45 protein-coding genes and 1 pseudogene (1 of these 46 running past the window's edge) are annotated in these 57,671 nt (G+C 50.3%); 21 read left to right on the top strand and 25 right to left on the bottom strand.

The annotated features are described in order from the left end of the window. The 4 genes from nifS to JW883_00235 form a co-directional block, all read right to left on the bottom strand. Positions 1–682 carry the 5' portion of a cysteine desulfurase NifS gene (gene nifS / locus JW883_00250; protein ID MBN1840700.1) on the bottom strand. The gene continues 509 nt to the left of window position 1, outside the view, so 682 of the gene's 1,191 nt are visible here — the first part of the coding sequence; its start codon is at positions 680–682; its stop codon lies beyond the left edge, outside the window. After that, on the bottom strand, positions 679–1,509 hold the full coding sequence (gene nifU / locus JW883_00245) for a Fe-S cluster assembly protein NifU (protein ID MBN1840699.1): 831 nt from the start codon (positions 1,507–1,509) through the stop codon (positions 679–681). The genes nifS and nifU overlap by 4 nt, the downstream gene beginning before the upstream one ends. 171 nt (positions 1,510–1,680) lie before the next feature. Then, the gene (cysK, locus tag JW883_00240) at positions 1,681–2,607 is read right to left on the bottom strand and encodes a cysteine synthase A (GenBank protein ID MBN1840698.1); all 927 of its coding nucleotides are present in this window, start codon (positions 2,605–2,607) and stop codon (positions 1,681–1,683) included. A gap of 164 nt (positions 2,608–2,771) precedes the next feature. Continuing rightward, positions 2,772–3,698: a serine acetyltransferase gene (locus JW883_00235; GenBank protein MBN1840697.1), complete on the bottom strand. Its 927-nt coding sequence runs from the start codon at positions 3,696–3,698 to the stop codon at positions 2,772–2,774. Positions 3,699–4,276: 578 nt separating this feature from the next. On the opposite strand from JW883_00235, the gene JW883_00230 reads away from it, so the two are divergent. From JW883_00230 to JW883_00210, 5 genes are all read left to right on the top strand, one after another. After that, positions 4,277–4,690, top strand: a complete 414-nt coding sequence (locus tag JW883_00230; protein MBN1840696.1) for an RrF2 family transcriptional regulator — start codon at positions 4,277–4,279, stop codon at positions 4,688–4,690. 124 nt (positions 4,691–4,814) lie between these two features. Further along, the gene (locus JW883_00225; GenBank protein MBN1840695.1) at positions 4,815–5,300 is read left to right on the top strand and encodes a SoxR reducing system RseC family protein; all 486 of its coding nucleotides are present in this window, start codon (positions 4,815–4,817) and stop codon (positions 5,298–5,300) included. A gap of 218 nt (positions 5,301–5,518) precedes the next feature. Then, complete coding sequence (locus JW883_00220; GenBank protein ID MBN1840694.1) at positions 5,519–5,725, top strand: heavy-metal-associated domain-containing protein; 207 nt, start codon at positions 5,519–5,521, stop codon at positions 5,723–5,725. Positions 5,726–5,771: 46 nt separating this feature from the next. Then, positions 5,772–6,116 (top strand): heavy metal translocating P-type ATPase, encoded by a 345-nt coding sequence (locus JW883_00215; GenBank protein MBN1840693.1) that lies wholly within the window; start codon positions 5,772–5,774, stop codon positions 6,114–6,116. A gap of 188 nt (positions 6,117–6,304) precedes the next feature. Next, positions 6,305–8,221 (top strand): PAS domain S-box protein, encoded by a 1,917-nt coding sequence (locus tag JW883_00210; GenBank protein ID MBN1840692.1) that lies wholly within the window; start codon positions 6,305–6,307, stop codon positions 8,219–8,221. Positions 8,222–8,642: 421 nt separating this feature from the next. Here the strand turns inward: JW883_00210 and JW883_00205 are convergent, their stop codons facing one another. Further along, a complete protein-coding gene (locus JW883_00205; protein MBN1840691.1) occupies positions 8,643–8,939 on the bottom strand; it encodes a hypothetical protein in 297 nt (98 codons plus the stop codon). Positions 8,940–9,242: 303 nt separating this feature from the next. On the opposite strand from JW883_00205, the gene JW883_00200 reads away from it, so the two are divergent. Next, on the top strand, positions 9,243–10,466 hold the full coding sequence (locus JW883_00200) for an MFS transporter (protein MBN1840690.1): 1,224 nt from the start codon (positions 9,243–9,245) through the stop codon (positions 10,464–10,466). 165 nt (positions 10,467–10,631) lie between these two features. Here the strand turns inward: JW883_00200 and JW883_00195 are convergent, their stop codons facing one another. Further along, entirely contained in the window at positions 10,632–12,185 is a 1,554-nt protein-coding gene (locus JW883_00195) for a PAS domain S-box protein (protein ID MBN1840689.1), read from the bottom strand. 1,129 nt (positions 12,186–13,314) lie between these two features. Between JW883_00195 and mutY the strand changes: the two genes are divergently transcribed. Both mutY and JW883_00185 read left to right on the top strand, forming a co-directional pair. Then, on the top strand, positions 13,315–14,385 hold the full coding sequence (gene mutY, locus JW883_00190; protein ID MBN1840688.1) for an A/G-specific adenine glycosylase: 1,071 nt from the start codon (positions 13,315–13,317) through the stop codon (positions 14,383–14,385). A 151-nt stretch (positions 14,386–14,536) separates the two neighbouring features. Further along, positions 14,537–15,441 (top strand): annotated as a pseudogene (locus JW883_00185) (TIGR01777 family oxidoreductase). A gap of 79 nt (positions 15,442–15,520) precedes the next feature. Here the strand turns inward: JW883_00185 and JW883_00180 are convergent. Beyond that, positions 15,521–15,676 (bottom strand): hypothetical protein, encoded by a 156-nt coding sequence (locus JW883_00180; protein MBN1840687.1) that lies wholly within the window; start codon positions 15,674–15,676, stop codon positions 15,521–15,523. Positions 15,677–15,750: 74 nt separating this feature from the next. Further along, the gene (locus tag JW883_00175) at positions 15,751–16,128 is read right to left on the bottom strand and encodes a PilZ domain-containing protein (GenBank protein MBN1840686.1); all 378 of its coding nucleotides are present in this window, start codon (positions 16,126–16,128) and stop codon (positions 15,751–15,753) included. A 422-nt stretch (positions 16,129–16,550) separates the two neighbouring features. Here JW883_00175 and amrS point away from each other — a divergent pair, with 422 nt between their 5' ends. Further along, complete coding sequence (amrS, locus tag JW883_00170) at positions 16,551–17,618, top strand: AmmeMemoRadiSam system radical SAM enzyme (protein MBN1840685.1); 1,068 nt, start codon at positions 16,551–16,553, stop codon at positions 17,616–17,618. 356 nt (positions 17,619–17,974) lie between these two features. After that, positions 17,975–19,081: a radical SAM protein gene (locus tag JW883_00165; GenBank protein MBN1840684.1), complete on the top strand. Its 1,107-nt coding sequence runs from the start codon at positions 17,975–17,977 to the stop codon at positions 19,079–19,081. A 232-nt stretch (positions 19,082–19,313) separates the two neighbouring features. Here JW883_00165 and JW883_00160 read toward each other — a convergent pair whose 3' ends face one another. Both JW883_00160 and JW883_00155 read right to left on the bottom strand, forming a co-directional pair. Then, a complete protein-coding gene (locus JW883_00160) occupies positions 19,314–20,123 on the bottom strand; it encodes a sugar phosphate isomerase/epimerase (GenBank protein ID MBN1840683.1) in 810 nt (269 codons plus the stop codon). 76 nt (positions 20,124–20,199) lie between these two features. Then, on the bottom strand, positions 20,200–20,682 hold the full coding sequence (locus tag JW883_00155) for an acyl-CoA thioesterase (GenBank protein MBN1840682.1): 483 nt from the start codon (positions 20,680–20,682) through the stop codon (positions 20,200–20,202). A gap of 333 nt (positions 20,683–21,015) precedes the next feature. Between JW883_00155 and JW883_00150 the strand changes: the two genes are divergently transcribed. From JW883_00150 to JW883_00125, 6 genes are all read left to right on the top strand, one after another. Beyond that, positions 21,016–22,380: a TldD/PmbA family protein gene (locus JW883_00150; GenBank protein MBN1840681.1), complete on the top strand. Its 1,365-nt coding sequence runs from the start codon at positions 21,016–21,018 to the stop codon at positions 22,378–22,380. 2 nt (positions 22,381–22,382) lie between these two features. Next, on the top strand, positions 22,383–23,666 hold the full coding sequence (locus JW883_00145; protein ID MBN1840680.1) for a TldD/PmbA family protein: 1,284 nt from the start codon (positions 22,383–22,385) through the stop codon (positions 23,664–23,666). Continuing rightward, entirely contained in the window at positions 23,600–24,610 is a 1,011-nt protein-coding gene (locus tag JW883_00140; protein MBN1840679.1) for a 1,4-dihydroxy-2-naphthoate polyprenyltransferase, read from the top strand. Before JW883_00145 ends, JW883_00140 begins: the two co-directional genes overlap by 67 nt. Before the next feature lie 224 nt (positions 24,611–24,834). Further along, on the top strand, positions 24,835–25,293 hold the full coding sequence (locus JW883_00135) for a hypothetical protein (GenBank protein ID MBN1840678.1): 459 nt from the start codon (positions 24,835–24,837) through the stop codon (positions 25,291–25,293). A gap of 57 nt (positions 25,294–25,350) precedes the next feature. Then, positions 25,351–26,730: an HDOD domain-containing protein gene (locus JW883_00130; GenBank protein MBN1840677.1), complete on the top strand. Its 1,380-nt coding sequence runs from the start codon at positions 25,351–25,353 to the stop codon at positions 26,728–26,730. Positions 26,731–26,931: 201 nt separating this feature from the next. Then, positions 26,932–28,269, top strand: coding sequence for an HD-GYP domain-containing protein (locus tag JW883_00125; GenBank protein MBN1840676.1), 1,338 nt, complete (start codon positions 26,932–26,934; stop codon positions 28,267–28,269). A gap of 4 nt (positions 28,270–28,273) precedes the next feature. On the opposite strand, the gene JW883_00120 is transcribed toward JW883_00125, so the two are convergent. The 14 genes from JW883_00120 to JW883_00055 form a co-directional block, all read right to left on the bottom strand. Continuing rightward, positions 28,274–29,920, bottom strand: a complete 1,647-nt coding sequence (locus tag JW883_00120; GenBank protein MBN1840675.1) for a CTP synthase — start codon at positions 29,918–29,920, stop codon at positions 28,274–28,276. A gap of 40 nt (positions 29,921–29,960) precedes the next feature. Continuing rightward, positions 29,961–33,653, bottom strand: coding sequence for an SIS domain-containing protein (locus JW883_00115; protein MBN1840674.1), 3,693 nt, complete (start codon positions 33,651–33,653; stop codon positions 29,961–29,963). Positions 33,654–33,832: 179 nt separating this feature from the next. Next, positions 33,833–34,576: a 3-deoxy-manno-octulosonate cytidylyltransferase gene (gene kdsB, locus JW883_00110; GenBank protein ID MBN1840673.1), complete on the bottom strand. Its 744-nt coding sequence runs from the start codon at positions 34,574–34,576 to the stop codon at positions 33,833–33,835. A 35-nt stretch (positions 34,577–34,611) separates the two neighbouring features. Next, a complete protein-coding gene (locus tag JW883_00105; GenBank protein MBN1840672.1) occupies positions 34,612–35,823 on the bottom strand; it encodes a DegT/DnrJ/EryC1/StrS family aminotransferase in 1,212 nt (403 codons plus the stop codon). A gap of 29 nt (positions 35,824–35,852) precedes the next feature. Next, positions 35,853–37,010 (bottom strand): iron-containing alcohol dehydrogenase, encoded by a 1,158-nt coding sequence (locus JW883_00100; protein ID MBN1840671.1) that lies wholly within the window; start codon positions 37,008–37,010, stop codon positions 35,853–35,855. Between the two features lie 50 nt (positions 37,011–37,060). Beyond that, positions 37,061–38,458, bottom strand: coding sequence for an amidophosphoribosyltransferase (locus JW883_00095; protein MBN1840670.1), 1,398 nt, complete (start codon positions 38,456–38,458; stop codon positions 37,061–37,063). Between the two features lie 109 nt (positions 38,459–38,567). Continuing rightward, a complete protein-coding gene (carB, locus tag JW883_00090) occupies positions 38,568–41,864 on the bottom strand; it encodes a carbamoyl-phosphate synthase large subunit (protein MBN1840669.1) in 3,297 nt (1,098 codons plus the stop codon). A 3-nt stretch (positions 41,865–41,867) separates the two neighbouring features. Further along, complete coding sequence (gene guaA, locus JW883_00085) at positions 41,868–43,397, bottom strand: glutamine-hydrolyzing GMP synthase (protein MBN1840668.1); 1,530 nt, start codon at positions 43,395–43,397, stop codon at positions 41,868–41,870. Continuing rightward, positions 43,394–44,491, bottom strand: a complete 1,098-nt coding sequence (gene carA, locus JW883_00080) for a glutamine-hydrolyzing carbamoyl-phosphate synthase small subunit (GenBank protein ID MBN1840667.1) — start codon at positions 44,489–44,491, stop codon at positions 43,394–43,396. The genes guaA and carA overlap by 4 nt, the downstream gene beginning before the upstream one ends. Before the next feature lies 1 nt (position 44,492). Then, complete coding sequence (gene hisF, locus JW883_00075) at positions 44,493–45,272, bottom strand: imidazole glycerol phosphate synthase subunit HisF (GenBank protein MBN1840666.1); 780 nt, start codon at positions 45,270–45,272, stop codon at positions 44,493–44,495. After that, on the bottom strand, positions 45,262–45,900 hold the full coding sequence (gene hisH / locus JW883_00070) for an imidazole glycerol phosphate synthase subunit HisH (protein ID MBN1840665.1): 639 nt from the start codon (positions 45,898–45,900) through the stop codon (positions 45,262–45,264). Before hisH ends, hisF begins: the two co-directional genes overlap by 11 nt. A gap of 149 nt (positions 45,901–46,049) precedes the next feature. Continuing rightward, positions 46,050–47,927 (bottom strand): FHA domain-containing protein, encoded by a 1,878-nt coding sequence (locus JW883_00065; GenBank protein MBN1840664.1) that lies wholly within the window; start codon positions 47,925–47,927, stop codon positions 46,050–46,052. Between the two features lie 276 nt (positions 47,928–48,203). Then, the gene (locus JW883_00060; GenBank protein ID MBN1840663.1) at positions 48,204–49,154 is read right to left on the bottom strand and encodes an ADP-ribosylglycohydrolase family protein; all 951 of its coding nucleotides are present in this window, start codon (positions 49,152–49,154) and stop codon (positions 48,204–48,206) included. A 156-nt stretch (positions 49,155–49,310) separates the two neighbouring features. Beyond that, the gene (locus JW883_00055; GenBank protein MBN1840662.1) at positions 49,311–50,282 is read right to left on the bottom strand and encodes a glycosyltransferase family 9 protein; all 972 of its coding nucleotides are present in this window, start codon (positions 50,280–50,282) and stop codon (positions 49,311–49,313) included. A gap of 212 nt (positions 50,283–50,494) precedes the next feature. On the opposite strand from JW883_00055, the gene lnt reads away from it, so the two are divergent. The 5 genes from lnt (at position 50,495) to JW883_00030 (ending at position 57,214) form a co-directional block, all read left to right on the top strand. Then, a complete protein-coding gene (lnt, locus tag JW883_00050; protein ID MBN1840661.1) occupies positions 50,495–52,063 on the top strand; it encodes an apolipoprotein N-acyltransferase in 1,569 nt (522 codons plus the stop codon). A 35-nt stretch (positions 52,064–52,098) separates the two neighbouring features. Continuing rightward, positions 52,099–53,194 (top strand): peptide chain release factor 2 gene (gene prfB, locus JW883_00045; protein MBN1840660.1). Its coding sequence is split into 2 segments (ribosomal slippage): positions 52,099–52,167 and positions 52,169–53,194, totalling 1,095 coding nucleotides; the frame shifts between segments, so codons are not numbered across the junction. Between the two features lie 227 nt (positions 53,195–53,421). Then, complete coding sequence (locus JW883_00040; GenBank protein ID MBN1840659.1) at positions 53,422–53,787, top strand: response regulator; 366 nt, start codon at positions 53,422–53,424, stop codon at positions 53,785–53,787. Then, complete coding sequence (glgP, locus tag JW883_00035; protein MBN1840658.1) at positions 53,784–56,363, top strand: alpha-glucan family phosphorylase; 2,580 nt, start codon at positions 53,784–53,786, stop codon at positions 56,361–56,363. Before JW883_00040 ends, glgP begins: the two co-directional genes overlap by 4 nt. Before the next feature lie 20 nt (positions 56,364–56,383). After that, positions 56,384–57,214: a hypothetical protein gene (locus JW883_00030; protein MBN1840657.1), complete on the top strand. Its 831-nt coding sequence runs from the start codon at positions 56,384–56,386 to the stop codon at positions 57,212–57,214. Positions 57,215–57,458: 244 nt separating this feature from the next. Here JW883_00030 and JW883_00025 read toward each other — a convergent pair. Next, positions 57,459–57,671, bottom strand: a 213-nt coding sequence (locus tag JW883_00025) for a hypothetical protein (GenBank protein ID MBN1840656.1), incomplete at its 5' end; no start/stop codon positions are given.

Here is a 57,671-nt window from a genome sequence, read left to right as displayed (position 1 = left end):
GATGCCCCCCAATTAGAAAGGGCGTGAACTTTGTTCCTTTTCTTACATAAAGGGCACCTATCCCTTTGGGCGCATGAATTTTGTGACCCGAAAGAGAGAGCATATCCACGGCGATCTTCTGAACGTCGATCGGAATCTTTCCCACGGCCTGCACAGCATCTGTATGGAATACAACCCCGCTTTGGGTCACAATCTGAGCGATTTCTTCTATAGGAAAAATCACACCGGTCTCATTATTCGCCCACATAATGCTGACAATCGCGGTGTCTTTGGAGAGACTTTTGTATAAATCTTCTGGATTCAATCTCCCCTGCCGATCCACTGGCAGGAATGTGACCCGGTATCCGTTCTTTTCCAAGTATTCGCACAGATTCTTAACAGCAGGGTGTTCAACCCGGGTGGTGATGATATGTCTTTTATCGGGATGTGACACAATGGCTGCCTGAATGGCCGTACTGTCGCTTTCCGTGCCGCAGCCGGTAAAGAGTATTTCATCCGGCGTTGCCCCGATCAGACTGGCCACCTTCTGGCGAGCCTCTTTTAATTTCCGCGCCACCTGACCGCCAAAGCTGTGCATACTGGAGGGGTTGCCGTACAGGTCGTGAAAGTATGGAAGCATCTCATCCAAGACCTCAGGCGCAACCTGTGTCGTGGCATTATTGTCTGTATAGATCACTTTCATGATTGTATCTCCTGTACCACCAGCTCCGGGGTTACTAATTCACGCAGCTTGGCTTCCACATAGTGTTTCAGCGTAACCTGTGAGGCAACACAGGTGGCACATGTCCCTTGCAGCTTCACAATGACCGTATTGCCGTCAACATCAATGAGTTCGATATCTCCTCCGTCCTTCTGAAGGGATGGTTTGATCTCACGTTCCAACGTTTGCTCGATCAGTTTGATCTTTTGAATGTTGGTCAATCCTGCCGGCTTCAGGCGTACAACGTGCGGCTTGCCATAAACCTCATCAATAATCTCTTGGATCTTGTCATGACAGCTTTCACACCCCCCGCCCGCTTTGGTATAATCGGTCACGTCTTCTACTGTGGTCAGGTTGCTTTCACGGACGGCCCGCTCTATTTCCACATCGGTCACACCAAAGCACTCGCAGACGATTTCCCCCTCAATCTCCTTTTCGGCTTCGCCACGATAGTAGGCAATCGCCTTTTCTAAGGCATCCCGGCCCATGACAGAACAGTGCATCTTTTCTTTTGGAAGTCCACCAAGATAACGGGCAATATCATCATTGGTAACCTTTTGGGCTTCTTCCAGTGTCATCCCCTTGACGATCTCGGTGAGTGCCGATGAAGAAGCAATGGCGCTTGCACAGCCAAAGGTCTGAAACTTAGCGTCCTTAATCCGTTTGTTCTCATCCAGTTTGAACGTAAGCTTCAACGCGTCTCCGCATGCAAGCGACCCCTCTTCGCCTATGCCATCAGGGTTTTCAACCTCTCCCACATTTCTGGGATGTAGGAAGTGATCTACGACCTTGTCTGTGTAATCCCACATTGTACCATCCTCCTAACTCTTTGAATGTGCCCCTGGCATTATGTCCCATCAATTCATGAATAGATCGTAAGAGCTTGGGGTAGGGATACAATCTTGTTTTATGTCGAGCCTTTTACAATCTGTCGTTCCCATATACTAACCATTTTTTTGACAAAAGAAAGATGGATTTCTTCACTCTTTGAACAGATCAGTGCTCATATACCGCTCGCCGGTGCTGGGAAGCGCCACCACGATTTGTTTTCCCCTATTTTCGCCTCGTTTTGCCACCTGCAAGGCAGCCCACACCGCAGCCCCAGAGGAAATGCCGCAAAGTATCCCTTCTTCTTTTGCCAGTTGCCTTGCTGTCTCAAATGCATCCTCATTGGTGACCGTGATCACTTCGTCGATGATATTGACATTCAAGACATCAGGTACAAAACCTGCGCCGATCCCTTGTATTTTGTGGGGGCCGGCTCCCCCCCCGGAAAGGACAGGAGAGTCTGCTGGTTCCACCGCAATCGCCATGAAGGAGGGTTTTCGGGCCTTGATGACTTCGGATACCCCGGTAATGGTTCCTCCAGTCCCAACCCCGGAAACCAAGATGTCTACCGCCCCGTCGGTGTCAATCCAGATCTCTTCTGCCGTGGTCTTCCGGTGTATTTCAGGATTTGCCGGATTTTTGAACTGGTTGGGCATGTACGCCTCTTTCGTGGCTGCCAAGATTTCTTCTGCCTTTGCAATGGCTCCCTTCATTCCTTTCCCTCCTGGGGTCAGGACCAGTTCTGCTCCCAGATGTCTTAAGAGTTTTCTTCGCTCAATACTCATGGTATCGGGCATGGTCAGACAGAGACGATACCCCTTGGCTGCGCAAACAAAGGCCAAGGCAATTCCGGTATTTCCGCTCGTAGGTTCTACGATCAGCGTATTTGGACGAATCCGTCCCTCGCGTTCTGCCCCTTCGATCATGGCGACACCGATACGGTCCTTAACGCTTCCAAGAGGATTAAAAAACTCCAATTTGGCAATGATGTCGGCTTCAAGACCTTTCGGCATTTTATTCAACCTGACCATAGGCGTGTTTCCAATGCTCTTTCCGATGTCAAAAAAAATTCTCGCCATGTCAGCTTCCTCATTAAACGTCTCGGAATTTCTACAACTACTTGTAATTACTTATCTTTCAGTGGCAGTTTTCCGTGTTATTGATCTGGAATGATGGAATAATGGAACAATGGAATCTTGGGGATAAAAGGCGGCGCCCCTAAGTTCACGGCATAGCCTTCACACTACTTGTAGATTAACCGCGGAGCCTCCATGACTACCTTCGTATCTGGTGGCACCGGCTCGGTAATCCAGACGTTTCCACCTATAACAGAGCGTGCTCCAATAACGGCCTTTTCCCCCAAGATCGTGGCTCCCGCGTAAATGATTACATCATCTTCGATAGTGGGGTGGCGCCGCTTTCCCCTCAGGCGTTCTCCAGCATCCCTTGGGAGCGACAAGGCTCCCAGAGTCACACCTTGATAGATCCTTACATTTTTGCCAATCGCCGTGGTCTCCCCTATGACGACCCCGGTTCCGTGATCAATGAAAAAACTTTCGCCGATCCGGGCTCCCGAATGAATATCGATGCCTGTAATGCTGTGGGCATATTCGGTCATCATCCTCGGAAGGAGGGGGATCTGCTGCTCAAACAATTGGTGGGCCACCCGGTAGACCGTTATGGCAAAAATTCCTGGATAGCTGAAAACAATCTCGTCGTAACTCTTGGCTGCTGGATCTCCCTCGTAGGCTGCACGCACATCCGTGGCTAACACGTTACGCATTTTGGGGATCGACTCCAGGAATCTGACAGTCGCTTCATAGCCCATTTTGACGCATTCAACACAAGGTTGATCGTAGCGAAGGCACTCATGTCGCAAACTGCGGGTAACCTGTTGTGAGAGGATTTCAAACAGGACATCAACGGACCGGCCTATTTGGTACCTCAGATTAGCCCGATCTGTTTTTTCCTTGTTGAAGTACCCAGGGAAAAAGATCTCTCGGAGGCGGCTAAGTATTTCAATAACTGGCTCCCGAGAAGGGATCAATTCAGCATCGATGTGCTCGAAACATTCCTTGTCATAACAGCTCTCCACAATATTTTCGACAAGTCCGGGAAGTTGCTCACGGAAGTGGGTGCGCGTTTCGAACCCGGCTTTGCATACTTGCATCGTGCTTTTGATATCATCTGATGGTTTCACGAGAGCACCTCTAGTGCAAAATCAAAGCAGGAGCTTAGGAGCTTCTCCCTTTCTCATCCTCCCTTCAGATACCTTATCTAATTTTAGAGATGAGAAGAGCCCATGTTCAAAAAAAAGTCCGTAGCAGATTTTCATTACACTGAACTGATTTACCAAGTCCACAGGTCAAGAAGCATGGGGGGCAAAGAGAGAAAGGCGAAATCTTCAGTAAAATGCGGCAGATCCGGGACCGGGGTCGGTGTCTCATCCTATGTTCAATATAGGTGCGGTGAGACTTAATGTCGCCACCGGCCCCAGAGTTCTCCCGCGACAGGAAGTTAAGCACTATTGGTGGGCGACAGCAATGGGGTGAAGACTTTATTTTACGAGGAGAAAGACCGTATTTGGAGGTGTCTTTGGTATGTAGGATCGCCACCCAGAGTTTTTTGGATCCGTCCGTCCACGTCCACTTGGGACGACATATTACCTATCAACGGACTATCCCTTGACACTGCGTTGAACTGTTACTATAGTATAGCAAAATAGTATAGATCATATTGGTATGTAATATGAAGCTATCAACCAGAAGTCGCTATGGAACAAGAATGATGCTGGACATGGCGCAGCATTATGATGAAGGGCCTATACAGATAGGCGACATTGGTAAGCGTCAGGATATTTCTGTTAAGTATCTTGAACAACTCATTATACCACTCAAGAAAGCCGATTACGTGAAGAGTGTTCGCGGCCCCAAAGGGGGTCATATGCTTGCAAGGTCTCCTGAAGAAATCACAATTGGAGAAATCGTAAGCCTGCTCGAAGGTGGAATCAATCTAACTGATTGTATTGAAAATCCTGAAACATGCAACGGATCCGGGAATTGTTTGACCCGCCCCATCTGGGAAGAGACGACAAAAGCAATGTATCACAAGCTAAACTCCATAACTTTATCTGAGGTAATGCAAAGGAGCAGAAGTATTTAAGTCTTTTTTCTTCTTGCAACCGCGACACGCTGGGCATGGGTGTGGGTAACGTGAGCCGTCTGTATCCGAGATACGGTTACTGAGCTGATTAAGGGAAAACAAACAGACATAAGAAGGAGGGATCATGTCCGCAGAAAAAGGCACTGTCGAAAGCATTGAAGGTGACTGGGCCTGGGTTTTAACCCGGCGCAAGAACGCCTGCGAACATTGCGGTCACAAGGGCCATTGCCATATGATTGAAGGCGGAGACCGTATGTTGGCAAAGGCCAGGAATGCCGCCCATGCCCGGACAGGAGATGAGGTTGAGCTTTTCCTGAGTACCAAGACCAAACTGAAAGGCCTCTTCATACTCTATATGTTACCGGTTCTGGGCCTGCTAATAGGGGCGTTTTCGGCCAACAGCCTTTCCGGAGTTTTGGGGTTCGACAAACAGTTGGGAATCGTGTTTTTTACGCTGTCCGGCTTGATTGCGGCATTTCTTTTGGCCAGATTCCTTGCAATACGCATGGAAGCAAATCAGCAACTGATACCTATTGTCACCCGCGTTGTGGGGCGATATAGGGGTAGTCACCCACTTCCAACCGAGATTCAAGTGAAAGGTCGTGTTTAGGAAACTGCAAGGTTGACTTTCTCCGTTTAGCAATATGTTTGTGTTCATTTTGAACCATAGAAATCGTGAATTGAAAAAATCGGATATGGTGACCCACAGCCCAGAGTACGCCAAGTATGCCTGGAAAATTTTGCGAATGTCTGACGGTCTCTTGGCAAAGGATATCGGAACAGCCAGCCAATAAGGTTTTCTTAAAAACTACATAAGGAGTTACGACCATGGAGACAAAAACTTTTTCAATACCAAACATAAGCTGCAGTCATTGTGTTATGACCATTCAAAAAGAACTGGGTGAGATAGAAGGCATCTCAAAGGTGGAAGGTGACCCCACGACAAGAAAGATAACCGTGGAGTGGGATACGCCAGCCACCCCGGCAAAGATCAGGGCCACGCTGAAGGAGATCAACTATCCGGCCGCTGACTGAAGGAAAAATCGATGTGTGAGAAAAACGTAATCATCCCGTTACCGGAATGACATGTGACGATTGCGCTCTTAATGTCGACCGAAACGTCAAAAAACTGCCTGGAGTCAAAGAAGCTAACGTAAACTTTGCTACAGAACAGGCCTCCGTTGCCTTTGACCCCGAACAGATCAAGCTGGAGGATGTGGCTGCCAAAATTCATGATGCAGGCTACGGAGCGGCTACGGCGACCGTTGAGTTCCCGGTTACTGGCATGACATGTGGCAATTGTGCCATGAACATTGAAAGGGCGTTGAAGAAAAAGGTCCCAGGAGTCGTGCAGGCATCAGTCAACTTTGCTACCGAGCGGGCTTCTGTGGTAGGTGAATTCAACATGCAAGTGCACCACGAATAGCGCTGTAGAAGACTTCATGTGGCGTCTGATAATAGAGGCCAAATCGCCAAGGACTAGGCCAACCCTTTTCAACGACAAACAACATAAGCAGGGAAGTCCCATGCGACCGACAAAGGCTCCATGCATCGCGCTAAAGGTCCATGTGTTTGGGGCCTTTTTTGTTTTTCTGGCAATTGGAGGATAGTGTAATGGCCACAAAACCAACTTATGAAGAATTGGAGCAAAAGGTCAAGGAGCTGCACCAAGAATCTATTCGGCGCAAACTGGTGGAGGAAGCGCTGAGGGAATCTGAAATTAGATATCGGACATTGTTTGAAGCAAGCGCTGATGGAATACTTATCACTGATTTTGAAACAAGAAGATACATGTATGCTAATCCGACATTATGCAAAATGTTAGGATATAGTGAACAGGAAATCAAAAAATTAACGATAGCTGATTTACACCCAAAAGACAAATTAGATTATGTTGTTTCACAATTTGAAACCAAGGCGAAAGAAAAAGCCGGATTTGCAGGGGATATTCCATTCTTGAAAAAGGATGGAAAAATTATCCACATGGATATTGCCGGGACTACAGCAACCGTGGATGGAAAATCTTGTAGTGTGGCCTTTCTTAGAGACATCACAGAGCGCAAGCGGACTGAGGAGGCATTAAGGGAGAGCGAAGAGCGGTACAAGCGGCTATGGAATGATGCCCCCGTTGCTTATCATAGGCTAGACACGAGGGGCATTATCAAACAGGTAAACCAAACGGAATTAGATATGCTTGGATATACAAAAGAAGAGATGGAGGGTAAACCTGTCTTCGACTTTATACTGCCAGAACAACGAAAAGGGGCGCAAGAAAGGTATCGACTCAAGATTGCAGGCGAGCAGATTCCGAGACACGATAGCAAAATATACATCAGGAAAGATGGCTCGGAGATATTTGTTTTTATTGATGACAGACTAGAACGCGACAGCGATGGTAAGGTTATAGGCGTCAGAACAACCATGGTGGATGTTAGTGAACAGAAACGGACAGAAATGGCATTGAGGGAAAGCGAGAAGAAATACAGTATTCTGGTGGAGAACTCCTTGACCGGCATCTATATCGACCAGGACGAGAAGATCGTATTTGCCAACAACAGATTCGCGGAAATTTACGGGTATCCCATGGAGGAGTTGATCGGCATGGACACCTGGAGACTGGTCCATCCAGAGGACCGGCCGTTGACAAACCGAACAAGGGCAAGGCGGCTAAAGGGAGAATCTGTACCGTCAGAATACCTGGCCAGAGGCATGACAAAAGCCGGTGAAACCATATGGATTGCCAGGAGAAACGTCCTTATAGAGTATCAGGGAAGGCCTGCCATATTGGGCAACATCGTAGACATCAGCCAACAAAAGCATGCCGAGGAAGAACTGCGAAAGACAAACGAAGAGCTCAAGAACTTTGTTAATGTGGTTTCCCATGACCTGAAAACCCCCATCATCTCTATTCAGGGGTTTTCTGCAAGGCTACGCAAGAACTATCAAGAAAAATTGGGAGAAAAGGGAAGGCGGTACATTTCACAGATCGAGACCAGCGCTCGAAGGATGGAAGCATTGGTGTCTGACCTCTTGGAATTGTCAAGGATTGGTCGGGTCGTATCCGCTTTTTCGGACGTTTCTTCCATTGAGATCGTAAAAAATGCGACCGCAGGCCTTCAAGACAGACTGAAGGACAGGGGCATAAAGCTCGCTGTAGCAGAGAATCTCCCCAGAATACACTGTGACGGTGAAAGGATCTATCAGGTTTTTGAGAACCTGATTGTAAACGCCATCAAGTTCATGGGAGACAGCGAGAATCCTAAGATCGAGATTGGATACGAAGATAAGGGAGCATTCCATCAATTTCACGTCAGGGATAACGGTATCGGCATTGATCCAAAATGGCACCGGAAAGTATTCGATATCTTCCACCGGTTGAAGGAAATAGAAGATCAGGAAGGAACAGGTTTGGGGCTCGCCATTTTATACAGGATTGTGAGTAACCACGGTGGAAAGGTCTGGGTGGAGTCTGAAAAAGGTAAAGGGGCCACATTTTATTTTACTTTGGCTAAACTGCATCTTCGCCGTTAGGTGCTTTCAAGGCTGCCCTTGCGTCCGATTAGTCGTTCTTTATTATACCAGATGACCAATATGGGCATATTTCATAATGGGCAACTTAATGTTAACCATTCAACACCGGCTCAATGCGCTTCACCTTTACTGCCGCCTGATAGAAAGAGGGTTGAAGGGGAAGTGTTCTATGTCAATGTGTAAGTGGTACCAAATTCTAATTTACAGTTGGCTTTCACGGTTTTCGGTGGCTACAATACGGATCTGCAAGGATTTGAAGTGAACAATTTAACTGACATCTGCCAAAGAGCAAGGGCAGGGTGAAAGTTGGCTCTGCCTTTTCTGTTTTGTTTGCTGTTCATTTTGCGGGTTGGTCTATTCGGGGCATTAATACCCAGCCTTCATTGAGCTGTTAAGACGGGGGACGGGCAGAAAGCGCCGGTTAAAACCGGCATGAAGTAAGAGGTGAGGCTTTAGAGCCAAGTCCTCTACGGAGTAAGGAGTAGCGATCTTCTTTCTCTATCATCTCATCAATTCCCTTTTTCCTGATCTCGCCGATCTTTGCGTCCCGATAATAAACATCAACGCAGTTGTAGCCATATTCTGTGGGGCTGCCGATTTTCAGATCCAGAATGTCGCCACGTTTAGGCTTTCGGAGGCGGCTCAGTATGCTCTTGAGACTACCGAGCAGACCCTTGGGCCTCTGTACGGGGAATAGCTGCACTCGGAATTCGAACATCAGCTTTCACCTCCATTTGGGTGGGGTTATGCTTTGGGATTGCTCAGGATGTCAGCTTGTTATCACAGGATAGGGTGATTGACAAGCCGACGATTTTGTGGCAAGCATTACTATTATGGCCAACAGCAATTCAAACAAGTTGCACGAAGCAGTGAATGCTTCCGGTTACCTATTTCAGCTTCGCGTCGACCACGTCACGCGCTTCCGGGTCGGACCACGCTAACGATTCCATATCATTAGAAAAGGACCGAAAATCAGCCTGAGGGCAGTGCTTCGCAGCCCGGTCAACCGACTATGAAGAAAATGAACAATCAAGTCGCGAAAAGTACTAAGGGCCGCCGTGGCAACAATGGATGTGATGGCGCTGCCCCCCTTTTTCGATCACAAGCAGGCCCTATCCTTTTGCTCACAGGGATCTTCTCCTTGAACTTCATGGCCAGAATCATTCTATCACCCTTAATGCCTACCATTGAAGGAGACCTGCAAGTAGATCACAGCCAAGCAGGCGGCCTTTTTCTTTTGACTTCTCTGGGATACTTCGTGGCGCTGCTGGGCGCAGGTTTCCTCTCCTCAAGGATCACACACAGAAGAACCATTCTCCTTTCATCCGCGGCTGTCGGGATCACGCTCTTGGCCGTATCCTTCAGCAATGGCCTGCTTGGAATGCGTTTGGGATTTCTCTTTCTCGGCGTTGCAAGTGGCTTCTATCTTCCCTCCGGCATTGCCACACTCACCACGTCAATCAGGCCCGCAGACTGGGGAAAGGGCCTCGGCATACACGAACTGGCGCCTAACTTTAGTTTTGTAGCGGCGCCATTGGTGTGCGAGTGTCTCTTGCCATGGGTTGGTTGGCGGGGAATTTTGGCCCTATTGGGAGGGGCATCCATTCTCGCCGGCGCGGCCTTTGCTTTTTTCGGAAGAGGCGGGGACTTTCCAGGCGAGGCGCCGAATTTTACATCTTTTAAAACCTTTCTTGTTGAACCGGCATTTTGGATCATGGCCATCCTTTTCAGCCTGGCCATCAGCGGTTCCATGGGCATCTTCGCCATGCTTCCCCTTTATCTCGTCGTTGAACAGGGCATAGATCGGAACTGGGCCAACACCTTGGTGGCCCTTTCTCGAATCTCGGGCCTGGGTATGGGCTTCGTGGCCGGGTGGGCCACCGATCGCTTTGGACCAAGGGGGATTTTGAGCGTCATTTTTCTTCTCACCGGCGTATCGACCATTCTGCTGGGAACGGCTCCGAAATCTTGGATCGTGTTCCTTGTTTTCCTCCAGCCCATGCTCGCCGTGACTTTTTTCCCGCCGGGTTTTGTCGCCCTGTCCGCCATAGGACCCCCCGGTGCCCGAAACGTGGCGGTCTCTCTCACCATACCCCTGGCTTTCCTTTTCGGAGGCGGGGTAATCCCGGCCGCAATAGGCGTCATGGGAGATTACGGCTCCTTTGCCCTGGGAATCGCTTTGGTGGGCGGGGTTATAGCCATGGGGTTTATATTGTCGCTCCGGCTGAAATTACCTCAAATATAAAGTTAAATGACAAAGGCTTTTTGTGATCACCTCGTAGCCTTCTTCTGCTAGTTCTACCCCACAAAGCGATCGAATGCTTTCTTTGTCATCCACAACGACGATGTTGGACATGATGTCAACCCCTTAAACACGACCTACTGCTAAGTCCTGTTTTTGAAAAACCCTTTACAGCGACTGGATTTTTGTAATTTCTGAGACTTTGTTTTCCATTATTATCACCTTATCGACTATTATCTGGAGGTATCTCTTGTTTGGATCATCATCAGTCGTTTGTTGATTGATTCTCCGAGCGAATCCACCGACTGCTGTCAGCGGATTTCTGAGTTCATGGGCCACCCTGTTTGCCATTTGGCCGAGCGCAGCTAGCCTCTCAGCTTCTACTAACTGTTTATTCTTCTGCTTCAGCTCGTCAGTCCTTTCTTGAACCCTTTCTTCGAGCTGTAAGTTGAACCTTTCCAACTCATGGTGGGCCTTGCGCAAGGCCTCCTCAGCCTGTCTGCGCTCAGTGATGTCCTGCAATAGCCCATCATAGGACAATAACCGCCTCTGGCTGTCAAAGTTCAGGACAGGTGTATTCCTCACCCAACGTATAGAACCATCTTTGCGGACGATCCGGTGTTCTAGTCCCGGAACTTTCACGCCTGATATGGTACGTTCGGCCTGTTCTTCAACAGATTTACGGTCTTCTTCATGTACCATTTGTATCCACAGGTAAGGGTTTTTCCTGAAGTCCTCAGCGGTGTAGCCGGTTACTGCTACACAGGCAGGTCGGTGGACTGTTTCAACGGGACGGCCGTCTTGTACGGTCACAGTGTAAATATAGTCTGTGATAGCTTCGGTGATGCGGCGATACCTATCCTCACTCTCTCGAAGCTCCTCCTCCGCTTTTTTGCGCTCGGTAATGTCCAATGCGGTGAAAGTCACCCCAGCCGCCAGATGATCGGGATCGACGGGGGTGGAACTCAACAGCACATCCATCAACTTCCCGCCCTTGCGCTTCCAGCGGGTCTCCACTATTCCGATGCCCCGCTGAGCGATTTGAGCGTATTCCTCCACCCCAACAAACTCAAAATCTTCGTCGGTCGGGTAGAGCATTCGTGCGCTTTGATCCACCAGTTCCTCCCGAGAGTACCCGGTCATTTCGCAGATACGGTCATTAACCCGTTTCAGGACATGATTGGTAACCAGACCAATGCCTACCGGTGCAACCCTGAAAATACTCTTTAATGTGGCTTCCCTTTGACACAGTTCCTCCTCAGCGCACTTTCGTTCTGTGATGTCGAGCGCAAGGGATATCGCCCCGACTATATTCCCGTCATCATCATGAAGCGGGGAATTATTCCACTCACAGGTAATTATTCGTCCGTCTTTGGTGACGTTGTCATTGATGGAATAACTAGGTAGTTCACCTTCAACGAGATTGTTCACCACATGTTCGATATGAGGCCGCTCCTTTTCTGGAATCAAGAAATCAAGAAAAATGCGCCCTAGAGCCTCTTCCTTGGACCAACCAAAGACTTTATGTGCTTTCTCGTTCCAATCGGTTACGCGAGTGTCTAAATCCCAAACGACAAACGCTAAAGGCGCAGTGTTGTACACATTGCGAAAGAGTTCCTCTTTCTCGCGAGCCGCCTCTACTGCCCAATCGCTATTGACAGATAATTTTTCCAACTCACGGACCTTCCGTTCCAGCTCTTCATAAGTCGGTTTGGTCGTCATCAACTTTTCTCCAATTGGGTCAAAGGCAAAAAGGGCTCTAAAAGAACGTACTTTTGAAAACTATGCTGGACCTTTGTCAGTCCCACAGGCCCCTCCAGCTGAAGCTGGGCATGTCTCAAGGGAACATGTGGGATGAAAATTGATGGAGTCGTAAAAAGTCCGCAAACAGACGGTACAGTAATTCCCCTCAGGCGGATTAGATGCAAGGCGCGTGCCTCTTCCTAACCCCAGGCAGATCGCAATGATTTACCCTGTTAAATCGGCTCTGCCGTCTCGCATAGCGAGAATTTAACAGGGCGGGGATGAAGCACAATCCGCCGGAGGCGGACAGATGGACTTTTTACAAAGCCGTCAAAATTACATGAGATTACACTATATTTACAGGGCATAAAATGTCAATGTGGGACTCGCCGGGGAAATTCCAAACAAACATCCCATCTAATGCCGTTTGGAAAACACGAAGAACAAATACAACGTGCTAACATCGGCGGCCGTCCCTGACGGAATCTATTGAATCACATATCATTTTGAACTGTGGCTCACGACAAGGGTTGTCAAAACACAGTGTTCCTTGCAGCTTTATCCCAGCCCCACCCCATCTCACCGACACAACGTGCGCCGATACCCACTTTTCGGAAAACAAAGGTGTCAAACCGATATCACAACTATTTCAAACCGGAAAGCCCCAGATCCCCGCAGTCCCCGTAGGACCGACCAATTGAGAGCTTCCAATTTTTTCATGTGCAAGAGGGGTCCTGAGGTACTCATACTCTCAAAAGACTACAATAATTTCCCAACATCCCTAAAGTTAATCGGGACGCTGGCAAAAAATTATGTCGACAAAGGAAAGCGTAAATGCGAAATAGACCCCATGCCAAGGCAAGCCCGCCCTGGCGCGCCGGGTGTGTTGCATCACATCATGGTCCCGGGGATAGAACGTCGGAAGATATTCATAAATGAGCCCCTGGTGTAATGTTCTCGGTCGAAATGGGAGAAGTCATTGTCCGTGAAAATGGGCTACAGTTATAGGCTAAAGTTAACCGAGCAACCTTTTTTACTTTGTTCCCGGCGTCCCTACTCCGACATTCCGACACAGGATCGTTAAAAAACAGTGCCAGCAGGAATAGACATGGCACCCAAAGGATCACAACGCATTTCCAAAAGCATTCTCTCCTGGTATGGGACCCACCAACGGGACCTGCCTTGGCGCACCACCCGTGACCCCTACCATATTTGGGTCTCCGAAATCATGCTCCAGCAAACCCAGGTGGAAACAGTGATCCCCTATTACCACCGCTTTTTAAAACAATTTCAAACCGTTAACGCACTGGCCAGGGCCCCTTTGGACAAGGTGCTCAAGGCCTGGGAAAACATGGGATATTATGCCAGGGCCCGCAATCTGCATGCGGCGGCCCAAGCCGTGGTGAAACGATTCGGAGGGAAAATACCGGACTCGTGGGACGCGCTCAGGAGCCTGCCCGGTGTGGGAGACTACACTGCCGGCGCCATCTTGAGCATGGCGTTCGGCCTGCCCTTGCCGGCCGTTGATGCCAACGTGAGACGGATTGTCGCTCGCCTGTTCGCCATTGAAGAGCCCCTGGATGAAAGACTAACAGCCCGACATGTGGCACGCTTGGCCGCAGAACTCGTCCCCCGGCAAGGGGCCGGTGAGTTCAACCAGGGTCTCATGGACCTGGGGGCCACGCTCTGTACGCCCAAAAACCCGACCTGCAGGGCCTGCCCTCTCGAACCCAGTTGCCGGGCCCGCGCCCGCCGATTGGAAGATACGTTGCCGGTGGCCAAAAAACGCGGTCCCATTCCACACCACCACGTGACGGCAGGAATCATGCACGACCAGGCGGGCCGCATGCTCATCGCCCAACGGCCCAATCACGGCCTATTGGGGGGGCTCTGGAAATTCCCCGGAGGAAAACAGACGGGAAAAGAGAGCCTGAAAAGCTGCCTGCGCCGAGAAACACTGGAAGAGTTGGGGATTCGAATCCGGGTGGGGGCGTCCATCACCTCGGTGAACCATGCTTACACCCATTTCCGCATCACCCTGCACGCCTTCCACGGCAGGCTCCTGACCGGAACACCGCAGGCCAGGGGCTGCCGGGACTGGCGTTGGACCGAGAAGGGAGAGTTTCAGGAATTCGCCTTTTCCAAAGCGGACCGGAAGATCATTCAGGCCCTGGAATAAAAAGCCGCTCGCGGAAACCGGCATTTGAATTCATTCCGTCGGCGTGAATTCGATGTCGTAGGGTGGGCAGAGCCCACCCTAACAGTTACCAGCTCTTGACCACGTCCAGCGGATGTGCCTTCTTTTTACAAAGCTAACGGGAGGTCTTTTCATGAAGGTTCTTATGACCGGCGGCCTGGGATTTGTGGGAACCCAACTCTCTATCCGTCTCCTGGAAAAAGGGCACTCCGTTACCACCGTGGACCGATCCCCTCAACCCAGGGACTACACACCACAAGGGGTTCGATACGTTTCAGCCGATACGACCATCAAGGGCCCGTGGCAAGAAGAGGTCGCCCGCCAGGATGCCATAATCAATCTGGCCGGGGCCTCCATATTCGGGAGATGGAACAAAAAGAGGAAAAAACTCCTCTATGACTCCTGGGTGCTCACCACAAAAAACGTAGCGGAAGCCATCCCCAATGAATCAGGTGCTATTTCTTGCAGTACGTCAGCCGTAGGATACTACGGTTTTCGACAGGACGAGGAATTGACGGAAGCAGATGCCCCGGGCGATGACTTCCTGGCCGGCCTTTGTGTGGACTGGGAACGAGAGGCGCAAAGGGCCGGCGACCGGGGGCCCGAGTTGTCATCACCCGGTTCGGCATTGTCCTGGGAAAGACCGGCGGGGCGCTGGGGCAGATGATTCCGTCCTTCAAGAAGTTTGTAGGCGGACCGTTGGGAAGCGGAAAGCAGTGGTTCTCCTGGATTCATATGGAAGATCTGCTCCAGGCCTTCTTGTTTGTCCTGGACCGTGACGCCCTTAAGGGCCCGGTTAATTTCTGCGCACCCAACCTGGTGAGAAACAAGGACCTGGCCAAAGCCCTGGGCAAGGTCCTCTCAAGACCGTCCTTTATCAAAACCCCGGCCCTGACACTGCGCCTGGCGCTGGGAGAATTCGGCTCCGTCCTTCTGGAGGGCCAGAAGGCACTACCGGCCAAACTGTTAAAACATGGTTTTGAGTTTCGATATCCCAAGATCGGGGAGGCATTGGAAGAGGTCATAAGCAAGAAGTAAAGAGCGTAGGGGGCGGTTGCCACAAAAACCGTCCGCTTCTTTCGTCCGGTTTCAGATGTGGAAACGCCGAGTTGTCCGGCTATTTTGTAGCCAAGGGCTCGTGGTACAAAATCGTCATAACCAGCCAGGCGATGATGACTAGCGCGGGCACTGCAATGACCACCACAGCCACAATCCTTTGCTTCAGTGAGATTTTGCGCCTTTTCGAGGCCTTTCTCTTTGAGACGGCTACCACAAATTCACGCTGCTATCTTGCCTTTCTATTGCCGAAGGTTCATCCCGCTCGCCTGTACAATGGACCGCCCCCCCTCACGTTCCCCCTAAACTGTTTTTGTTTGCTACGAATTCCTGAAATTGCGCCTTTACCTTGTCCATATCATCCGTGCTATATGAAATGAGGTTTCTTAGGTGGAAAAAGGAGTCAATATCCATATTCCGAAATTCAATAGCCATTGCTTTGTGATCATGCCTTGTAACAATACCGTCTAGAATTATCGAAAGCTGTGATGAAGGTCCTGTAAACAATATCTCGACTTTTACCACTCCATTTGTTTTGACGATCTCTGATGATTTCAGGAAGATTCCGGTTAGACTGAGATTTTGAATTGTACCTGTTATTGTTGTACCACCATGCCTGACAAGGGCCTTGGTCTTTAATGGTATCCTTGTAACAGCTCTCTTTTCCATACCTCTCGTCCTTTCATTTAGTAGAGGGTCGGTATGAATTCAGAACCGGACACTCCATGTTTCTTGCAGGAAATGGCGTGACACTAATTTCCTGCTTATTTACCAATGGGACGTCCCCCTCATTCGCTGGCAACTCAGCAGAGCGCAGAATGGATGTCCGCTTCCTGCCCATCGGGATGAATCTTTATTTTCCCTAACTGAACCGTCCTGACCATCTCTCCGTCCTTGGAGCTTAAGGGGGTAAGAATGAGCAGAGATCGCCTCTGCCGCGGCTTTCCAACTGGGAAAAATACTAATGGTTTTCACATATTAATCTCATTTACAACCGCTAAGCCAGCATGTCAAGCTGACAAATCCTGATTTTCCTTACAAGCCCTCATACCATGTTTGACCACCGGGCGTGAATCCTGTATTTTGTTTATATGTCATCCTTACAGGAACCTGAAGACTCGACCGATTCGAGGATTAGAGAGGCCCTTCTTTACAGAAAGCTGGCGGATGGAAAGGTGAGATGCGGCACCTGTGAGAGGTCTTGTGAGATACCTCCGGATAGATTCGGATTTTGCAAAACCAGAAAGAATATAAGCGGCAAACTCTACACCGTAGTTTACGGAGATATATCTTCTCTCAGCGCGAATCCTATCGAGAAGAAACCTTTTTTCCATTTTTACCCTGGAAGCCGAGCACTAACCGTGGGAACCTGGTCGTGTAACTTCACCTGTCCATGGTGTCAGAACTGGAAGCTGAGCAAATCATATCCTGACGCAAAGAAAGGCGCCTATATCAGCCCTTCAGAATTTGTGAAGGCGATAAAACGATACGACTGCCACGGAAGCAGCATCTCCTTTAATGAGCCGACCCTTCTTCTGGAATATGCTCTGGATGTCTTCGATCTGGCAAGAGATGCGGGCTACTACAATACCTACGTCTCGAACGGTTATATGAGTAAAGGGGCCTTGAGGCTGTTGGCCGAACATGGCCTTAACGCCATGAACCTAGATGTCAAAGGGGACAAAAGGGCCGTTCAGAGATACTGTGGCGCCGATGTCGACAAGGTCTGGAGAAATGCGGTAGAGGCCAAAAGATGGGGTGTTCACATAGAGATGACGACCTTAGTCATTCCCGGCGTAAATGATAATCATGCCTGTTTGAGAGGCATAGCAAAAAGGATCAGGAATGAACTCGGCAAGGATACGCCATGGCATCTCTCGGCCTATTATCCGGCATACCAATTTGAGGCGCCGCCAACCCCCGTATCTACCCTGGAACAAGGACGGGATATGGGAGTAGCCGAAGGCTTAACCTATGTCTATGTGGGCAATGTCCCTGGACACCCATATGAGAATACCTGTTGCCCCCATTGCAAAACGCTCTTGATTGAGCGATATGTCTTTGACATAAGGGCATACCACATAACTGCTCAGAAAAGCTGTCCCAACTGCCAGCAAGTCATTCCCATTGTGGGCAACTACATCAAAGAGGAAAAGTAGAGGACGCCTTTCCTATTGTAAGTTGCTTTGGTACCGGCCCCATCATACAGCCCCCACCTCCCCCGCAGCCAACTCTATCCCTGTCAGCCTGAGGCGTGGGGAAATATAGGAGATTCGCGAAATGGGAAGGCAAGAGAGTCGGTCATGCGTTTATGCGTTTCAATTGGCAATGAAATATGATAGGGGCTCGAACATACCGCGAAGACTGGGAATATTGGAATAATGGGTGGGTAATCGGAAAAAGTTATTTTTCAATTGTTCTCTTTCACTAAACCCATCATTCCAATTGCGGAGCGGTGCCAAGTTCTCAGTCCAACACTGCGTGAACCCTTGCAGGGCGAGATCGCCGAGACTCCATGGGTACGTGCCGTTATTGTGAAAGGTCTGGCAAGACCATTTCGGCTGTCATTGGTTTCTGTGCAGATTGCATTCGCAGCCACTTTTCCGAGGTCTGGCCAGAAATCGCCAAGGTTCATGCCAGAAGCCGCAAGGCTTATGGCCTTCCGGTAGAGCCTCCCCGTGATCCGCAGGGGGTATCTTGTGACATCTGTTTCAATAGGTGCCGGATTCCAGAAGGCCGATCAGGCTTTTGCGGGCTTCGGCATGTCAGGGACGGAAAGCTAAAGGGAGGACGGCCCCATGAAGGCAACCTCTCTTTCTACCATGATCCCCTTCCGACCAATTGTGTGGCTGGTTTTGTGTGTCCCGGGGGCACGGGGTGCGGGTATCCGCGGTATGCCCATGTGAAAGGCCCTGAATACGGATACAAGAATCTGGCCGTCTTCTATCATGCGTGTGCCTTTAACTGCCTTTATTGCCAGAACTACCACTTCAAAGAAAGGACCTTTGCCTCCGCGAAGTTCCACGCAAGGGATCTGGCCGCAGCCGCCGATGACAGGACCGGTTGCATCTGCTACTTCGGGGGCGATCCTGGCCCCCAGATACTGCATGCGCTAAAAGCGGCCAGGCTGGCCATAAGGAGAAAAGGCGATCAAATCCTCAGGATATGCTGGGAGACGAATGGATCTATCAACCAGCCGTATCTGGACATGATGGCCGAGGTATCTTTCGAATCCGGGGGCTGCATCAAGTTTGACTTAAAGGCATGGGACGAGGGGCTTCACAAGGCCCTGTGCGGGGTAACGAACAGAAAGACCCTGGATAATTTCGAGGCTCTGAGCAAGCTGGGCTCCCAGCGGCCTGACCCCCCTTTTCTGATTGCAAGTACCCTTCTAGTGCCCGGGTACGTGGATGAACAGGAAGTGGAGGCGATAGCACGCTACATTTGCGCGTTGAACCCTGACATTCCGTACAGCCTCCTGGGGTTCTATCCCTGCTTTTACCTGAAAGACCTCCCGACCACTTCTCGCAGGCATGCCATGCGCTGCCAGGAGATTGCCCGCAAGGCTGGGCTCTGGCGGACTCACATAGGAAACGTGCATATGCTCGGGGAAGACTACTAAGAGAAGGGGACGTCCCCCTGGCCTGTTCCGTAAGTGAGAACAGAATGGCGAGCCCATCGGGATAGGGCGGAGCCGCGCAGCTCCCCTCTCCCACAGCATCCCGCTTTCAGCGATGGACGTTATATATAGAAACAGCAAGGGATTACACCGCCAGAGGTAGCAAAACAAAAACTTAACCGTTCAGCCCGTTTGGCCGGTTTAACAAGGCAACGGCTTAAGCGGGCCAAAAGGCTCAAGGGGCTGAGATAATCCGACAAAAGCGCCCCGATTTGGAAAGGGCCTCTAGGCTTTGCCAGATCCAGTCTTCTCGATGGGGCTCAAGGGTAATGATAGGTCTTAAGTGATTTTTTTCCACATATCTGAACAAGATTTCAAAATCTATCTTTCCTGCGCCAATGGCCCAATGGTCATCCGATGTTCCGTCATTGTCGTGAAGATGGACTTGTTTCAAGAAAGGCCCTAAAGCCTTCAGCCAATCCTCCATGCTTGTTTCAGAGAAGACGTTCATATGGCCTGTATCGAAACAGAAGCCCACTTTTGTTGTATCCAATCCTTTCATCAATCTCAGAAGCATCTTCGGGGTTTTTTCGTATACATTTTCGATGACCAGAGTTGTTTCCGTGCCCCGTAGGTCATCTATTAAGGGTGTCCATGTTTCCAGGGCTGTCTCGAGCCACTCGTTTTCCACTTCATGATATCTTTTTCTGTCGTATCCTGTGTGGCAGACGATGGACATTGGCTCAAATACAGGTATGAGGTTGAATACTTGTTTGAGTCTATCTCGACTAGCCTCTAGAATCTTCGTATCCATCCCCCCTGGGGCCAGGTCATAGAAAGGTCCGTGCAAGGTGATTGAGAGGCCTTCCTTCTGGATAATAGAGGCCATTTCCAAAAAGTCTTTGCTGGAACATGTGTCGATAGTTTTTCCGTCAATGGCGATTTCAGGATTGATCCTGTTATCCAAGACCAGGCGCAGGTATTTTTCTTTGAGGAGTCTGAAGGGAATAGATATTTGAACTTTTCTTAGGATGTCTTCAATCACTTTTGTTCGTTCACTCCAAAAGGCTCAATGTCGTTCAGAAAACACTTTTTGGGAGACCAGCCCTATGAACGTTTTTTTATGGCCTGTTTCTCTTCTTTCTTAACTCCTTGCGCCGTTTATCTCTAGCTTTTCCCTCTTCAAATCGACGCTTCTCTTCGTCGGTTTGAGGGATAATCCCTGGAACTGCCATGGGTTTCCTATTCTCTCCCAGAGAGACTATGGTCAGGTACGCGGAATTTGTGTGACGTACTTCTCCTGTCATGAGTTCTTCGGCCTCTACCCTCACGCCTACTTCCATGGAAGTATGTCCCACGTAGTTGATGGACGCCCGCAAAATGACCAGTTCTCCTATAAAGACGGGCTCGTAAAAATCCAATCTGTCCATGGAAGCGGTGACAACATTGGTGCGACAATGACGAATTGCCGCAATGCCTGCAGCCGTGTCTATCAGTTTCATGATGGTGCCGCCATGAACATTCCCGGCCCGGTTGGCGTCCGATGGAAACATCACCTGGGCCATCTCAACCCTTGATTCGCACACCGTCTTTTCTCGTTTCATCTTGCTTCACCTTCGTTTTTGGTTTCTGTTTTTCGTTTCATTACGCAATTGAAAACCCATGAACTCATGCAACATCGACCATTGTCCACCAAACGTTTGAGGTTCTGGTTAATTATTGACATATTGTTGACTTAGATGTGTCATTTATGTTTTAAGAAAAATTTGGGAGGCTTACAAAGACTAGGTAAGTCTAGTTCTTGAGTCAATAAAAAAAGTACCAGCATAGATTCGAATACTTTTCCGTTCGTGCGTACCACTGGAGACCTTTGCATAATCACTTTGCGCGAGCCCTAAGATGTCGCCCGTCAAGCAGTTTTTTGGAGGCTGATTGCTATGAGAGAAAGGATTGAAAAGGCGTTACGTAAGAGTGATGCGGAATACACGGAGATTCGCATTGAGAGTCTAACCTCTTCCCGTGCGCATTTCAGAGGTGAAGAGCTGGACAACATCGGTTCATCCAAGACGTTGGGCGGTATCGTAAGGGCCCTTGTCAAAGGTGGCTGGGGCTATGCCACTTTCAATGATCTCAGTAACGTTGAAATCAGAGTGAAAGAAGCTTGCGAATCCGCAAAATTGGTAGGTAAAGGAGAAAGTAAACTTGCTGAGGTGGAACCGGTGGTTGATGAGATAACAGCGACCCTGGAAAAGGATTTCAGAAATGTGTCGCTGTCAGAAAAAAAATCGGTCATCGAGGAGTACAATAAGATTATTCTTCATTACGACGACAAGATTGAAACATCTACTGTTGCCTATAACGACGGTTTCAGAAAAGTCTGGTACGGAAATTCCGAAGGAACTTACATTGAAGATGAACGACCGGATGTAGGTGTGATGTTATCGGCCACTGCAAGAGAAGGTGATAATGTCCAGCGAGGATTTGAAAGTGTTGCAGGCGGTGCAGGCTTTCAAATTATTGAAGGGCTGCAAGAAAAGGCGGTAGCCGCAGCCAGGCGTGCCGTGGACTTGCTTTCCGCCCCACCCGTTACAGGTGGTCGATATACTGTAATCATTAATCCCAAACTGTCAGGCGTGTTTGCCCACGAAGCATTCGGGCATTTGAGCGAATCGGACTTTGTCTACGAAAATGAGCGCATGAAAGAGCTAATGGTGCTGGGGAAGCGCATAGGTTCGGACATGGTCAACATCATTGACGACGGGAAAATCCTTGGTCTCAGAGGTACTCATAAATACGATGATGAAGGCGTGAAAACCAGAAAGAACTACTTGATCAAAGATGGTATTCTGGCAGGAAGACTCCATTCCCGTGAGACCGCTGCCAAGATGGGTGAGGAGCCCACAGGCAATGCAAGGGCCATCAGCTACAAACATCAACCCATTGTGCGCATGACCAACACCTATATTGACAAAGGGAATGCCGGTTTTCAAGATATGATAAAAGACGTGGACCTGGGACTATATGCCATAGATATGGTGGGCGGTCAAACCTCTATGGAGATGTTCACCTTTAGCGCTGCCTGCGGTTATATGATCAGAGAGGGTGAGATAGCCGAACTGGTTAGGGATGTGGTGCTCACAGGGAACGTTTTTGAAACGTTGATGCATATTGATATGGTAGGGGATACTGTGGAATTCCCGCCAGCGGGCGGTGGCTGTGGAAAAGGTGGGCAGGCACCCTTGCCTGTGGGATTTGGTGGCCCCTGTGTTCGCATTCAGAACGTTGTCGTTGGAGGCAGGTAACAATGATACTAAAACGGTTGATCGAAAAAGCTATGAAGAAGGCCCAGGGCGCACAAGCGTCCTTGGGACAGAGTGAATCAACAAACGTATCGTTTGAAAACGACAAGCTCAAGTCGGTAAAATCGTCGCAGAGTACAGGGATGAGCGTGAAAGTCATCTTAGACGGAAAGGTCGGCTCCTCCCAGACCACTGACATAGACGATGTGGACGGTGTTGTTGCGAGGGCTTTGGAAGCTGCAGCCTTTGGCAGTCCGGCACATTTTGAGTTTCCGGGCCCACAGGAAGCGCCCGATGTGGCTGTCTACGACGATGCAGTATTACATGTGACCAAAGAAGAGATGGTGGGGATTGGCGAAGAGATGATGGGGCTCGTGAAAGAGTATAACACCGACATCCTTCTTAATGCCCGGGTGGGAAAGAGTGTAAGTGGTGGTGAATTTGCCAACTCTGCCGGCACGGAATTCTCTGCTGAGACCACAAGCTTTAGCGCTGGGGTTGGTGGTCAGTGGATAAGAGGAACCGACATCCTCTGGGCAGGACATGGTTTCGGATGGAAAAAACGGGAGGTGGACCATGTGACGATAGCCAAGAAGACTGTTAAATTATTCAAGATGGCAGAGAACCTCGTTCCTATTGACTCAGGTGTTATGCCGGTTATTTTTCCCCCTGAAGGGATGAAGGTGCTGCTTTTAGCTTTGCAGTTAGGATTCGATGGCAAGAACGTGTTCTTAGGTTCGTCGCCCCTTGCAGGCAAATTGGGAGAAAAAATCGCTGATGAGCGGCTTTTCATAGCCGACAACCCGCTCATTGATTATGCAGGCAGTAGCGGCAGGCGCGATGGCGAGGGGATACCCCATCAGGTCACCCCACTCATTGAGGGCGGTGTCATTGAGAATTTTCTTTATGATCTCGACACCGCAGGCAGGGCCGGCGCAAAGAGCACCGGGAACGGGGTTGGTTGTCATCCTACGAATCTGGTTATCAAAGAGGGTGAGATGCCTTATGAGGAAATGGTAAAAAACACCAAGGAAGGTTTGCTGGTTCACGACGTGTTGGGCTTGGGTCAGGGCAATCCAATCAGTGGAGAGTTCTCCGTAAATGTCCAATTGGGCTACAAGATAGACAATGGGGAAATTGTCGGGCGTGTAAAGGACGTTATGCTGGCAGGTAATACCTATGAAGCCCTGAAGAACATTAACGCCATTGGGGATAAAGCCGAATGGGCCGGAGGCTCGCTTCTAACTCCGCCAATCCAGATTGCCAAGCTCAGTGTAGTTGCCAAGTGAATGACTTGAGTGATGAGGTCGGCCGTGTGCAAGCGCGGGCGCAAAAACCCCGAAACATATCACACTTTAGCGCCTGGATGTTGGCTGCTCGTCCCAAAACCCTGCCTGCAGCGCTAGCCCCGGTGATTGTGGGCTCGACTATGGCATTTGCACATAGAAGCTTTGCGTTGCTGCCTGCGGTTGCCGCATTGGCGGTGGCGCTGCTTTTGCAAATCGGGGTGAACCTGGCAAATGATTATTTTGATTGCATAAAAGGAATTGATACCGCAGGCCGACTCGGGCCGGTGCGGGTCACCCAGAGCGGCTTGATACCACCAGCTCAGGTGAAAGTCGCAATGAGCATCACGCTTGTTTTAGTTGTATTGCCGGGACTGTATCTGGTCGATGTTGGAGGATGGCCGGTGGTATTCATTGGAGCAGCTTCAATTCTTGCGGCCCTCGCCTACAGCGGAGGGCCATATCCTCTTGCCTCTCACGGTCTCGGCGACCTATTCGTATTTGTCTTCTTTGGACTTGTGGCCGTCTGCGGCACTTATTATGTTCAGACACTTCGTCTTACACCACTGGTCCTGCTGATGGGTGTCAATGTCGGTCTATTGATCACTGCTATTCTGGTTGTCAACAATTTGAGGGATATTCACACCGATCGCCAGGCCGGCAAACGCTCCCTGGCAGTGATGATAGGTGATCGAGGAACTAAAACAGAATATACACTCCTGTTGGTGAGTGCGTACGCGATACCGCTCATACTCTGGCTTTGCGGTTTGGCTGCGGGGTGGGTGTTCTTGCCCCTTGTCTCATTGCCAATGGCCCTGTCTCTGACCCGAATGATTTGGAAAGCTCCCGATGGCCCGCAATTAAACAAAACCCTTGTCGGAACAGCCAAATTGGCCCTGGTCTTCAGCGTGCTGTTGTCAACTAGCCTGATACTTTCTATGAAATAAAGAATTTCACAACATTATTACCGCAAGGCCATCTGTCCTATTCAATCACCCCTCCGGTTTCCCTGTCGAAAGATGAATTTTCGTCATCTCGACGGCCAGTTAATAATCTCCTGCTTTTTTGGAACAAAGATTGCATAGTTGTTTTGTGTTGCGAATGCCGAGAAGAAGACGTATGCGGGACCTTCACGCTGTTGAAGAGAGGGCGTACATTTGAGGAACGCTTAATGAAAGGAAAACAAGGGGACGCCAGAATGAATGAAGGGAACGAAAGAAGGGGAGTGCGGTTCGTCATTGGTATTTTGGTCTTGACCTTCTTGCTCTTGAGCTTAGCCTCGTCAGCTTGTGCTGATATGTCAATAACCGAGGCCAACAAAACCTGTTCGGTGCGATTTAGAGACTGGGTTTACGTCTATGTCAATAACGAGTTCATACAGGCAGCGCCTTCAGCGCCAGACTACACTATTGCCATGAGGCCAAAGATAATCGATAACAAAATCAGGTTTGTCATTACCGGTTATTACTTTGACACAAAACTGGGAATAGACTGGCATCGACGATATGCTTCCCAGCTTGATTCAATAATTGCCATGATGTGTCACAGCTGGACACAACAGGGCCACCAGATAACCCTGGATGATTTTGAAATAAATATTCACAAAGAAAAGGTGGATGGTTCTAGCTAGTGCCCGTTTACTAAAAACATGTATGCAGGTACTTCAACAGCCAAGCAGGAGGGGGCTATGACCTCCGTTTCCGGTAAACAAAGGAAGCAGTACTGCCACCCTGTCTTCAAGGGGCTCAGCGACACGGATCTCGTTTCCGTTTACAACATCATCAGTGTCAAAAAATTCAACACTGGTGGTGTCCTCGTTAAGGAGGGGGATACTGATTCGACAACGTATTTGATTCTTGAGGGCTCTGCGCGGATCCTAAAGAGCCTGAACGGTCATATGAGACAGATATCCGTACTCCACCAGGGAGACTCCCTCCCGGCCGCCACTTCTTTTATAAATGGAACCAGAACGGCTTCAGTTGTCGCGTTAGAGCCATTAAGTGTTTTTGTGTTGGACAAAAGCAACCTGGATGCCTTGTCTCCTCAAATCCAGTTGGCCATATACAAGAATTTGCACAACTTGTCTGCGCAACGAATCCATGATCTGACCATAAGGCACATGAGGTCGTCAGACATGAACAAACATTTGACCTCTCACGTGGCCCATCTTCTTCAGGCCAGGAGTGACAAATATGCCAGTTCAGAGATGATCCAAGGATTTCTGAAACGTATCCCCCGCTTACCGATGTATGCGAACAGGCTTGCTGTGGTGTTGCTTGACGAAAACGTTTCCACCCGCCATGTGGCCGAACTGGCCAAATTGGATCCCTCCCTGGTAAGTGTCGTTCTGAAAACAGTCAACTCGGCGTATTATGGTTTCAGGGGTAGGATTTCAGACTTTCAACACGCTGTCGTGCTTCTCGGTTTCAGCCAAGTTTACCAACTGGTCATGGATATTGGTATCCGGAGTACCATGCCAAAAACTCCTAAGTTTCAAGAACTGCTGTTTCACTCCATGATGATATCCTTTATCGGCTTTGAGATATCACAACTGAGCAGCGCCAGGAAGGCGGTGGCTATAAGCACCATAGGGTTGCTTCATGACATTGGCAAGAGCGTTATTATGCTGTTAGAAAAACGACATTCCAAAATGGGAATTCTTATTGACATGCTCGACCACGCGAAGATCGGATCGCTACTTCTAAGAGAATGGAATATTCCTGATGTGGTCTGTCAGAGCCTTGAGTATCAGTGTTACCCTGAATGGTTGCCTCCCGAGAAAGTCCCCGAAGAGCACAGGGAAAATGTGACCGTTTTGTACATAGCCCACCTGTGCTATGAATACTTGCGAGGGAAAAGCGAAGACGAACTGCCCACAGCCTTTCTTGGAGAGTATATGGATGTGTTGAATTTCTCAGAAAAATCCTTTACCGAATTTGTTAAAAGAAGGCTCCTTCCTTCTTTAAACAAAAAGCTGAAGACATTCCCTGAAGATGTCCGGGACTTCTTGGTGAAGAGCCAGGAAAACATTGCAGGAAAGCAGAATAGTGGCGCACTTGAGGCCTGATCTCAATCTGCAAAGGGCCTTCTTGGACATCGACCACAGAGATTTCTCAAGAACATCGTTCAAATTGCCGATATAGGTCACTAGTGTTCTTAAAGATTCTGGCACTCTGTTTGATACAACCGAATCAAGATGATGCGATAATGAAATTGGTGGGGTAGGTTTCCAGCGGTCTGCCCACTCAAAAGCTTGGAGGAACGCTCTATGATCGAACATGACAGGGGGACTTTAGTTCTTAAGGCCGTGCCCGGCGGCAACGTGGAAGAGGAGGTGGGGGCTTTCCTTGCAAAGGTTTTCAAAAATGTGTCCCAGCAGAAAGTGGCCGCTCTGGTGAAAAAGGCGCCGGTTGTCTTGAGCAAAAACGTCCCCGCAAAGGCGGCAGGGATGATCGTTTCAAACCTCGAAAATCTCGGGGCCATAGCTGATTTTATCCCAAAGGTGGAGGCGCCGGAAGAATCTGTTGCTGATAAGAAAAGCATACCTTCTCAGGAAGGCGCTGCTTGCGAAGGCCACAGGCTATTTGACAGTCCGCCAGATCAGCCCTCTGCGGCGCTCCAGTCCAAGGAGAACTGGATCACCAGACTCAAATCATCATTCCTCGGCAGCGTGGCCGAAGTGAACAAGGAATTGTGGCTGATCTTATCCTTGTTGACCATTGCCGCGATCATGAATTATCTGGTTACTGCGCAGCGCATGGTCCTTGGCTTTTACACTCTGCCTACGCTGTTTTCCGCCTATTTTTACGGTCGGCGTCACGCCACCTTCACGGCTTTTGCCAGTGTTTTTCTGGTCGGACTCCTTGCCCATTTCAACCCAGACCTGTTGAGCGAAATGCCCACAGCCCAGTTCGTTGAAGATCGTTGGTACGACCTCACGGCCTGGGCAGGCATTCTGGTGGTTACTGCCTATGCCATGGGAACCCTCCACGAACATCACGAAGCGCGCCTGAAAGAGCTACGGGAGACCTATCACGGCCTCCTGCTCATCCTGCGCCAGTTTGTCTCCAAAGACAAATACACGGAAAACCATTCCTATCGCGTTTCTATCTATGCAGCCAAGATTGCATCCTACCTCAGACTCACTCCGCAACAGGTCCAAGACATACGTGATGCCTCACTACTCCATGACATTGGCAAGCTGGATATCAGTCGTCAGCTTCTCTACAAGGCTGCCCGCTTGACCCGTGACGAGTACGAAGGGATGAAGAAACATGTGCAAAAAGGTGTCGATATGTTGGAGCCGGTAGGGGGCCCGCTGTGTCGGATCATCCCGATTATCCTGGCCCACCACGATAAATTCGACGGCTCTGGCTACCACGATGTTTCCGGAGACAAAATCCCAGTAGAGGCCCGGGTCATTGCAGTGGCTGATGTGTATGACTCGCTGACCAGCGATCGTCCATATCGCAAGGCAATGTCCACTTACGATGCCAGGGAGATTATAGTCAAGGGTTCTGGGGCAGAGTTTGATCCCAAAGTGGTCAGCGCCTTTCTAGCAGCCTTCCGCAAAGGAGAGATGGAAGTCCCCGAAGTCGTCCTGTGAGAGGTTAGGGCTGTTTGTGCTTGTGATCGAGGGCTGCTCGTATGAAAGAGACAAAAAGAGGGTGGGGGTTCATGGGTCTGGACTTGAATTCAGGATGGAATTGACATCCGAGAAACCATGGGTGGTCCGCCATTTCCACGATTTCAACCAGCTTGCCATCCGGAGAAGAACCGCTCGCAAAAAGACCAGTCTGCTGCAACCTTTCTTTAAACTCATTATTAAACTCATATCTGTGACGATGTCTTTCTGAGATCTCCTTTTTCTTGTACGCCCTGTAGGCCACCGAGTCCTCCTGGAGCATGCACGGATAGGCCCCCAAACGCATTGTTCCCCCTTTGTCGGATGTGATGTCCCTTCTTTGTACTGTCTGCGATCTGTAGTCAAACCATTCTGTCATCAGATAGATGACCGGAAAGGAGGTAGTCTTATCGAACTCTGTGCTGTGCGCTTCCTCCATTTTCGCAACGTGGCGGGCATATTCCACCACGGCCATTTGCATGCCGAGGCAAATTCCGAAAAATGGTATCTTGTTTTCTCGGCAAAACCGTATCGCCCTGATTTTACCTTCAATTCCCCGAGTGCCAAAACCGCCTGGGACCAGAATGCCATGGGCCGCTCCGAGGCGTTCTCGACAGCTTGCCCCGTCAATGGTTTCCGAATCCACAAAATCCAGGTCCACTTTGCAGTCATTGGCAATGCCACCGTGGGACAATGCCTCATTGAGGCTCTTGTAAGACTCCCGAAGGTGGATGTACTTGCCTACAATAGCAATGGTCACTGAGTCTTTGGGTTGCTTGACTTTTTCTACCAGACGCTCCCAATCCTCCAGCCTGGGGGCACGGGTCCAGATATTAAGGAGTTGCACGATCTTCTCATCCAGGTGTTGCTGATGGAAAACCAGGGGCACCTCATAGATCGTTTCAACGTCTTTTGCCGTGATGACTTGATCAACGTCCACGTTGCAGAACAGGGCTATTTTTGACTTTATCTCCTTGGACAAAAAGCGGTCTGTGCGGCAAAGAAGAATATCAGGTTGGATACCGATGCTGCGAAGCTCTTTGACGCTGTGCTGGGTCGGTTTGGTCTTCACCTCGCCAGCCGCAGCTATGTAGGGAACCAGGGTCAGATGAACATAAAGTACGTTTTCTTTTCCCACGTCTGATTTAAACTGTCTGATGGCTTCTTGAAAAGGAAGGCTTTCAATATCACCTATGGTTCCGCCAATCTCGGCAATGACCACATCAACATCTTTGGCCACCGACATGATGTTTTTCTTGATTTCATCCGTGATGTGGGGAATAACCTGAACCGTGCCGCCCAGATAGTCTCCCCGCCGTTCCTTGGTTATGACAGAGTGGTAGATCTTGCCCGTTGTAAAGTTATTGTCACGTCCCAGCTTGGCACGTGTGAATCGTTCGTAGTGGCCAAGGTCAAGGTCTGTCTCCGCGCCGTCATCGGTAACAAAGACCTCTCCGTGCTGGAATGGATTCATAGTGCCAGGATCCACGTTAATATAAGGATCAAGCTTTTGGAGCGTTATGGTTAGTCCTCGACTTTCAAGGAGAGCCCCAATGGCCGCAGAGGCGAGCCCCTTGCCTAATGACGAGAGAACTCCTCCTGTGACAAAAATGAATTTGGTCGGAAAAGGCATATTGAAAGAAAACCTCCTGTGACGTTCTTGTAACTGACCCCTATAGGCCACTTCCACTGTTCAACCCGGATGCGATACGCTCGGAAATCTTCTCGGCAGACATCCCAAAAAGCTCTTCAATCTCAAGCAGATCAAGATACTCATCCTTCCAGGAAAGACTTGTTTCCTCAACCAGATTTCGGATGTGATTATACTTGCCGCCTAAGGCATCCACCTTCTTCTGCAGTTCCATTTTGCCCTTGAATCCAACATCGAATAGCAAGAGGTAATCAATTCTTGCGCCGGTCGATATCACCGGAACTACAAGGAAACTCCTGTCATCCCTTCTCCCTCTGCCGATATAGACATTTCCGTTTCTTACTATTATTCGCTTGGTACCGCGCAGCCTGTTATCAGCCTCCACCTGTGAGACGAGTAGCGCCGACGTTCCTTCTTTTTTTAGAATATTGATAGTCGAGTCTTCAACGGGCTCGCCCAAGATGTTTAGGCCGGCTATTCGGTAAATGGTAGTCCCCTTTATCTCGCCAACGACTTCCTGCAAACGCCTTAATACCAAAACATTGCGGGTGGTAAGCTGGCTCTTGGTGAACCCATGGTGCTCGATGGCTTCAAATAGAAGGCCTTCCACCTTTTCTGAGATCCTGCTTGTACCCACTGTGACCGTTTTGGCCTGGTGCTTTATGGCGTCGACAGGGCGGGCCATTTCATTGATAATTTTTCCTATGCATCGGAAAAAGGTCGTTAGCATGTTGGGCGCCGTCCCCTTGGTGCCGAAATCAAACTCAAAATCCTTGATAGGGAGTTTTCCTGCCAAGTACTTTAGCAAAAGCGTCAGATCCGATGCAGCATGTATTGCCATGGCCGTGGCGTACCGGTTTTGTCTTATCCTCTCCTTGAATGCCCGATAGAACTCCGCTGTCTTTTCTCTGAACGCCTTATCCAGCACAATCTCGTAAACGTCCAGGCCATTGTTCACGGAGGTGTCGATGTGCTCTTGAATCTCCGCCCGGAAGTTGAAGAGGTACCGGGATTCCTCGTTGATGGCCAGGGCCGCATAATATCCCCATAAGTGGCCTGCCAGGGTGTTAAGTATGGGGGCAAGGCGTTCTTTTACATCAGGAACCCAGATCACCGAAGCGGCATAAGGATCAAAACGATGCTCGCCCTCTGTGGCAACTACAATCGGCACGGCCTCGTGGGCCTTGAATATGGCCGTGTCCTTCACTACATCACTGATAACATCGTCCCGGTTGCCTGCGGCGCAAACAAAAATCAAGGGTTCGGAAGAAAGGTCGATGTGTTTTTTGTCTTCAACTACATCTGATGAAATGCTCTTATAGCAAAGCTCGCTGAGTTTTATTCTGATCTCATCAGCGGATATCTTGTTGGGGCCGCTTCCGACAATGGCCCAGTCTGTCTTAGTAACTGCAAATTCTTCTGCTGACTGACGTATCTCCTCTTGCCTTTCCAGCACCCTGTTCATAGACGAGGAGAGCTTCCAAAGGTGTTCTATCTCTGAGAGAATGAAGTCGTCCGTTCTGCTTCCGGTCAACTGGGCGAGCCTCAGGCCAAGGATGCTCCCTGCCACAATTTGAGAATAGTATGCCTTGGTAGATGCCACAGACATCTCAATATCTCTGCCGCTGCTTGTATAGAGCACGCCATCCACCTTAAAGGTAATGTCGGAATCCCGCCTGTTGACAATGGCCAGAGTGAAAGCCCCTTGAGCCCTTGCCATGTCAATAGCACGGTTCGTATCCGTAGTTGTTCCAGACTGAGTGATGGCGACAACAAGGGTGTCCCCCAAAGTATCGTCGAGCATGAATCCACTGAATTCAGAGGCCTTGAAGGAAGCCACACGGATATCCGTGTGGTTAAAATAATCCCTCAGCAGTACCGTGCATCCAGAGGCTGCCACCCCTGCCGTGCCCTGGCCTATGAAAAAGACCTTACGTATTTTGTTTCCCTTCAAGGCAGATTCCAGACGAGGGGAGATGACCGAAGAGTCCAGGAGGACCTGGGGGCGCTTTTCGCCGTTTTTTTCAAGAATGGCCAATCGTCCCTGAATAGTCTGTTCCACGGAACCCGGCGATTCTGAAATCTCTTTCAAGAAATAGTGAGGATAGTTCTGGCGGTCTATGTCTCTTGAGGTGATCTCGGTTTCCCGGATATCATCTTCAGAAAGATCGATGGGAGTTCCGTCGTAATACATGGCCTTAACGCCTTCAAGGCCTCCCTCAGAATCACCATCCAGCACGAATATTTGTCCCTGTGTTTTGCCGGATATCCCTTCTGCCACTGTCTCACCGTCCATCTTCAAATAGCGGCAAGTCTGCTCAACAAACCCGTATGTCTCGGAAGCCGGCACATAATAATCCTCAGCCAGGCCCACAAATATGGCCTGACCGCTTCCCTTTTGTGCGAGAAAGATCTTTCCTGGTGCAAGATCGCTGTGCATTGCAATGGCATGGGAACCCTCGAAATCGCTTACGGCAAGACGGAAGGCCTCTTCCATGGTTTTTTTCTTGAGAAGATACTTCTGTATGTGGAGCGGGATGATTTTTGTGTCCGTTGTAATCTCGCTGGGAATAGACTTGCCGGTTTCTCTTTCGAAATTTTGTCTGAGGTTCTGGTAGTTGTCAATGTCTCCATTAAGACAAACGTGAATGATCCCTTCAGACTCACTTGGGTAATTGTCAACAGGATGGCAATTGGCCTCGCTGATCTCACCCACAGACGCCCAGCGGGTGTGCGCCACGAAGCTATGATGTACGAAGGCAAACCTGATGAGACGCTGAAATATGGCATCCTTAACGACCTGATTTCTCAAGTACTGAACATTGTCTCCAAGGCTACCCACTTCGGCCGCAGTCTTATACGTGAATGCAAGAGATACCTCGTGAGGGCTCCGGCTGTTGGCCTTGATGCTACGATTGGCCAAGACTAGGCCTTTTTTTCTGGCCTCAAATTCATCCAGTAGGGACTCCTCTTGGAGTTCTTGTCGGAATTGTGAGAAGACGGTTTGATCCATTAAAAACAGGAGGGAGATCCCGGCAGAATCTCTTCCCCTAACTTCAAGGCGATCAAGATTGTTGAAAATAAGGTTGATCTCCTTTAACAGGCCAACGGCTAGCGGGTTATTGTCGTATTCATCAAGGTTGGCGAGGGCAGTTATCTTTTCAATGTTCTCGACAACATCGTGTTTCAGGGACCAGAAGATGTCCTTCAACTCAGTTAGGCGAAGAGTGATGTCCTTGTATTCCTTTGCCTCCACGCGCCCCTTTTTGTCCATCAGGGCGCTGTCTTCGGCATCGATCATGCCTTCGAGCTTCGTACTCAGATCTGAGAGTTTCTCCTGGCAGCTCCTGTCAGAAAAGGCTTCAAAAAAGACATCGTTGCCTTTGAACTTGTCACAGAGGCGTTTTATCTCTCCCAAGAGAATTCTGCCGCCAAGATAATTGCCCCTGTATTGCAAGTCCTTGTTTTCGAGCCTTCTTCCGGAGTGTTCAAAGAGGGTTTCAAACTTGCGCTCAAGGTCTCGAATCGTGAAATTATTTGTCTCGACAGAAGGTTTCTTAAAGGCCAGAACACCCGTGATCCCGCAGCTAAGAACCGCAGGATCATAAGGAAACAGCACGAGCGAACCTTCTGGGACCGTCTTCAAAGACCTCCCAACGTAGAGGCCCGGCATGCGAATTTTTCTCAGAAAGGCCTTGATTTTTTTGAAAATCATAATATTTTCCTTAACTCACGAACGAAACGATTTCCTAGGCGTTTACAGGTTCAGGGTTCACCGTTTCAGCCGTCCGCCTGCGGGCCGAAGCCTTCGGCGGAGAGCTCGTAGCCTACGGCTACTATGGCGAAGTCGGCTCAGATTTTCGGTTAACCCTGAACCGCTGAACCCGTGAACGTTTAAACGGTTTTTTTGCTCAGCACCGCCTCGATCTTTGCGACGTCATTAGGTGTATCAACCTCCAGAGAATCGTAACAGGTCTCAACTACCTTTATCCGGTAGCCGTGTTCCATGGCCCGAATTTGTTCAAGCCTCTCAATGGCCTCCAGCCTGCCTTGGGGCAGGGAGGCAAAGCAAACCAGAAAGCTTTTTCGAAAGGCATATATCCCGAGATGCTTGAAGACATCGAATGTTACTGCACCCTTGGCAGCGAAAGGGATCAGTGACCGGGAAAAATAAAGAGCAAAATTGTCTTTGTCAAACACGCATTTTACGTGATTGGGGTCTTCGAGTTCGGCCTGATCGACTATTTTGTAAATCAGGGTGGTCATGACAAGTTCGGGATCGTTTACGAGTGGCAAAACCAACTCGGAAAGAGACCTTGGATCAAAAGCAGGTTGATCGCCCTGGATGTTTATGACAATATCGTCATCTTCTAATCCAAGGGCCTGCGCCGCCTCTGCTACCCTGTCCGACCCGGATCTATGAGCCGGAGCCGTCATCAGCGCGAGGCCACCAAAATCCTCCACAGCCGTGAAAATTCGCTCGTCATCTGTGGCAATTGCGACATCGGCCAAAAGTTCAGCATCTCTGGCCCTTTCATACACCCACTGTAGCATAGGTTTGCCGAGAATCGGTGTCAGCGGTTTGCCTTCAAACCTCTTTGAGCCGTACCTGCAAGGAATAATCGCAACTATTTTCATCACCAAATCGATTCCCGGTTTTTTGCTGCCAACCTCTAACCTCTAACTTGGGATCCGGCCGCCTTTTCGATGCCCGCAACAATGGTCTTGAGACGGTCGTCGCTCATTTTGATGGGAATCGGGTAGACAAGGAGCCTTTCAAAGACATCTTCCGACTTGGGGAGACTGCTCGGCGAAAAGCTCAAGACCTCTCCCTGCATATTTCTTTTGAACGGCCATCCCGTCTTACACAGTGTCAACCCCCCGTGGAGGTGCTCCCATTTCGGATAGAAGTGCCAGGTGTTATTCTTGAAGTAGATGGCGCCTGCTTTTTCATCAGACAAGACCCCGTTGAATTTTCTTGTGGTCTCTCCGTCCCGGAGAAAGAAGGCCAGGAACGTGGCTGTGTCTCCTTCTGGATCAGGGATTTTTCGAAAGCTTACGCCTTCCACCTGTTCAAGGGCAGCCTTGATTGTTGCCTTGTGTTTTTTCTGTTCAGCAATAATCGCATCCAACTTGGCCAATTGTGCCAGCCCGATTGCCCCTTGAAGCTCGCCCATCCTGTAGTTGAACCCTATGAAGCGACGGCCTTCCAGTCCCCGTTCCAGTACCGGGTTATGGTCGTGGCCGTGGTCATGATATTCCGAACAGTTGAGATAAAGGGCCTCATCATTAGTCACAACCATGCCGCCTTCACCGGTGGTGATGGTCTTTACCGGATCAAATGAGAAAATGCCCATGGCGCCAAAGGTCCCCAGGCGGCGACCATTAAAAGTCCCACCGCAAGCCTGGGCCGTATCCTCTATGACGGGGATGCCGTGCCTGTCCGCGATGGCAACAATCTCATCTATTGGGGCCGGCGCACCCAGCATATGAACCGGTATAATTGCCCTGGTACGAGGCGTTATCTTTTGCTCAAGGTCCTCAGGATCCATGGTGAGGGTTTCATCCACATCTGTAAAGACCGGAATCGCCCCGCTTTCGAGGATTGCCTCCCACGTGGCCACAAAGGTGAATCCCGGGGTGATGACCTCATCACCAGGACTGATACCCATGGCTGCCATGGCCACACGAAGCGCGGCCGTGCCCGATGATACGGCCTGTGCATAAGCAGCCCCGCAGTATTTTGCAAAACGTTTTTCAAACTCAGCGACCTTGTAAACCCCCTTTCGCTGCTCGGCAAACTCGTACCTAAAGAGGACTCCTGTTTCGAGCACATCAAGGATCTCCCGCTTTTCCTCTTCGCCGAAGATTTCAAAGCCTGGCATATGTTTCCTCCTAACCCGGATAAACCGGTCTAATAAGCCTCTTCGTATATCCCGATAGCTGCGTCTTTTGTCATTTTTCTAGGGTTGTTTGCAATGGGCCGGGTGACGGTCATGGCCATCTCAGCCATGTCCTCTATGGCCGACTCCGGGATGTCGAGGTCTCTTAGCCCCTGGGGGATGCCAATAGCCAGAGTAAGCCGTCTCACAACCGCAATGCTTTGCTCTGCATAGGACCTCTGGGACTGTCCGGTCTCTCCGGCTTCCATGAGCGATGCAACTTGCGCGTATTTTGCCTCGGCGCTCTCCAGATTGTATTCCATAATATACGGCAAAAGAACGGCATTGGCCAGACCATGGGGAATATCAAAAAAGGCGCCAAGGGGATATGCCAGGGCATGGCAGGCCCCCACGCCTGCGCTTGCCAGCGCGAGGCCCCCCAAGAGACTCGCCAGCAACATATCATTCCGGGCCTTGAGATCGTCTCCACTCTCCACGGCTTGTCTCAGATTTGCCCCGATACGACCTATGGCTTCACGGGCAACCATGTCACTCATCGGGTTGGACTGAAGTGAGGTAAAGGCCTCAATGGCGTGCGTGAGGGCATCTGTTCCCGTAGTGGCAGTGGGAAGGGGTGGCAAAGTCACGGTTAGCTCCGGGTCCAGGAGCGCCAGGTCGGGATACATGAAATGACTGTTAATGCCCCCCTTCTTTTTTTTGTCGCGCATGGTAAAAACGGCCGTAAAGGTCACCTCGCTCCCGGTGCCGGCAGTAGTGGGCACCATAATGGTAGGCAGGCCTGGTTGTGGCACTGTTTCAAGGCCGATATAGTCCTCAGCCTTTCCACTGTTTTGGGCCAACACGGCTGTTGCCTTGGCAACATCCAGGCTGCTGCCTCCGCCAACGCCGATGACAAGGTCACAGCCTTGTTGCCTGGCCAGCTCTGCTGCTTCGTCGGCCAGAACCGGCTCGGGTTCCGGCGTAATCTTGTCGTATCGGACATAGGAAATATGGCCCCATTCCAGACTGTCCACAACCTGCTGGGCCACGCCTGCCTGCTCAAGACCTTGGTCCAGCACAAGGAGAACCTTCTTCCCGGCTAGGCCCCTCACCTCGTCCGCCAGTTTTCTTAGGGCCCCCTGTCCGAAAACGATCTTCTTGGCGCCCTGAAAATTGAAAGTAGATTCCATGCTTACCTCTCTTTAGATAAAATCGCAGAGCAATTTTATCGGCTATACTGTCAGTATTCGAGGCACAATTTTGAAACGTTGTCTTCCGGCTCGATGGGATACTTACCATCAAAACAGGCCAAACAAAAGCTGTTCTCTTCAAGTCCGGTAGCCTCAAGCATACCCGGCAGGCTCAGATAGCACAGGCTATCCAGCCCGATAAAGGTTTTCACCTCGTCCACAGAGTGCTGGCAGGCGATCAGTTCCGCCTTGGTTGGAAAGTCGATTCCGTAGTAGCAGGGGTGACGGTGAGGTGGACAACTCACTACCATATGCACCTCCTTGGCCCCTGCCGCCCGCAGGGCCTTGATGCGCATCTTGCTCGTGGTGCCCCGAATGATAGAGTCTTCGACAATGATGACACGCTTCTGGTTCAGGATATCTCGTACCGGGTTGAGTTTGACTTTGACCCCAAAGTCCCGCATGGATTGTGCAGGCTCAATAAAAGTCCTTCCCACGTAATGGTTCCGAATGACCCCCATCTCCATCGGGATCCCGGACTCATGACAGAAGCCAATGGCCGCATAGTTACCGGAGTCGGGAAAGGGCATGGCAAAGTCGGCCTCAAGGGGATACTCTCGGGCCACGTTTCTGCCAAGGCGCTTTCTCACTGCATACACGTTCTGCCCGAAAATATTGCTGTCCGGTCTGGCAAAATAGATGTACTCAAAGATGCAGAAAGTCGGTTTGCTTTGAGCAAAAGGCTTGATCGATTCAAGGCCATCTTTTCCTATAAAGAGTATCTCGCCTGGATCAATATCCCTGATATACTGAGCATCTATCAGATCCAGGGCGCACGTCTCAGACGTGACAATGTAGCCCCCGTCGAGCATTCCGAGACAGAGCGGCCGGAACCCGTTGGGGTCTCTGAAAGCAATGAGGCTGTTTTCGGTCATCAAGACACAACAATACGCCCCTCTAATCTCAGACACTGCCTTTACGATGGCTTCTTTCATACCTCCTTGCATATGCCGCGCCAGCAGGTGAATGATGATTTCGCTGTCCATAGTGGCCTGAAAGATAGAACCGCTGTTTTCAAGACTTCCCCTCAGCCTTTTGGCATTGGTTAGGTTCCCGTTGTGGGCAATGGCAAGGGTTTTGCCGGCATGCGAAACCACGAAGGGCTGGGCATTTTTGAGAACGGAAGAACCGGTCGTTGAGTATCTAACATGCCCAATGCCTATGTGGCCGTGGAGTCCGTCTAAAACTGGTTCATTGAAAACTTCAGGCACGAGGCCCATCCCCTTGTGTTCGTGGATCGATTTGCCGGTTGAGGTCACAATACCGGCGCTTTCCTGTCCACGGTGCTGGAGGGCATAGAGTCCAAAATAGGTCAACTTTGCGGCATCATCGTGTCCGAACACGCCAAAGACACCGCATGCTTCTTTTGGTCGATGGTCGATGGTCATTGATGATTGAATATTGACTCTTTCATTAGTCATTGGTCAATAATCGAGTGCCTAAAGTCAAGGAAATAAAACCAGCCACATTCCGAAATTCAAAATCACTGCCTACTGCCTACTGCCTACTCGTTACTCGCTGCCGGCTATTCGTTTCACCTTCTTCTACAAATCCGCATTCCGCATTCGTTCCACCATGAAACCCCTGCAGGGATCGCACCGTAAGGCCTTTCTTCTTCATTGCTTCAATGCCCATTGCCATGGCGCAGGCGCCGGCAAGCGTGGTGGCATAGGGGATGCCGTACCTCAGGACTGTCCGCCGAATCAAGCGGGAACCTCCCGCACTCTTTTTGCCTGAAGGTGTGTTAATGACCAACTGGATGTCGCTGTTCTTTATATGATCAAGCACATTGGGACGTCCCTCGGCGATCTTTTTGACCTGCCTGCTTGGAATGCCGGCATCTTTCAACAGACGACAGGTGCCCCGGGTCGCAATGAAACCAAACCCCATTTCATGCAGTTGATGCGCAACGGGATGGACCGCGTCCTTGTCTCCATCCCTCACACTGAGAAATACGGTCCCTTCAGTGGGTAAATCCTGCCCGGCAGCCAGTTGGGACTTGGCAAAAGCCCTGCCAAAGTCAGTATCTATGCCCATGACCTCACCCGTGGATTTCATTTCAGGACCGAGCGCCACGTCAACCCCAGGAAATCGATCAAAGGGGAACACGGCCTCCTTGACCGAAATGTGATCGGGTTCGACCTCGCGTGTAAACCCCAAATCTTTCAAGGTTCGTCCCAGCATGACCTTTGTAGCCAGTTTGGCGAGCGGCACACCTGTGGCCTTGCATACAAAGGGAATGGTTCGCGATGCCCTGGGATTGACTTCCAGCACAAAAATCTCTTGGTCTTTGATGGCAAACTGGATGTTTAGCAAGCCGACCACTTCGAGTTCCCTTGCCAGAGCGCTGGTATGCGCCTTGATCTCTTCCAAAAGAAAAGGCGGCAGGCCTTGAGGCGGAAGCACACAGGCGCTGTCGCCGGAGTGGACGCCCGCCTCTTCAATGTGTTCCATGATCCCGCCGATCACTGTGGTCTTTCCATCAGAAATGGCGTCCACATCGATTTCGATAGCATCTTCAAGGAATTTGTCAATGAGGATCGGGTGATCGGGAGAAGCCAGCCGGGCCTTGCGAGTAAAAAACTCCAGAGAGGATCTATCATAAACAATCTGCATGGCGCGTCCACCAAGAACATAGGATGGCCGAACGATGATGGGATATCCGATGGTCTCTGCCACGCTTGCCGCCTCTGTCACACTCATGGCCGTGCCGTTCTCGGGCTGTCTCAACCCCAGTTTTTTCAGGACATTTTTGAAAAGTTCTCTGTCTTCTGCCAGGGCAATGCTTTTGGTTGCCGTGCCGAGGATAGACGCGCCGGCTTCGGCAAGGGGAGCCGAGAGATTAAGCGGTGTTTGACCGCCGAATTGCACAATGATCCCCGAAGGCTCTTCGGTTTCCACAATATTCAGGACGTCTTCTTTTGTAAGGGGTTCAAAGTAGAGCTTGTCAGAGGTGTCATAGTCGGTGCTCACCGTTTCGGGGTTACTGTTGACCATGATGCTCTCAACGCCCTCTTCCTTCAGGGCAAAGCAGGCCTGTACGCAGCAATAATCGAATTCAATCCCTTGTCCGATACGATTCGGCCCGCCACCCAGGATCATGACCTTACATTTGCTGGAAACACGGGCCTCGCTCTCCTGTTCGTAGGTGGAGTAATAATATGGCGTGCGGGCCTCGAATTCGGCCGCACAGGTGTCTACCAGCTTGTAGACAGGCTGGACGCCAAGATCGTTTCGTAAGGCTCGGATCTTATCCTCATCCCCTTTGACGAGGTGGGCGAGCTGCACATCGGAGAATCCAAGGGCCTTGCCCTTTCTCAAAACGTCTTCATCCAATGGATGGCCGGCCTGTAAAATATCTTCCTCAAAGTCGATGACCCGGGCCATCTGGCGCAGGAACCATGGGTCTATGCCGGTGAGATCCTGGATAGTCTCAACATCCATTCCGGCCTTGATACCGTATCGGATATAGAAGAGACGCCCGGAGTTAGGGTTAATGAGCTTTTGCCTGATTTGTTCAAGCGAAGGGACGTTTACCTCCTGAGCCGTTCGCCCTTTGCCGTCTGCCCCAAGACCGAATCGTCCTATCTCCAGAGAACGCAAGCCTTTCTGAAGAGCTTCCTTAAACGTTCGGCCAATGGCCATGGTCTCTCCCACGGATCGCATGGATGTCGTAAGATAATCTTCGGTTTCAGGAAATTTTTCAAACGTCCACCGCGGGATTTTCACCACGCAATAGTCAATGCTCGGCTCAAAGGAGGCCACTGTTTCTCCGGTGATATCATTTGGGAGTTCGTCCAGGGAATAGCCCACGGCCAACTTGGCAGCCATCTTGGCAATGGGAAAGCCCGTGGCCTTGGAGGCAAGTGCGGAGCTTCTGGAAACCCTCGGATTCATCTCAATCACGACCATCTCGCCGTCTCCCGGATTGACGGCAAACTGAATGTTGGACCCTCCTGTTTCCACACCGATTTCCCGGATCACCGCGATGGAGGCATCACGCATTGCCTGATATTCTTTGTCACTCAAAGTCTGAGCCGGCGCCACGGTGACACTATCTCCAGTATGGATGCCCATGGGGTCCAGGTTTTCAATAGAGCAGATGATCACCACGTTGTCGTTTCCGTCCCGCATGACCTCCAGTTCGAATTCCTTCCAGCCGATTACGGATTCTTCAAGCATGATCTGATGAATCAGACTGGCATCGAGCCCCCAGGCCGTCCACTTTTCAAGGTCCTCGGGATTGTAAGCCACACCGCCGCCGGTGCCACCCAATGTGAAGCTCGGCCGAACGATAATCGGATAACCGACACGTTCTGCGCTCTCAAGGGCGCTCTCGATGTCGCGGGCGATTGCGCTTTTGGGCACGCGGAGTCCAATGTTCTCCATAGCCGCCCGGAACAGGTCCCGGTCCTCAGCCTTCTTGATGACCTCAACCGAGGCCCCGATCATCTCCACATTGAACTTCTCCAGCACCCCCATATCAGCCACCTGGACTGCCGTGTTCAGACCTGTTTGCCCGCCCAGTGTCGGGAGAATGGCCTGGGGCCTTTCTTTATCGATGATCATTGCGACCATCTCCGGCGTGATCGGTTCGATGTAGGTGTGATCTGCCATTTCGGGATCGGTCATGATGGTGGCCGGATTGCTGTTTATGAGCACAATCTCATAACCCTCTTCCTTTAAGGCCTTACACGCCTGGGTCCCCGAGTAGTCAAACTCGCAGGCCTGGCTGATTATGATCGGCCCGGAGCCGATAATCATGACCTTTGATATGTCGGTTCTTTTTGGCACCCGCTACTCCCACTCAATCGTACTCGGTGGTTTGGAGCTAATGTCATAGACCACGCGATTGACGCCCCTCACCTCGTTGATGATGCGATTGGAGATCCTGCCGAGCAAAGAATGAGGAAGCTTAGCCCAGTCAGCGGTCATGGCGTCGGTGCTGGTAACGGCCCGAATGGCAACGATGTGTTCATAAGTCCTTTGATCTCCCATGATGCCCACGCTTTTTAGGGGAAGAAGCACTGCAAAGGACTGCCACAGCTTTTTGTAGAGGCCCATTGTTCTGATCTCCTCAAGGAGTATTACATCCACCTTCCGCAAGATGGAAAGTCTTGCCTGGGTAACGTCACTGATAATTCGAATAGCCAGACCCGGTCCCGGGAACGGTTGTCTCCAAACGAGATTTTCAGGGAGCCCCAGCTCTTTCCCGAGCACTCGCACTTCATCCTTGAAAAGGTGCTTCAAGGGTTCAATCAGTTTGAGCTTCATTTTTCTTGGGAGCCCCCCTACGTTATGGTGTGATTTGATCACCGCACTCGGACCTCCAAAGGCCGACCTGGATTCGATGAGGTCAGGATAAAGGGTTCCTTGGGCGAGAAATTCCACTCCTGGGAGCTTGTCAGCCTCCTTCTCAAAGGCCTCTATAAAAATACGACCAATAATCTTTCGTTTTTTTTCAGGGTCTGAAACGCCTTTCAACTCCTTTAGAAACTGCCTTCTGGCGCTGACAAATTTCAGATTCACCTTGAAGTGTTTTCTGAAAAGTCCCTTGATTTGTTCTGCCTCGCCCTCTCTTAAAAGGCCGTTATCCACAAAGATGCACGTTAGCTGCTTGCCGATAGCCTCGTGGAGGAGGATAGCTGTGACAGAGGAATCCACCCCGCCGCTTAGTCCCAGGATTACCCTCTTGTCTCCAACGTGTGACCTTAGATCCCGGACAGACTCCTTGATGAAAGCTTTCATTGTCCAGGTCTTGCTGCAGCCACAGATTCCAAAAAGGAAATTCCTGAGCATCCTTTTCCCCTTTGGTGTATGGACAACTTCGGGGTGAAACTGAAGTCCGTGAAAGTTCTTTGCAACATTTTCCGCGGCCGCCACTCTGGTATTGGACGTTGACGCCGTGATTTTAAAACCCCTCGGCACCTTTGCAATGGTGTCTCCATGGCTCATCCAGCATTCGGTCTTTTTTTCGATTTCACAGAAAACGCCCGTGGCTTTTTTTATGTGGAGTTCGACAAGGCCATATTCTCTTTTTTCAGCCTGCTTGACTTCGCCTCCCAGGGCATCGACCATATACTGCATCCCGTAACAGATGCCGAGGATCGGGATACCCAGGTCAAAAATGCCGGGATCGACCCTGGGACTGTTTTTTTTATAGATACTTGCAGGTCCTCCGGAAAGGATAATTCCTTCGGGGGAGAGTGCTTCAATCCCGGCAAGGCCGATCCGGGGAGATTCAATCTGGCAGTAGACATGGTGCTCACGGACCCGCCTGGCAATGAGCTGGTTATACTGGGAACCAAAGTCAATGATTAGTATCACGTGTGCGCCTTCCCTTTCCTTTGCATCAGGTCAATGAAATCATCAAACAAGTAGCTTGCATCATGAGGGCCGGGAGAAGCCTCAGGATGGTACTGCACAGAGAAGATGGGCAGGGTCCGATGCCTCATACCCTCGAGTGTTTGATCGTTCAGATTGATGTGGGTGATCTCAATTTCCGGATCTTTGATCGATTCAATATCTACACAAAAACCGTGGTTCTGAGCGGTGATTTCCACTTTGCCCGTCAAAAGATTTATTACCGGATGGTTCGCCCCGCGGTGACCGAATTTCAGCTTGTAGGTCTTGCCGCCAAAGGCGAGTCCCAGGAGTTGGTGGCCCAGGCAGATGCCAAAGATGGGATAGTCCGGTATCAGGCTTCTGATTGTATCGACCGAATAGGTGATGGGTTCAGGGTCTCCGGGGCCATTGGAGATAAGGATGCCATCAGGGTTCATGGCCCTGATTTCCTCCGCACTAATGTGAGCAGGCACAACCATTACCTGACAGCCCTTTTCTGCCAGGCTTTGGGCTATGTTGAACTTCATGCCGCAATCGAGTGTGACCACCTTAAAGCGTGCCTCTTTGTCCTGCGGCCACGCGTAGGGCTTGTCACAAGTGACCTCCTTGACCAGATCCAGACCGACTAATCCACGAGAGGCCCTGGCTTTTTCCACCAGGGAATCAGGGTTGAGATCTTTTGTTGAAATGACTCCCTTCATCGCCCCTGACAGTCTGATATGGCGCGTCAGAGCACGGGTATCGATCCCTTCAATGCCGATTATCCCTTCTTTGTTCAAGTAGTCGGCCAGGGTCTGTTCAGATCGCCAATTGCTTGGCACGGGTTCATACTCTCGAACAACAAGCCCCTCAACCCGCACCTTTTCTGATTCAATATCTTCGGAATTGATCCCATAGTTGCCGATGAGGGGATAGGTCATTGTGACGATCTGTCCGTTGTATGAAGGGTCTGTGAGGACCTCCTGGTAGCCTGTCATGCTCGTGTTAAAGACAACCTCGCCCCATGCCTCTCCCTCGCCGGCAAAGGCGTTGCCGCAAAACACTGTTCCATCTTCCAGGGCCAATAATGCCTTCATTCTACCAGCGCATACGGACCTTGACGCCCCGCGCGTTAAGGTCGTCCTTGATCTGCCTGATCGTGTATGTCCCATAGTGAACGATAGAGGCCACAAGGGCGGCATCGGCCTTGCCGTTAGTGAGGACATCATACATATGATTGATGTTGCCTGCGCCACCCGATGCAATCACCGGAATGCTCACGTTTTCGGATATAAGGGGGGTCAAGATCATTTCATAGCCTTGCTGAGAGCCATCTGCATCAATTGAATTCAGGCATATTTCTCCTGCCCCCAGCTTTTCTCCCTCCCTGGCCCAGGCCAGGGCGTCAATGCCCATGTGAGTTCTGCCGCCGTGGATGACTATCTCATAGCCTGACGGTATCTTCTCAGATGGTTCCACCTTTTTGACGTCCATCCCGAGGACGATACACTGGCTCCCGAAAGCCTTGGCCCCCTCTAAGATGATCTCAGGATTCTTGACCGCAGCCGTGTTCACACTAACCTTTTCTGCCCCGGCCAGAAGCACATTACGCATATCCTCAATGGTCCTGATGCCTCCACCCACAGAGAAGGGGATAAAGATCTCTTCAGCCACGCGGCGCACCACCTCTATCATAATGTCGCGCCTATCGCTTGAAGCCGTGATGTCGTAAAAAACTATCTCATCAGCTCCCTGCTCATAGTAGTACCTGGCCATCTCCACAGGATCGCCAATATCCAGGTTTTCCTTGAACTTTATGCCCTTGGTGGTCTTCCCATCCCTCACGTCAAGACAGGGTATTATCCTTTTACTGAGCATAGCCACCATCCCAGTTGCAAAAGTTCTCCAGGATCCTCAATCCGGCAGTGCCGCTTTTTTCCGGATGGAACTGCATGGCAATCAGGTTCTTATAACCGATAACAGATGGGAACTTTATGCCGTAGTCTGTAGTCCCGATCACATGGTTATCAGATGCAGGCGTGGGATAGTAGGCGTGCACAAAGTAGAATTCATCAGCCGCTGTAATTCCTTCCATGACAGGATGTTTCTTCAGTAAAAGGACACCGTTCCACCCCATATGTGGTATTTTAAGGCGCTCTTTTTTTTCAGATAAAAGGGGCTGAGAAAATTGCACGACCTCTCCCCTGATAAGGCCCAAACACCGGGCCTTGTTTTCTTGGCTCTTTTCCAGAATAACTTGGGCCCCCAGGCAAATCCCCAGGAACGGTTTATTGGCCTGGAACTCCTCTTTCAACACTTTATCCAAACCGAGATGTGTCAGATCAGCCATGGCCTTTCCTGCCGCCCCCACACCCGGGAAAATAACCCTTTCGCTCTCCAGGATCTCTTCCCGACGTTGCGTCACGCGACAGGCAAAGCCCAAGCGCTTCACGGCACGTTCCACGCTCTTCAGGTTGCCTGCCTCATAATCGATAATCGCAATCATGGTGGTGTCCTTGTATCACCGGCAGAAATTGTTTCAATGAAAATTTTCTGACTCTCGATATGAATTCAGGCAACGACACGAAATTACAGGGAGTTCCACTAGAAAACTCGAAGGGGAGACGATTCAGGGAGTTCTCTGATGATCACCAGCTATATTATGCGGCCCAACTCGCCAAAATCCAGTGATAGTGTGCGCTTCTCTTCTTCGGACAGGAACTCGACCGACATAATCTCAACTGGATCGGGGTCATCCACTGCAGGAACGATAGTGATGCTGATCCAGGCATCTGTTGTCCGCCCGTATGTGATAAGGCATAAAACAGTGCATCCGGGCGTTGTGAAATGTTTAGAGCTAAATGAATTATTTATGAATTTTACGTAACCCCCGTGCTTTTGAGAAAACCAGGTTCTTGCATGTTCTATTTCCACGGGCAGAGTGCAAAGCTGATAAAGAACTGGTGGCTTTGCCAAGGTGGCGCGATGTTCATCAAGGTCGGCTTGCGTAAGACTCATTGCTTCCTTTGCCATGCCAGCCAGAATATCGATTATGTCATGGTGAATGTATTGATTAACAAAAGACTCATACGTACTGCCGAGGGCACGGATCCGATCAAGATGTTTACCGAGGCAGTCCTTGAAAATAATTGAATCATTAACTTCCTCCCTGGTGGACTGCGTTTCGAGGATGTGGTCTGTTCTAATCGGCAAAGAGGAGCTTCCGAGCATTACTGTTTCGCCAACCGGATCATGATCTACCATCAAGAATTTGAATTCATATGCAGCAAAACATACTCTATCACCGCTTTTCAACTTGACAGGTTTGTTCTGATCGATTCTTTTGTTATTTAAGAAAGTTCCATTCGTGCTCCTGTGATCTTCCAAATAGAAATAGCCGTCACCATATTCGATTGTTGCATGAAAGCTTGAGACTGTTTCTTGCGCAACGACAATATCGTTGCCTAAATCGCGTCCAATGCTTATCCTGTCTTTGTTCAGGACAAAAGGCAGAGATCCCTTAGAGCTGACTTCCTTTAGATCGATCAACTTGGCCTCTGGCATCGGTTGACTTGGCGGGAAAGGCCGGCTTCGCCTACGATCATCTGCCCTGGGTTCCAGCGGCATTCTGGTCTTTTTGAAGAATTTGAGAAGGATCATTATTCCCAACAAAACGCAAGCAACAATGACGGTAAGTAGTGACAAATAGCTTTTCCACGGAGCCGGCCGGTATTCCGCGGCAGGCGGCGGAATTGGCGTAATATCCGGCGATGCAGGCGTAGGCGTTTCGGTTGAAGGTGACGTCAAGGGCACCGTTTTTACTGATGGTTTGTTGATGATCTCATCAATTTTTGTGAAGATACCAGGGATCTCGGCAGCTCTGTACGCTCTGAAATACTCTCCATCCGTCTCAAGCGCCAATGTCTGAATGAGATGGACATCAGCCTTTTCCGTGAATGCGATTCCACAAATCCGTATGCCTGCTTTTTTGCTCTCTCTTGCCAAATCCTCACGCAGCCATTTTTCCCTTTCAATATCCTGGCGCTTGTCTCCAGTATCTACTATGCCGTCAGTCAGGAAAATGATCACTTTTTTGGCTTCGTTTCTGCCGTTCACCTTGAGTTCATAGATGGCCCTTTCTATGCCTGCCGGGCTGTTCGTGAACTGCCCGGCATAATTCACCTTATCGAGGCCTTTGACAAATAATCCACTGGCTTGAGAAGCCGCTCTATCGGTAAGCGGAACGACAAGCCTGGCGTCTTGGTCAAAAATGACCATTCCAATCCGTGATTCACCCGTAAGACCATTCAAGAAGTTCGTTACAACTTCTCTGATAATAAACTCGGGATCGTTTTTTTTCATGCTTCCCGAGTTATCCACAACGAAAAGGACGTCCAGTTTCGATTTGCCCGCGGGCCTTGGGTCCCCGTTGTTACTCGCTGAAGCCCCGGAGCAGAAAACGGCTATGACATAGACTAAGTTTGCGATAACTGCGCACAGAACTTCTTTCTTGATCACAATTTTGGGCTTCATATTGTTCAACAGGCCTTCATCCTAACCCGGATAAACCGGAAATCCGAAGCACGAAGCACGTGCTTCGGATTTCGAGTTTAACATTTTGACTTTTCTGTAAATTGATTAGGTCGACAAGAACATTCTGCCCCAACAAGCACGAATTTCAGAATCAAGGAACTAAGATGATGTTTTCGGAGTCTACAATCACTTCATTATCAGGGAAACCAAAAAGAAATCAACGGATAATTGTAGTTGTTGCGAATTCAGGCGGTTGGAAATGTAACCTGACAAATGTTATAAGATCATCTGCCTTACGCACTTCATCACATAATCCCGCCCTTTGGTTCCGTTTTCAAGGGAGTTTAGCCATTCTTCCGGAATCCGGCCGTACCCGTAAAAGGCGCCGGCAATAGCGCCTGCCATGGCGCCAAGGGTGTCCGTATCCCTGCCCAGGTTTACGGCAAGGACGACCGCTTCCCGAAAGGTATCGGTCAAAGCAAAGGCCCCGATAGCTGCGGGTACGGACTCAATAGCCCTAAGATCCAGTCGATATTGACCCGAAATGGCCTCAATCACCTCAAGCATAGGACCTTTTGCGATCGATTTGATTCGATCGACGGATTCAGCAAACCCCTTGTCCATATCAATCACTTGGGCCGAAATTCTATCCAAGAAGTCTTGCGGCTCTAAAGGCTCATTTGAGAGGCCGCATTGAAGGGCAAGCCCCACGGCCGTGGCCTGTGCCACAGCGCCGGCCAGTCCCTCCGGGTGCTTGTGGGTGATGCGGGCGCTGAGGATGGCGTTTTCTCTAAGGGCCTCCAAGTCACTGTAGTAAAGACAACCAATGGGGGCGATTCTCATGGCAGCGCCATTGCCGAAACTGTCTGTGCCCACCTGGTCCCAGGGCATCCCCTGCCTGATTCTTTCCATCACGCCGAAAATGCGTCGGCCATAGCCACGCCAGGGATCGAAGTTTTCTCGAAATCTCCTGGCACATATCGCGGGATCGAAGCCCCTTTTCTCTGCCAGTGTTTCCAGTATCCCAATCATCATCTGGGTATCATCCGTGTAGCGTCCTTCTCCCCCGATCATGCTGTCAAGGAGGCCAAATTGACCATAGATCGCACTGCGCGGCCACCCCTCGACAGGCTCGCCCAGGGCGTCCCCAACAAAGGTCCCTAAGGCCGAGCCCAGGAATTTGTCCAGTAGATTATCTTTGTCTGGATTCTCGGTTAGTACGGTCATGGGATTCTATGACCCGATTCGTGTAGGTGTTGGAGGTTTGATGACCGCTTTGCTTGAGGTTAGAGCAAAAGGAACTGCGGTCACGGATTTCTTGCCTCCAACCTCTAACCTCCAACCAGGATTGTAAGAAATAACAATATGTTGCAAGGCAACTTCTCAAATGAGCCCGAATTCTCTGACAGCATCGACTACCATTTCCACTGACACCCCCTCCAGACATTGGGGGGTTTCGCAGTTTGTCTTTGCTACCTCAAAACAGGGAGAACAGGCTGTTTCACCCCTGAGAACCTTTGTGGCGTGACCCACTGGCGCCCATCGCTTGGGGTTGGAAGGACCGAAAAGGGCCACCGTGGGAACACCCACAAAAGCGGCAAGGTGGGCCAGGCCTGAATCATTGCCGATGAAACACTTGCATGCCTTGGTGAGAGAGAGCACCGTAGAGAGATCTTCGACTCCACGTACCTCAAATTGCCCTTGTGCCCGGCTTTTAATAACATAGAAAAGGTCAAATTCTGACGGACCTATAAGAAAAACCACTTTTGCAAAATCCATCTCTCTCATAGCATAGGCAAATTCAATGAAGTTCTCCAGAGGCCAGCGTTTTCTTTGACTCCCTGCGCCGGGATGTATGATCACCAGATTCTTTTGCTCCAGAGGCAGATTTTTCTTCTGGAAAAACATTGAGGACGTGTTCAAAGAGGATAGTCCCAAATCTGTAGTGCTTTTCGACAGCCCTCTGGCCTGCATTTGGGTCATCATGTGGGCGGCCACATGTGTCTCGTGTCCTGCCGGGGGGCGAGGGGGCACCCTAAAGGTTTGCCCGCTATGATTCTGCTTGATGTGACTTTCCAGATCCTTTGAGAAACCAATGTAGAAAACAGTATCATATTGATTGATGAAATCTTTGATTTCACGACCCAAGTCGTACGAAAACAACCGACAGAAACGGGCGCTTTCAAGTGGGAAATGGGCGTCCACGACTCTTAGCTTTTTGGCAATTTTGCCAATCTGATTGTTGCACAGAAGGGCCAAAGCCGCCCCCCTTTCTTGTCTCAAGGCTGAAAGGGCAGGAAAGCTCAGGACCACGTCTCCAAGCGCCCCTTGATGGATTACAAGTATCTTCGGCAAATCTGTCCTTTCCATATCCATGGTGAAATGCTAGATGCTTTTGGATCCGTTATCAACGAAATTTATGTTAGGTATCTATTCAGAACATGAGTAACCGTTCACGGGTTCAATGGTTCATGGGTTCACCGAAATCTGAGCTGTCCCAGGAGCAAGGCTAACGAAAGAAAGGTAACCCTGAACGGTGAACCCTGAACCTGTGAACGCCTACGAATATGACAACTTTGCTCAGAAGAAAACGAATTTTTGGCGTCTCTGTGTTCGATGCCATGCTGGCAGCAACTTCAGGGCTGCTTCTCACTGCCTCGTTTCCGAAGATCGATTGGGGATTTCTGGCGTGGATCGCCTTTGTCCCCCTATTATGTGCAATCAAAACGAAGTCTCCCCGCGAGAGCTTCAAGCTGGGATTTTTTACGGGTCTGGCTCACTATGTGACCCTCCTGTACTGGATTGCAGGGGTCATGGAAACCTATGGCCGGTTGCCTGTTGTGGTGTGCTGGAGCATACTGCTCTTACTTGCCATGTACCTGAGTCTCTATCCTGCAGTCTTTGCTTTGTTTGCCAGTCAACTGAGAGGCCGTTCGCCAAAGTATCTGTGGACGGCCCCCTTCTTGTGGGCAGGGCTTGAATATGTCAGGGGCTTCGTTCTGTCAGGCTTTCCATGGGAAAACCTGGGGTACTCGCAATACAACTGGTTGCAACTCATCCAGATTTCGGATATATTAGGTGTATACGGATTGTCAGCCCTAATCGTGGCCGTCAATACCGCGCTCTTTGAATTAGGCAATGCAATCAGTCACAAAGGAACCATTTCGTGGAAGCCGGTGTTAGCCGTAAGCGTCGTAATGACCGGTTTCATTTCTTACGGCCATTGGCGTATTCCGGAAGTCGAAAGGCTTGCCGGAGCAGCGCCCAAACGAGCTGTGGCCCTGGTTCAGGGCAACATTGACCAGTCTAAGAAATGGGTCGAGTCGTTTCAAGGTGAAACCCTGAAGCGCTACGAGAGGCTATCTCTTGGAGTATTGGAAAGCAATCCAGATTTAGTGGTTTGGCCGGAAACTGCTCTTCCATTTTACTTCTTGTACGACGAGACTCTTACGAATCAGGTCGTGGAGTTGGTTCGTACCTCAAAAGTCTGTTTTGTTCTGGGCAGCCCTTCTTTTCGCACAGAGGGGCAAGGGGTTTGCTATCATAACAGCGCCTACTTGCTTGGTCCGACTGGCGACGTCTTGGGCAAATATGACAAGGTGCACCTGGTGCCCTATGGGGAATACGTGCCACTGAAAAGGTTTTTCCCGTTCCTGGGAAAGATCGTGGAAGCTGTCGGGAATTTTGAACCGGGCAAGGAGGGTCAGGTGCTTTCCTTAAATGGTCAAAAACTGGGCGTATTGATCTGCTTTGAGGTCATTTTTGCCGAACTTTCCCGGACAATGGTGCGAAACGGCGCTCAACTTCTGATCAACATCACAAACGATGCCTGGTTTGGCACGTCAAGCGCTCCTTACCAGCACCTTTCCATGATCGTGTTTCGGGCAGTTGAAACCCGTCGAGCTGTCGGCAGGGCAGCCAATACAGGGATCAGCGCCTTCATCGATCCGGTAGGTAGGGTTCTTGATCAAACGCCGTTGTTCGAAGAGGCCGCTCGAACACGCTTACTGCCGATGATGGACGAAAAGACCGTGTATGTGCGTTATGGCAGTTTTTTTGCGATAGGCTGTGTTTTGGTCGGTCTGGCAGCCTGGATGGGAATTCTCATTCAGAAGCCGCAAAACCGCATTTCATAAAATCGCGAAACGATTTTATCAGAGGAGGTATTATCATGTCACTAGAACTAAAGGGCGAAATCGAATCTCTCCAGAACAGACTAGAGCAGCTTAGGGGTTATCTTTGACATAGATAAGAAACAAGAACGACTTGGTGAGATTGAAGCTGTCATATCCAAAAACGGGTTTTGGGATGCGCCAGAAAAAACAAAGGAGATTCTGAAGGAGAGAACAGCTTTGTCTGAAGCCGTTACTGGCTGGCAAAAGCTGGGTCATGAACTTGAAGATGCTGCAATTCTTCTGGTCCTGGCATTAGAAGAGGATGACAAAACAGCTATTGGGGAAGTGTCGGCAACGGTTGAGGCTGTGAGAGAGTCTGTTGACCAGATGGCGCTTGCCCGGATGCTCCACGGCAAGGATGATGAGAACAATGCCATTGTTTCCATCAACGCGGGTGCAGGAGGAACCGATGCCCAGGACTGGGCTGAGATGCTTTTTCGCATGTATGTTCGGTGGGCCGAACGGAAGAAATACGGTGCGACAATCGTGGATTTTCAGCCCGGGGAAGAGGCTGGAATCAAGAGCGTGACGTTTATTGCCAACGGCCTCTATGCCTACGGGTATCTCAAAGGCGAGGTTGGAATTCATCGACTGGTGCGCCTCTCTCCCTTTGATACCAACAGAAAAAGACATACGTCATTTGCTTCAGTCTCGGTCTATCCGGAGATCAATGAAGAAGTAGTCATTGAGATAGATGAAAATGATCTGCGCGTTGAGACATTCCGCGCCAGCGGGGCTGGCGGCCAGCATGTTAACAAGACCAGTTCTGCTGTTCGCCTGATCCATCTGCCAACGGGTATTGTGGTGCAGTGCCAGCAGGAATCTTCCCAGCACCGAAACAGAGCAATTGCCATGAAGGTTCTAAGATCCCGGTTGTACGAACGCGAGGAAGAGAAAAGAGCCGCGGAAAGGCAGGCCGACTACCAGAAAAAGGGAGACATTGCCTGGGGCAGCCAGATCAGATCGTATACGCTTCATCCGTACCAGATGGTTAAGGATCATCGCATCGGGCTTGAGGTGGGAAATGTCAACGATGTGTTAGATGGCAACCTGGATCCTTTTATCGAAGGGGTGCTTCTGGCAACGGATTAGCCCCTTGGAAATTCGTGTTTTTTGTGGCAGAAATATTTGAGGGATTTGGGGGTTGCGCCTAGACGGCTTGAAAACATCGCAGGAATTTAGGAATTAATGGATTTCCGCCCACACCGGGGGATTCCTCCGGGGACATTCTCGGACTCCTGTCGCGTCCGGGCGGGCCTGAATTCCTCAATTTCAAATCTCTCAATTCCGGTTTATCCGGGTTAGGAAAGGGGGACAGGATGGCCAAGATACTAATTGTTGATGACGAAAAAAGCATTAGGGCACTGTGTGCCGAGGAATTGGGCGAGGAAGGCTACGAGGTCATCACAACTGGTGAGGGCAAGGAAGTATTGGCACTCATTGCTTCCGCCCGCCCGTCTGCAGTAGTGCTGGATATCCGGATGGAAGATTGTGACGGACTGGATCTGCTTCAGGAACTGCGAAATACCTACCCGGATTTGCCGATTATTCTCAATACAGCCTACGATTCCTATAGAGAAGACGTCAAATCCGTGGCCGCTGACTATTACGTAGTCAAGTCATATGACCTCTCTGAACTGAAGGCCAAGCTTTCTGCCATTATCAAGAAAGAGGACCGCTTATGAAGGCCATTTACAGATACAATGTCCTTGCCAAACTTCCAGATAGGTTGCAGCCTCTAGTGAAGCTCGCCCACAATCTGTGGTTTACCTGGCATCATGATATCGGCAATCTCTTCAGGCGCATGGACGGAAATCTCTGGGATTTTTCCAGACACAATCCCGTTTATATGCTAGGGGCCATTAGCCAGGACCGGTTAGGGGAATTAGCTGAGGACGCGGGGTTTTTGGCCCAGATGGACCGTTGCAACGAGGAGTTGGAACGTTATCTCTCTGCTGCCCCCCCCTCGTTCTCCGAAGCTCACGGCACAGATGGATTTAAGGTTGCCTATTTTTCGGCAGAATTCGGTCTGGCCGCGTGCTTACGCATCTACTCCGGGGGCTTGGGTGTCCTTGCCGGTGATCACCTTAAATCTGCCAGCGATCTGAATTTTCCCATAGTGGGCGTCGGTCTTTTTTACCACGAGGGTTTCTTCCAACAATACTTGAATGCCGACGGCTGGCAGCAGGAAGCTTATCCTGAAAACGATATTTCCAGCATGCCCATCACTCTCATGAAGGATGAGCATGGCCAACCGATCACGGTGGAGGTCTCCATACGAGGCGAGTCAGTCAAGATCCAGATTTGGCGCGTCATGGTGGGACGGATTCCCCTGTACTTGCTCGATACCAACCTGAAGGGAAACGGATCTGAACATCGCTACATCACTTCCAGGCTCTATGGGGGTGACTTGGATATGCGGGTCCGGCAGGAGATTGTGCTGGGTATTGGCGGCGTTCAAGCCCTCCGCTCCCTGGGCATAGAACCTTCCGCATATCACATGAATGAAGGCCACTCTGCCTTTTCTGCCCTGGAACGTATTCGCATCCTGAAAAACGAGCAGGGCTTGTCCTTTGATGCGGCAAGGGAGTTCGTAATTGCCACAAATGCCTTTACCACCCACACGCCTGTCCCGGCCGGAAACGACATGTTTTCCCCAGATCTTATGCACACTTATTTTGGAGACTATGTGCAGTCTCTTGGCATTGCCTTTAAGGTCTTTTTGGGATTCGGCAGGCAGGACCCTGCAAACGATCAGGAGCCCTTTTGTATGACTGTGCTGGCCTTGAGGCTCTCAGCCCATGCCAACGGGGTTAGCCGGCTACATGCCAAGGTCTCCCGCAACATGTGGCAGAAAATTTGGCCAAAGAATCCTGTGGAAGATATTCCTATCCACGCAATAACTAATGGGATTCACATTCCCTCGTGGATATCGAGAGACATGGCGGAACTTCTTGACCGATACCTGGGCCCCAACTGGGTTGAAGATCCTGATAGCCACAAGGTGTGGAAACATGTGGAGCAGATTCCCGACTCGGAACTGTGGCGAACCCATGAAAGGCGACGTGAGCGCCTGGTCGCCTTTACAAGAAGGAGGTTGCAGACCCAACTCAAGAGCTCTGGCGTCTCAGCCCGAGAACTCAGCGCTGCAGCCCAAGTGCTCAACCCTGAGATACTTACCGTCGGATTTGCCCGTCGCTTTGCCCGGTACAAGCGGGCTGCCCTGATGCTGCAAGATGAAGACCGGCTGATCAACTTGCTGACCGATTCCGAACGACCCGTACAGATCATTATGGCCGGCAAGGCCCACCCCGATGACGCCCCTGGCAAGGAGCTCATCAGGCAAATCATTCACCTTGCAAACGAAGAAGAAGTTCGCCATAGGTTCGTGTTCATTCAGGATTACGATATTCAGGTGGCTAGCATGATGCTTGCAGGCTGTGATGTGTGGCTCAACACCCCCCGGAGGCCTATGGAAGCCTGCGGCACGAGCGGCATGAAGGCTATAGCTAACGGGGTGTTGAACCTGAGCATCCTGGACGGGTGGTGGGACGAAGGCTACGACCAGAGTTACGGATGGGCCATCGGGCGTGGAGAGAGCTATGAGGATCATGACTTGCAGGATGAGGTTGAGAGTCGGGACATTTTCAATCTACTGGAACGTGAGATCACACCCCTGTTTTATGACCGGGGCTTGGATAATCTGCCCCGCGGCTGGCTGGAAAAAATGAAAGCGGCCATATGTCATCTTTGTCCGATTTTTAACAGCCATCGAATGGTTCAGGAGTATTCAGATCGGTTTTATGTCAGCGCCTCGAAGCGTTTCATGGAGCTTTCAAAGGATGAGATGAAGGGCACTAAAGACCTGGCCGTGTGGCGACAGAACCTCCTGACTAGCTGGGATCAGATTCGGATCAACCGGGTGAACGTGCTCGACCATGCCCCTGTGCCGGTGTCCGGCCTCCTCAGGATAGGAGCCGATGTTTTTCTGAATGAACTCCAACCCGATGACGTTGATGTGGACGTCTATTTCGGACCGTTGAGCTTCGAGGATGAGTTCACGGAAAGAGAAAACATACAGATGAAAGCAGTAGATTCTGACGGCAATGGCAATCATCATTTTGAAGGAGAGATTCCCTGCCTGCAGACGGGCAAATACGGGTTTACCATCAGGATCATGCCGAGTCGTCAAAAGATGGAAACGCCCTACACCACAGGCCTGGTGATTTGGGCAAACGACGAGGCGATAGTGACGGGATAAGCAAGAAGCTTTGGAGATTTATGATCCTGTCCTTCCATCCGCGCGTTAAGGGCGATGTCAATCTTCGGCTGACTCTGGCCGGCCTTTTCACGGAAAAAGAAGCAAGGACAATTGCTTCAGCCCGAGCAGTTGTCGTCACCCAGCACATCAAGTCTCACCAGTACGAATTTTGCAAGGCCCGCAGTCCTAACATCTTTCCGAATTACACTCACAGGTTCGGATTTGAGGGAAAGCATGCAAATATCCGGCTCTTTCGAAGATTCCATGCCCCCCACCCTGAAACTGTCTGCTACGAATCGGTAGAAGACTTCACTACGCGTCATTTCAAAAACCAGGAACCACTCATGCCGTTTCCCTTTGTGTTGAAGGGCGATCGAGGCGGCGGCGGCTGGGCGATTTTTTTGGTCAGAAACGAGCGTGAGCTGATGGATCGGCTTGAGATCCTGGATGATACGTATCTTCACGCCACCAGGCGTTTCATTGCTCAAGCCTTTGTCGCTCATGGCGGAAGGGACCTCCGCGTGGTGGTCATCGGCAAGATCGTGAAGGCCTACTGGAGATGCCAGCACAAACCAGGGGAGTTTCGAAACAATGTGGGCAGGGGGGCCGTGATCAACTACGATCTTCACCCCGAACTGACAAGAAAAGGGATAAGGTGCGTGGAAAACTTTTGCTCAAAGACAGGAATCAACCTGGCTGCCTTTGATGTCCTATTTGACCGGAGCCATGTGGAATCAGAACCGCTTCTTTCCGAGATCAATTTTCTCTTTGGCCGCAAGGGCCTTGGTGGTTCCCCTCGTTTCTACGAACTCCTGAACCAGGCGGTTCTGGAGTGGGTGAGTGGTCTGTGAGTTCAAGTAGCTACGATCAAATCTGACATCTATCCCACCACAAGCCCCGCCCAGCCGGGTTTGTGGGCATAGACAGGAAATCACAAGCACGTATGAGCAGCGTCAGAACACAAATACATGCCAGAACAATGTGGCTGGGAAACTGGTTCTTTGAGTGAGGATCAACAAATGAGATATTTATCGCTGGAATCCTAATCCTCGGGGTGCAGAATGATAAAATCTATACTCTTTCTGGAATGCGGTGTTATTGCAGGACTAAGAACGCCCCGCTCTGTTTCTTATGGAACTGATTTTCGGTGGGAATGGTCATCACAAGGATGAAGCTCCCCGTAGCAAGCTGCAGGGTATCAAAGCGAAATCCCGCCGTAGGTCGCCTTGCCTTCGCGCAGCGCAGGCGCTTGCGCCGCGTGTCATCCCTGCAGCAAGTCGCCGACGCGCCATAGCTTGGGCGACGGTG

This window comes from Deltaproteobacteria bacterium, assembly GCA_016930875.1.
Classification (GTDB): domain Bacteria; phylum Desulfobacterota; class Desulfobacteria; order Desulfobacterales.
Note: the sequence above shows the minus strand (reverse complement) of the source record. Positions and strands in the feature narration are given on the sequence as shown.

What these genes read in the sequence shown, in the direction of transcription:
- JW883_00115 (MBN1840674.1), bottom strand. Translation starts at nt 33,653, where the DNA reads ATGATTTTCAAAAAAATCAAGGCCTTTCTGAGAAAAATTCGCATGCCG.
- JW883_00105 (MBN1840672.1), bottom strand. Translation starts at nt 35,823, where the DNA reads ATGCCAGGCTTTGAAATCTTCGGCGAAGAGGAAAAGCGGGAGATCCTT.
- JW883_00130 (MBN1840677.1), top strand. Translation starts at nt 25,351, where the DNA reads ATGACCTCCGTTTCCGGTAAACAAAGGAAGCAGTACTGCCACCCTGTC.
- JW883_00175 (MBN1840686.1), bottom strand. Translation starts at nt 16,128, where the DNA reads ATGGAAAAGAGAGCTGTTACAAGGATACCATTAAAGACCAAGGCCCTT.
- JW883_00040 (MBN1840659.1), top strand. Translation starts at nt 53,422, where the DNA reads ATGGCCAAGATACTAATTGTTGATGACGAAAAAAGCATTAGGGCACTG.
- JW883_00140 (MBN1840679.1), top strand. Translation starts at nt 23,600, where the DNA reads ATGGGCCGGAGGCTCGCTTCTAACTCCGCCAATCCAGATTGCCAAGCT.
- JW883_00095 (MBN1840670.1), bottom strand. Translation starts at nt 38,458, where the DNA reads ATGACCATCGACCATCGACCAAAAGAAGCATGCGGTGTCTTTGGCGTG.
- JW883_00215 (MBN1840693.1), top strand. Translation starts at nt 5,772, where the DNA reads ATGACATGTGACGATTGCGCTCTTAATGTCGACCGAAACGTCAAAAAA.
- JW883_00065 (MBN1840664.1), bottom strand. Translation starts at nt 47,927, where the DNA reads ATGAAGCCCAAAATTGTGATCAAGAAAGAAGTTCTGTGCGCAGTTATC.
- JW883_00195 (MBN1840689.1), bottom strand. Translation starts at nt 12,185, where the DNA reads ATGACGACCAAACCGACTTATGAAGAGCTGGAACGGAAGGTCCGTGAG.
- lnt (MBN1840661.1), top strand. Translation starts at nt 50,495, where the DNA reads ATGACAACTTTGCTCAGAAGAAAACGAATTTTTGGCGTCTCTGTGTTC.
- JW883_00120 (MBN1840675.1), bottom strand. Translation starts at nt 29,920, where the DNA reads ATGCCTTTTCCGACCAAATTCATTTTTGTCACAGGAGGAGTTCTCTCG.
- JW883_00235 (MBN1840697.1), bottom strand. Translation starts at nt 3,698, where the DNA reads ATGCAAGTATGCAAAGCCGGGTTCGAAACGCGCACCCACTTCCGTGAG.
- JW883_00220 (MBN1840694.1), top strand. Translation starts at nt 5,519, where the DNA reads ATGGAGACAAAAACTTTTTCAATACCAAACATAAGCTGCAGTCATTGT.
- hisF (MBN1840666.1), bottom strand. Translation starts at nt 45,272, where the DNA reads ATGCTCAGTAAAAGGATAATACCCTGTCTTGACGTGAGGGATGGGAAG.
- JW883_00100 (MBN1840671.1), bottom strand. Translation starts at nt 37,010, where the DNA reads ATGGAATCTACTTTCAATTTTCAGGGCGCCAAGAAGATCGTTTTCGGA.
- JW883_00145 (MBN1840680.1), top strand. Translation starts at nt 22,383, where the DNA reads ATGATACTAAAACGGTTGATCGAAAAAGCTATGAAGAAGGCCCAGGGC.
- JW883_00210 (MBN1840692.1), top strand. Translation starts at nt 6,305, where the DNA reads ATGGCCACAAAACCAACTTATGAAGAATTGGAGCAAAAGGTCAAGGAG.
- JW883_00155 (MBN1840682.1), bottom strand. Translation starts at nt 20,682, where the DNA reads ATGAAACGAGAAAAGACGGTGTGCGAATCAAGGGTTGAGATGGCCCAG.
- JW883_00135 (MBN1840678.1), top strand. Translation starts at nt 24,835, where the DNA reads ATGAAAGGAAAACAAGGGGACGCCAGAATGAATGAAGGGAACGAAAGA.
- cysK (MBN1840698.1), bottom strand. Translation starts at nt 2,607, where the DNA reads ATGGCGAGAATTTTTTTTGACATCGGAAAGAGCATTGGAAACACGCCT.
- glgP (MBN1840658.1), top strand. Translation starts at nt 53,784, where the DNA reads ATGAAGGCCATTTACAGATACAATGTCCTTGCCAAACTTCCAGATAGG.
- JW883_00060 (MBN1840663.1), bottom strand. Translation starts at nt 49,154, where the DNA reads ATGACCGTACTAACCGAGAATCCAGACAAAGATAATCTACTGGACAAA.
- carA (MBN1840667.1), bottom strand. Translation starts at nt 44,491, where the DNA reads ATGAAGGCATTATTGGCCCTGGAAGATGGAACAGTGTTTTGCGGCAAC.
- JW883_00205 (MBN1840691.1), bottom strand. Translation starts at nt 8,939, where the DNA reads ATGTTCGAATTCCGAGTGCAGCTATTCCCCGTACAGAGGCCCAAGGGT.
- JW883_00165 (MBN1840684.1), top strand. Translation starts at nt 17,975, where the DNA reads ATGGGTACGTGCCGTTATTGTGAAAGGTCTGGCAAGACCATTTCGGCT.
- hisH (MBN1840665.1), bottom strand. Translation starts at nt 45,900, where the DNA reads ATGATTGCGATTATCGATTATGAGGCAGGCAACCTGAAGAGCGTGGAA.
- kdsB (MBN1840673.1), bottom strand. Translation starts at nt 34,576, where the DNA reads ATGAAAATAGTTGCGATTATTCCTTGCAGGTACGGCTCAAAGAGGTTT.
- nifU (MBN1840699.1), bottom strand. Translation starts at nt 1,509, where the DNA reads ATGTGGGATTACACAGACAAGGTCGTAGATCACTTCCTACATCCCAGA.
- mutY (MBN1840688.1), top strand. Translation starts at nt 13,315, where the DNA reads ATGGCACCCAAAGGATCACAACGCATTTCCAAAAGCATTCTCTCCTGG.
- JW883_00125 (MBN1840676.1), top strand. Translation starts at nt 26,932, where the DNA reads ATGATCGAACATGACAGGGGGACTTTAGTTCTTAAGGCCGTGCCCGGC.
- JW883_00225 (MBN1840695.1), top strand. Translation starts at nt 4,815, where the DNA reads ATGTCCGCAGAAAAAGGCACTGTCGAAAGCATTGAAGGTGACTGGGCC.
- amrS (MBN1840685.1), top strand. Translation starts at nt 16,551, where the DNA reads ATGTCATCCTTACAGGAACCTGAAGACTCGACCGATTCGAGGATTAGA.
- JW883_00200 (MBN1840690.1), top strand. Translation starts at nt 9,243, where the DNA reads ATGAACAATCAAGTCGCGAAAAGTACTAAGGGCCGCCGTGGCAACAAT.
- JW883_00030 (MBN1840657.1), top strand. Translation starts at nt 56,384, where the DNA reads ATGATCCTGTCCTTCCATCCGCGCGTTAAGGGCGATGTCAATCTTCGG.
- JW883_00230 (MBN1840696.1), top strand. Translation starts at nt 4,277, where the DNA reads ATGAAGCTATCAACCAGAAGTCGCTATGGAACAAGAATGATGCTGGAC.
- JW883_00150 (MBN1840681.1), top strand. Translation starts at nt 21,016, where the DNA reads ATGAGAGAAAGGATTGAAAAGGCGTTACGTAAGAGTGATGCGGAATAC.